The sequence below is a fragment of the Tenacibaculum sediminilitoris genome (genome assembly GCF_964513795.1).
Taxonomy (GTDB): domain Bacteria; phylum Bacteroidota; class Bacteroidia; order Flavobacteriales; family Flavobacteriaceae; genus Polaribacter; species Polaribacter sediminilitoris.
The window spans coordinates 1-57,671 of record NZ_CAZEQR010000022.1; the positions used below are offsets into that span (position 1 = coordinate 1).

General features: G+C 30.9%; 55 protein-coding genes (1 of these 55 running past the window's edge). 33 read left to right on the top strand and 22 right to left on the bottom strand.

What is annotated here, in order from left to right; genetic code table 11:
* The 6 genes from ACKTSW_RS07060 to ACKTSW_RS07085 all read left to right on the top strand — a co-directional run.
* Positions 1–1,513: T9SS type B sorting domain-containing protein (locus ACKTSW_RS07060; RefSeq protein ID WP_408024574.1), on the top strand; the 1,513-nt coding region annotated here is incomplete at its 5' end.
* 57 nt (positions 1,514–1,570) lie between these two features.
* Positions 1,571–2,491 carry a PorP/SprF family type IX secretion system membrane protein gene (locus tag ACKTSW_RS07065; protein ID WP_408024575.1) on the top strand — a complete coding sequence of 307 codons (921 nt, stop codon included), beginning with the start codon at positions 1,571–1,573 and terminating at the stop codon, positions 2,489–2,491.
* Positions 2,492–2,500: 9 nt separating this feature from the next.
* Positions 2,501–4,675: an OmpA family protein gene (locus ACKTSW_RS07070; protein ID WP_408024576.1), complete on the top strand. Its 2,175-nt coding sequence runs from the start codon at positions 2,501–2,503 to the stop codon at positions 4,673–4,675.
* 126 nt (positions 4,676–4,801) lie between these two features.
* Positions 4,802–5,671, top strand: coding sequence for an OmpA family protein (locus ACKTSW_RS07075; RefSeq protein ID WP_408024577.1), 870 nt, complete (start codon positions 4,802–4,804; stop codon positions 5,669–5,671).
* Positions 5,672–5,785: 114 nt separating this feature from the next.
* Positions 5,786–5,992 (top strand): hypothetical protein, encoded by a 207-nt coding sequence (locus ACKTSW_RS07080; protein WP_408024578.1) that lies wholly within the window; start codon positions 5,786–5,788, stop codon positions 5,990–5,992.
* 19 nt (positions 5,993–6,011) lie between these two features.
* A complete protein-coding gene (locus ACKTSW_RS07085) occupies positions 6,012–6,638 on the top strand; it encodes a hypothetical protein (RefSeq protein WP_408024579.1) in 627 nt (208 codons plus the stop codon).
* A gap of 609 nt (positions 6,639–7,247) precedes the next feature.
* Here ACKTSW_RS07085 and ACKTSW_RS07090 read toward each other — a convergent pair.
* From ACKTSW_RS07090 to ACKTSW_RS07110, 5 genes are all read right to left on the bottom strand, one after another.
* Entirely contained in the window at positions 7,248–8,372 is a 1,125-nt protein-coding gene (locus ACKTSW_RS07090; protein WP_408024580.1) for an energy transducer TonB, read from the bottom strand.
* 735 nt (positions 8,373–9,107) lie between these two features.
* Positions 9,108–9,773: an energy transducer TonB gene (locus tag ACKTSW_RS07095; RefSeq protein WP_408024581.1), complete on the bottom strand. Its 666-nt coding sequence runs from the start codon at positions 9,771–9,773 to the stop codon at positions 9,108–9,110.
* A 195-nt stretch (positions 9,774–9,968) separates the two neighbouring features.
* On the bottom strand, positions 9,969–10,898 hold the full coding sequence (locus tag ACKTSW_RS07100) for a peptidylprolyl isomerase (protein WP_408024582.1): 930 nt from the start codon (positions 10,896–10,898) through the stop codon (positions 9,969–9,971).
* A gap of 109 nt (positions 10,899–11,007) precedes the next feature.
* Positions 11,008–12,627 (bottom strand): hypothetical protein, encoded by a 1,620-nt coding sequence (locus tag ACKTSW_RS07105; protein ID WP_408024583.1) that lies wholly within the window; start codon positions 12,625–12,627, stop codon positions 11,008–11,010.
* A gap of 30 nt (positions 12,628–12,657) precedes the next feature.
* Positions 12,658–14,244: a peptide chain release factor 3 gene (locus ACKTSW_RS07110; protein WP_408024584.1), complete on the bottom strand. Its 1,587-nt coding sequence runs from the start codon at positions 14,242–14,244 to the stop codon at positions 12,658–12,660.
* Between the two features lie 108 nt (positions 14,245–14,352).
* Here ACKTSW_RS07110 and idi point away from each other — a divergent pair, with 108 nt between their 5' ends.
* The 3 genes from idi to ACKTSW_RS07125 are packed head-to-tail and all read left to right on the top strand — an operon-like array spanning position 14,353 to position 16,264.
* Entirely contained in the window at positions 14,353–14,874 is a 522-nt protein-coding gene (idi, locus tag ACKTSW_RS07115) for an isopentenyl-diphosphate Delta-isomerase (protein ID WP_408024585.1), read from the top strand.
* A 1-nt stretch (position 14,875) separates the two neighbouring features.
* Complete coding sequence (locus tag ACKTSW_RS07120) at positions 14,876–15,289, top strand: 6-pyruvoyl trahydropterin synthase family protein (protein ID WP_408024586.1); 414 nt, start codon at positions 14,876–14,878, stop codon at positions 15,287–15,289.
* 3 nt (positions 15,290–15,292) lie between these two features.
* Positions 15,293–16,264 carry a type I phosphomannose isomerase catalytic subunit gene (locus ACKTSW_RS07125; protein ID WP_408024587.1) on the top strand — a complete coding sequence of 324 codons (972 nt, stop codon included), beginning with the start codon at positions 15,293–15,295 and terminating at the stop codon, positions 16,262–16,264.
* Between the two features lie 89 nt (positions 16,265–16,353).
* On the opposite strand, the gene ACKTSW_RS07130 is transcribed toward ACKTSW_RS07125, so the two are convergent.
* Positions 16,354–16,707: a hypothetical protein gene (locus ACKTSW_RS07130; RefSeq protein ID WP_408024588.1), complete on the bottom strand. Its 354-nt coding sequence runs from the start codon at positions 16,705–16,707 to the stop codon at positions 16,354–16,356.
* Positions 16,708–17,195: 488 nt separating this feature from the next.
* On the opposite strand from ACKTSW_RS07130, the gene kdsB reads away from it, so the two are divergent.
* From kdsB to ACKTSW_RS07150, 4 genes are all read left to right on the top strand, one after another.
* Positions 17,196–17,930 (top strand): 3-deoxy-manno-octulosonate cytidylyltransferase, encoded by a 735-nt coding sequence (gene kdsB, locus ACKTSW_RS07135; protein WP_408024589.1) that lies wholly within the window; start codon positions 17,196–17,198, stop codon positions 17,928–17,930.
* Positions 17,923–18,609, top strand: a complete 687-nt coding sequence (locus ACKTSW_RS07140; protein ID WP_408024590.1) for an HAD family hydrolase — start codon at positions 17,923–17,925, stop codon at positions 18,607–18,609. The genes kdsB and ACKTSW_RS07140 overlap by 8 nt, the downstream gene beginning before the upstream one ends.
* Positions 18,610–18,870: 261 nt before the next feature.
* A complete protein-coding gene (locus tag ACKTSW_RS07145) occupies positions 18,871–19,137 on the top strand; it encodes a hypothetical protein (protein WP_408024591.1) in 267 nt (88 codons plus the stop codon).
* A gap of 134 nt (positions 19,138–19,271) precedes the next feature.
* Entirely contained in the window at positions 19,272–19,469 is a 198-nt protein-coding gene (locus ACKTSW_RS07150; RefSeq protein ID WP_408024592.1) for a hypothetical protein, read from the top strand.
* 34 nt (positions 19,470–19,503) lie between these two features.
* Here the strand turns inward: ACKTSW_RS07150 and ACKTSW_RS07155 are convergent, their stop codons facing one another.
* The 4 genes from ACKTSW_RS07155 to ACKTSW_RS07170 all read right to left on the bottom strand — a co-directional run bounded on the left by ACKTSW_RS07155 (position 19,504) and on the right by ACKTSW_RS07170 (position 22,586).
* Positions 19,504–19,962, bottom strand: coding sequence for a hypothetical protein (locus ACKTSW_RS07155; protein WP_408024593.1), 459 nt, complete (start codon positions 19,960–19,962; stop codon positions 19,504–19,506).
* Positions 19,962–20,501 (bottom strand): hypothetical protein, encoded by a 540-nt coding sequence (locus ACKTSW_RS07160; RefSeq protein ID WP_408024594.1) that lies wholly within the window; start codon positions 20,499–20,501, stop codon positions 19,962–19,964. Before ACKTSW_RS07160 ends, ACKTSW_RS07155 begins: the two co-directional genes overlap by 1 nt.
* Positions 20,502–20,534: 33 nt before the next feature.
* Positions 20,535–21,080, bottom strand: a complete 546-nt coding sequence (locus tag ACKTSW_RS07165; RefSeq protein ID WP_408024595.1) for an RNA polymerase sigma factor — start codon at positions 21,078–21,080, stop codon at positions 20,535–20,537.
* A gap of 63 nt (positions 21,081–21,143) precedes the next feature.
* Entirely contained in the window at positions 21,144–22,586 is a 1,443-nt protein-coding gene (locus tag ACKTSW_RS07170) for a TonB-dependent receptor (RefSeq protein ID WP_408024596.1), read from the bottom strand.
* A gap of 81 nt (positions 22,587–22,667) precedes the next feature.
* Between ACKTSW_RS07170 and ACKTSW_RS07175 the strand changes: the two genes are divergently transcribed.
* The 3 genes from ACKTSW_RS07175 to ACKTSW_RS07185 all read left to right on the top strand — a co-directional run bounded on the left by ACKTSW_RS07175 (position 22,668) and on the right by ACKTSW_RS07185 (position 24,936).
* Positions 22,668–23,444 (top strand): MBL fold metallo-hydrolase, encoded by a 777-nt coding sequence (locus ACKTSW_RS07175; RefSeq protein WP_408024597.1) that lies wholly within the window; start codon positions 22,668–22,670, stop codon positions 23,442–23,444.
* Positions 23,445–23,538: 94 nt separating this feature from the next.
* Entirely contained in the window at positions 23,539–24,297 is a 759-nt protein-coding gene (gene yaaA / locus ACKTSW_RS07180) for a peroxide stress protein YaaA (RefSeq protein WP_408024598.1), read from the top strand.
* Positions 24,298–24,936 carry a SanA/YdcF family protein gene (locus ACKTSW_RS07185; protein ID WP_408024599.1) on the top strand — a complete coding sequence of 213 codons (639 nt, stop codon included), beginning with the start codon at positions 24,298–24,300 and terminating at the stop codon, positions 24,934–24,936.
* A 3-nt stretch (positions 24,937–24,939) separates the two neighbouring features.
* Here ACKTSW_RS07185 and ACKTSW_RS07190 read toward each other — a convergent pair whose 3' ends face one another.
* Both ACKTSW_RS07190 and ACKTSW_RS07195 read right to left on the bottom strand, forming a co-directional pair.
* A complete protein-coding gene (locus ACKTSW_RS07190; RefSeq protein WP_408024600.1) occupies positions 24,940–26,364 on the bottom strand; it encodes an L-serine ammonia-lyase in 1,425 nt (474 codons plus the stop codon).
* 87 nt (positions 26,365–26,451) lie between these two features.
* Positions 26,452–26,793, bottom strand: coding sequence for a DUF2853 family protein (locus ACKTSW_RS07195; RefSeq protein WP_408024601.1), 342 nt, complete (start codon positions 26,791–26,793; stop codon positions 26,452–26,454).
* A 206-nt stretch (positions 26,794–26,999) separates the two neighbouring features.
* On the opposite strand from ACKTSW_RS07195, the gene ACKTSW_RS07200 reads away from it, so the two are divergent.
* A complete protein-coding gene (locus ACKTSW_RS07200) occupies positions 27,000–28,367 on the top strand; it encodes a tetratricopeptide repeat protein (protein ID WP_408024602.1) in 1,368 nt (455 codons plus the stop codon).
* 28 nt (positions 28,368–28,395) lie between these two features.
* On the opposite strand, the gene ACKTSW_RS07205 is transcribed toward ACKTSW_RS07200, so the two are convergent.
* Positions 28,396–30,123, bottom strand: a complete 1,728-nt coding sequence (locus ACKTSW_RS07205; RefSeq protein ID WP_408024603.1) for a sodium:solute symporter family protein — start codon at positions 30,121–30,123, stop codon at positions 28,396–28,398.
* A 130-nt stretch (positions 30,124–30,253) separates the two neighbouring features.
* Between ACKTSW_RS07205 and pfkA the strand changes: the two genes are divergently transcribed.
* The 3 genes from pfkA (at position 30,254) to ACKTSW_RS07220 (ending at position 32,682) form a co-directional block, all read left to right on the top strand.
* Positions 30,254–31,237, top strand: coding sequence for a 6-phosphofructokinase (pfkA, locus tag ACKTSW_RS07210; protein ID WP_408024604.1), 984 nt, complete (start codon positions 30,254–30,256; stop codon positions 31,235–31,237).
* Between the two features lie 23 nt (positions 31,238–31,260).
* The gene (gene gap, locus ACKTSW_RS07215; protein ID WP_408024605.1) at positions 31,261–32,253 is read left to right on the top strand and encodes a type I glyceraldehyde-3-phosphate dehydrogenase; all 993 of its coding nucleotides are present in this window, start codon (positions 31,261–31,263) and stop codon (positions 32,251–32,253) included.
* Positions 32,254–32,319: 66 nt separating this feature from the next.
* Complete coding sequence (locus ACKTSW_RS07220) at positions 32,320–32,682, top strand: methylglyoxal synthase (protein ID WP_408024606.1); 363 nt, start codon at positions 32,320–32,322, stop codon at positions 32,680–32,682.
* Between the two features lie 49 nt (positions 32,683–32,731).
* On the opposite strand, the gene ACKTSW_RS07225 is transcribed toward ACKTSW_RS07220, so the two are convergent.
* Positions 32,732–33,112 carry a Rid family detoxifying hydrolase gene (locus tag ACKTSW_RS07225; protein WP_408024607.1) on the bottom strand — a complete coding sequence of 127 codons (381 nt, stop codon included), beginning with the start codon at positions 33,110–33,112 and terminating at the stop codon, positions 32,732–32,734.
* 27 nt (positions 33,113–33,139) lie between these two features.
* Entirely contained in the window at positions 33,140–35,848 is a 2,709-nt protein-coding gene (locus ACKTSW_RS07230; RefSeq protein ID WP_408024608.1) for a putative LPS assembly protein LptD, read from the bottom strand.
* Positions 35,849–35,942: 94 nt separating this feature from the next.
* On the opposite strand from ACKTSW_RS07230, the gene ACKTSW_RS07235 reads away from it, so the two are divergent.
* From ACKTSW_RS07235 to ACKTSW_RS07285, 11 genes are all read left to right on the top strand, one after another.
* A complete protein-coding gene (locus tag ACKTSW_RS07235) occupies positions 35,943–37,184 on the top strand; it encodes an N-acetylmuramoyl-L-alanine amidase family protein (RefSeq protein WP_408024750.1) in 1,242 nt (413 codons plus the stop codon).
* 65 nt (positions 37,185–37,249) lie between these two features.
* On the top strand, positions 37,250–38,215 hold the full coding sequence (locus ACKTSW_RS07240; protein WP_408024609.1) for an MlaD family protein: 966 nt from the start codon (positions 37,250–37,252) through the stop codon (positions 38,213–38,215).
* Positions 38,216–38,264: 49 nt separating this feature from the next.
* On the top strand, positions 38,265–39,584 hold the full coding sequence (locus tag ACKTSW_RS07245) for a 4Fe-4S dicluster domain-containing protein (RefSeq protein ID WP_408024610.1): 1,320 nt from the start codon (positions 38,265–38,267) through the stop codon (positions 39,582–39,584).
* Between the two features lie 98 nt (positions 39,585–39,682).
* Positions 39,683–40,462 carry a (Fe-S)-binding protein gene (locus ACKTSW_RS07250; RefSeq protein WP_408024611.1) on the top strand — a complete coding sequence of 260 codons (780 nt, stop codon included), beginning with the start codon at positions 39,683–39,685 and terminating at the stop codon, positions 40,460–40,462.
* Between the two features lie 54 nt (positions 40,463–40,516).
* Positions 40,517–41,467, top strand: coding sequence for a 1,4-dihydroxy-2-naphthoate octaprenyltransferase (menA, locus tag ACKTSW_RS07255; RefSeq protein ID WP_408024612.1), 951 nt, complete (start codon positions 40,517–40,519; stop codon positions 41,465–41,467).
* 22 nt (positions 41,468–41,489) lie between these two features.
* Positions 41,490–42,308, top strand: coding sequence for a DUF4349 domain-containing protein (locus ACKTSW_RS07260; protein WP_408024613.1), 819 nt, complete (start codon positions 41,490–41,492; stop codon positions 42,306–42,308).
* The gene (locus tag ACKTSW_RS07265; protein ID WP_408024614.1) at positions 42,308–42,985 is read left to right on the top strand and encodes a metal-dependent hydrolase; all 678 of its coding nucleotides are present in this window, start codon (positions 42,308–42,310) and stop codon (positions 42,983–42,985) included. Before ACKTSW_RS07260 ends, ACKTSW_RS07265 begins: the two co-directional genes overlap by 1 nt.
* 28 nt (positions 42,986–43,013) lie before the next feature.
* Positions 43,014–43,532 carry an SRPBCC family protein gene (locus ACKTSW_RS07270; protein WP_408024615.1) on the top strand — a complete coding sequence of 173 codons (519 nt, stop codon included), beginning with the start codon at positions 43,014–43,016 and terminating at the stop codon, positions 43,530–43,532.
* Between the two features lie 11 nt (positions 43,533–43,543).
* A complete protein-coding gene (locus tag ACKTSW_RS07275) occupies positions 43,544–44,581 on the top strand; it encodes an o-succinylbenzoate synthase (RefSeq protein ID WP_408024616.1) in 1,038 nt (345 codons plus the stop codon).
* Positions 44,582–44,583: 2 nt separating this feature from the next.
* Entirely contained in the window at positions 44,584–45,534 is a 951-nt protein-coding gene (locus ACKTSW_RS07280) for a CPBP family intramembrane glutamic endopeptidase (protein WP_408024617.1), read from the top strand.
* Positions 45,535–45,551: 17 nt separating this feature from the next.
* Positions 45,552–46,613, top strand: coding sequence for an AMP-binding protein (locus ACKTSW_RS07285; RefSeq protein WP_408024618.1), 1,062 nt, complete (start codon positions 45,552–45,554; stop codon positions 46,611–46,613).
* A gap of 8 nt (positions 46,614–46,621) precedes the next feature.
* On the opposite strand, the gene ACKTSW_RS07290 is transcribed toward ACKTSW_RS07285, so the two are convergent.
* Genes ACKTSW_RS07290 through ACKTSW_RS07320 form a run of 7 tightly spaced genes read right to left on the bottom strand, consistent with a single transcriptional unit; the run spans position 46,622 to position 55,673 of the window.
* The gene (locus ACKTSW_RS07290) at positions 46,622–48,238 is read right to left on the bottom strand and encodes an ArnT family glycosyltransferase (RefSeq protein ID WP_408024619.1); all 1,617 of its coding nucleotides are present in this window, start codon (positions 48,236–48,238) and stop codon (positions 46,622–46,624) included.
* 39 nt (positions 48,239–48,277) lie between these two features.
* Positions 48,278–48,922, bottom strand: a complete 645-nt coding sequence (locus ACKTSW_RS07295) for a lipid-A-disaccharide synthase N-terminal domain-containing protein (RefSeq protein ID WP_408024620.1) — start codon at positions 48,920–48,922, stop codon at positions 48,278–48,280.
* Positions 48,922–49,641, bottom strand: coding sequence for a glycosyltransferase family 2 protein (locus tag ACKTSW_RS07300; RefSeq protein ID WP_408024621.1), 720 nt, complete (start codon positions 49,639–49,641; stop codon positions 48,922–48,924). Before ACKTSW_RS07300 ends, ACKTSW_RS07295 begins: the two co-directional genes overlap by 1 nt.
* A gap of 60 nt (positions 49,642–49,701) precedes the next feature.
* Positions 49,702–50,424: a YebC/PmpR family DNA-binding transcriptional regulator gene (locus tag ACKTSW_RS07305; protein ID WP_408024622.1), complete on the bottom strand. Its 723-nt coding sequence runs from the start codon at positions 50,422–50,424 to the stop codon at positions 49,702–49,704.
* Positions 50,425–50,481: 57 nt separating this feature from the next.
* On the bottom strand, positions 50,482–52,473 hold the full coding sequence (locus ACKTSW_RS07310) for a DUF3352 domain-containing protein (protein WP_408024623.1): 1,992 nt from the start codon (positions 52,471–52,473) through the stop codon (positions 50,482–50,484).
* Positions 52,474–52,492: 19 nt separating this feature from the next.
* The gene (locus ACKTSW_RS07315) at positions 52,493–54,136 is read right to left on the bottom strand and encodes an acyl-CoA carboxylase subunit beta (RefSeq protein ID WP_408024624.1); all 1,644 of its coding nucleotides are present in this window, start codon (positions 54,134–54,136) and stop codon (positions 52,493–52,495) included.
* 58 nt (positions 54,137–54,194) lie between these two features.
* Entirely contained in the window at positions 54,195–55,673 is a 1,479-nt protein-coding gene (locus tag ACKTSW_RS07320; RefSeq protein ID WP_408024751.1) for a helix-turn-helix domain-containing protein, read from the bottom strand.
* Positions 55,674–55,827: 154 nt separating this feature from the next.
* Here ACKTSW_RS07320 and aceB point away from each other — a divergent pair, with 154 nt between their 5' ends.
* Positions 55,828–57,423, top strand: a complete 1,596-nt coding sequence (gene aceB, locus ACKTSW_RS07325) for a malate synthase A (protein WP_408024625.1) — start codon at positions 55,828–55,830, stop codon at positions 57,421–57,423.
* A gap of 78 nt (positions 57,424–57,501) precedes the next feature.
* On the top strand, positions 57,502–57,671 hold the 5' portion of the coding sequence (locus tag ACKTSW_RS07330) for an isocitrate lyase (protein ID WP_408024626.1). It continues 1,456 nt past the right edge of the window; 170 of the gene's 1,626 nt are visible here — the first part of the coding sequence; it begins with the start codon at positions 57,502–57,504; its stop codon lies beyond the right edge, outside the window.

Here is a 57,671-nt window from a genome sequence, read left to right on the forward strand (position 1 = left end):
ACCAACAGTACCAACTGTAGATGCGCAAGTAACGGATGATACAACACCAGTAATCACAGGAACAGCAGATTCAGCAGATACGATTACGGTAACTGTTAACGGAGTAACGTATACCGAAGGAGACGGAAACTTAGTAGACAATGGTGATGGAACATGGGAGTTAACGATTCCAGCAGGCGATGTTTTAGTTGATGGTACCTATGATGTATCTGTAGAAGCAACTGATGCAGCAGGAAATACGAGTTCAGACACAACAGTAGACGAATTAGTAATCGAACTATTAGATACTGATGGAGATGGTATACCAAATTCAGAAGATGTTGATGATGATAACGATGGTATTCCAGATGTTGAAGAGGGAGATGGAATCACTGATACAGATGGAGATGGTATTCCTGATTCGTTAGACTTAGATAGTGATAATGATGGTATAAATGATGTAGTAGAAGGTGGAGATGGCGATTTAGATACTAATGGCGATGGACTTATTGATAGTAATGATTTAGGATATACAGATATTGATGGTGATGGTCAAGCTGATGATTCTGTTGATATTGATGAAGAACCAGATACAGATGGAGATGGAATTCCAGATTATCAAGATTTGGATAGTGATAATGATGGTATTGATGATGTTACCGAAGGAGGTAATGAAGATTTTGATACCAACGGAGATGGAGTAATCGATTCAAATGATACAGGAGGTTCAGACACTGATGGAGATGGGATTTCTGATAGCGTAGATGCAGATACTGACAACTTTGGAGAAGGAGATGAAGGAACTGAAGAAATTTTGGATACTGATGGAGACGGAATTCCAGATTATCAAGATTTAGATAGTGATAATGATGGTATCAATGATGTAGTAGAAGGAGGTAATGAAGAGTTTGATACTAATGGAGATGGAGTTATTGATGCTGATGATTTAGATTATTCAGATGCTAATGGTGATGGGCAACCTGATAATACTGAAGGAGGAGGAGAACCAGATACAGATGGAGATGGAATTCCAGATTTCCAAGACCCTGATAGTGATGGAGATGGTATAAGTGATGTTGAAGAAGGAGGTAATGGAGAGTTCGATACTAATGGAGATGGAGTAATTGATTCAAATGACACAAATGGTTCAGACACTGATGGAGATGGAATTTCTGATAGCGTAGATGGAGATATTGATAATTTTGGGGAAGGAGATGATGATAGTAATCCAGATTTCAGATGTATAAAGGTTAATAACTTAATCAGTCCAAATGGTGATTCAGCAAATAGTTATTTACATATTGATTGTATAGAGAATTTCCCAGAAAATACTATTGAAATTTTCAATAGATGGGGTAATACAGTATATAAAGCTAAAGGATATAATAATACAAGTGTTGTATTTAGAGGAATATCTCAAGGTAGAGCTAGCATAAATGTCAATGATAAATTACCTGTTGGTACTTACTTTTATATCTTAGATATCGGAAACGAAACCAAAGTTAAAAAAGGCTGGATTTATATTAGCAGATAATATATTATTGTTTTAGAATTAGCAAGAACTGATAAATAAAAGTTTTAATAAAATCAAATGAAATTTAATTTAGGTTTAATCTTAATATTTGTAATGAGTATTTGTCTTATCACAAATACTCAGGCACAACAAGACCCCCAGTACACACAGTATATGTACAATACAATGAATGTGAATCCTGCATATGCTGGTTCTAGAGGTCATACTGTTATTACAGCTTTAGGAAGAATGCAATGGGTAGGGTTTGAAGGAGCTCCTAACACCCAAAATTTATCGTACGATACACCTTTAGGATACTCAGGTTTGGGATTGGGAATAAATTTAATGAAGGACCAAATAGGACCATCAAGCGAAATATACTTAGATGGTAACCTATCATATACTATTCAAACGGGTAGTGAAGGTAATTTAGCATTTGGACTACGTTTAGGTGGTAGGTTATTAAATATTGATTGGTCAAAGGGAACTTTCAGAGATGATGAAATTATATTTCAAGATAATGTCAATAAATTTTTACCTACAGTAGGAGCTGGTATTTACTATCATGAACCTGAATGGTATGTAGGATTATCTGTACCTAATATATTAAGAATGGAACATTATGATGCACAAACACCAGGTGAAGTAGCTGTGGAGAGAATGCACTTTTTCTTAATCGCAGGATATGTCTTTGATATAAACGAAGATTTAAAATTTAAACCAGCAGCTTTATTAAAAGGAGTTTCAGGAGCACCACTATCATTAGATATATCTGCGAATTTGTTGTTCAATGAAAAATTTAGAGTAGGAGCTTCTTGGAGATGGGATGACTCTGTGAGTGCACTTTTAGGTTTTCAAGTAAACGATTCTTTTTTAATTGGGTATTCATATGATTTAACAACTTCAAACTATAATGTTACAAATTCAGGAACACACGAAATAATGTTGCAATATGAAATATTCAATGAAATAAGATATAGGTCTCCAAGATTCTTTTAAAAAAAAAAAATGAAATTTAAAAAATCATTAGTATCAATAATGTTAATGCTAGCAATAACTTGTTTTGGACAAAGTAAGAAAGTAGCAGATCGTTATTATGAAGAATTTTCATATGTACAAGCAGCTAAACTCTATAAAGATTTAGTATTAGTAAAAGGAGATAGTTCCAAACACGTATTAAGTAGATTGGCAGAATCATACTATAATAATTCTGATACTAATGAGGCTGAAATTTGGTATAAAAAGCTTATTTTTAATTTTAAAGGAGAAGTAGAAGATAAGCAACTATTTAAATATGCTCAAGTTTTAAGAAGTAATGGAAATTACAAAAAATCAGATTCAATACTTTTAACGCTAGTAGAAAAGCAAAGTAGTAGTCTAAATATGGAACTACAACGAGAAGATTATTTATTAGATTATTCAAATCAAAAAAAAAGAATAGGAGTAAGAAACTTAGCAATAAATACGCCTTATTCTGATTTTGGTGGATTTTTACTAAATGGGAAATCGTATTTTTCATCTTCTATTCCAAATGACTCAAAAAAACAAAAAATTTATAAATGGAATAATCAACCTTTTTTAAATATTTATAGAGCAGAAGAAGATATACAAACATTAGAAGAAAGTAAAAAAGATACAATACTAGTATTAAGTAATGTAGAAAAACTAGGAGAACCTATAGCTTCTGAGTTTCATGAGTCAACACCAGTATTCACTAAAGACGGAAAAACGGTATACTTTACACGTAATAACTCTGACGGTAAAAGAGTTAGAAAGAACAAAAAAAATACTTCTAACTTAAAAATCTATAAAGCAAGTTTCGTAAATGGTTTTTGGGTTAATGTTAAAGAATTACCATTTAATAATGATGAATATTCTATAGGACATCCTGCATTAAGTCCAGATGAAAAGACATTATACTTTGCTTCTAATATGCCAGGTGGGTATGGAGAATCTGATATTTACAAAGTAGAAATAAAAGGGAAGGATGAGTATGGTGTTCCTTTAAATTTGGGAAAGACTATAAATACATCTGAAAAGGAAATCTTTCCTTATGTGAGTAATGATAATGTATTGTACTTTTCTTCAAATGGATATTTAGGTCTAGGGCTTCTTGACATTTTTCATACAAAAATTAAGGAAGATGGAACATATTCACCCCCAGAAAACTTAGGACACCCATTTAACAGTAAAAAAGATGATTTTTCATTTTTTATTAGTGAAGATGGTAAAAGAGGTTTTTTCTCTTCAAACAGAGATAAAGGTAAAGGAGATGATGATATTTATAGCTTTTTTATTTATACAGATCCACCAGTTTGTACACAGGTAGTAAAAGGTATAATAGAAAACAATAAAACTAATAGCCCTGTTGATGCTGTAGTTATAAAACTAATAAATAAAGATAAACAGGTTATAGCAGAAACAGTTTCTGACGATTTGGGTAACTATATCTTTAATGATGTACCGTGTAATGGTAAGTATACAATTACTGCAACGAAATTTGACTATCGATCAGGTAAGAATACTATATCGACAAGTAATACAAGAAATAATACTATTACAACGAATTTAAAGTTAATACCTTTAATTATTGGAAATCAGATAGTAATAAAACCTATTTACTTTGATTATGATAAAGCTGTTATTAGAGAGGATGCAGAATATGAGTTGGAGAATATTGTTACTGTAATGACAAATCATCCTGAACTAATAATAAGAATTGAATCTCATACAGATAGCAGAGGACAAAGAGATTATAATAAAAAGCTATCTGACCAAAGAGCAAAATCTACAAGAGATTATATTTTATCTAGAGGAATAGCCAGAAACAGAATTGAAAGCGCAATAGGATATGGTGAAGAAAAACCATTAAATAACTGTACTGATGGTAAAAAATGTTCAGAAAAAGAGTATCAATTAAATAGAGGTTCTTACTTTTATATCGTAAAGGGAGGTGAATCAATAAAGATTAAACAAGAGAAAGAAAGAGAAAAAGAGAAAAAGAAAAAAAGAATAAGTCAAAAAAACATTGAATTAAAAAAAAGTAATAATTTTTTAGAGTTTTTAAGAAAAAACTTAAAGAATTCAGAAAAAAACTCTGAACTTAAAAAGAATAAGTGTTTTAAAGAGGAAGAAAATTGTAATAAAACAACAAAAGAAGTAAAAATAGATTATAAGAATTAAGAAACTTCTTTTTAGATATAAAAAAAGCTCTTTAAAAAAGGAGCTTTTTTGTTTTACTTAATATAATATTAAATTAAAAAAGAAGTTATAAGAGTACATTAACTTATTATATCATTATTATTAATTATGAAAAAATTATTTATTCCCTTAGCGTTTTTGGCGTTAACAATAACGTCTTGTGTATCCAAAAAAAAGTATGTTGAATTAGAACAGAAATACAATGACACAAGAGGAAACTTACAAAAAACAACTCTAGAAAAAAAACAGTTAGAAGCCAAATTCGCTAAAATTGAAAAAAGAGTTGATGATTACAATGAAAAAATTAACTCATTAAAAAATGTAAATGAATCACTAAGTGAAAAAAACAACATTAAGTTAGATATGGTTGGTAACTCAGCTGTTATCTCAAATTCTATAAAAGAAAAAATGAGAGAAACACTTAAAAATGTTGATCCAACAGAGCTAGCAAAAGCTAAAACATTAAAAGATTCAATGAACATAGCAGTTGCTTATAATCTTAAAAAATCAATAGATACATCAGATTTAGAGAATGATGAAGATATAAATATTGATATAGATAAAACTGTGGTTATGATTTCAGTATCAGATAAAATGCTATTTAATACAGCTAGTTACAAGGTAAAGAGAAATGCCTATAAACTAATCAAGAAATTAGCAGAGGTAATAAACTCAGAGCCTAGTATGGACGTAATGATAGAGGGGCACACAGATTCAAGATCATATAATACAGGGGTTTTACAAGATAATTGGGATTTGAGTGTAAAAAGAGCAACATCAATTGTTCGTCTTTTGGAGAAAAAGTATGAAGTAGATCCTAGTAGATTAATAGCTTCGGGTAGAGGTAGTGCTGTGCCACTTGTAGATAATAGTTCAGCAAAAAACAGAGCTAGAAATAGAAGAACAAGAATAGTAATTTTACCAAATTTAGATAAATTCTTTGGTTTATTAGTTAAAGAAGAAAGTATAGAACCTTAACCTTCTTCAAACAACAATAAACCAGCTAATTAAGCTGGTTTATTGTTGTTTAAAAAAGTGACTTTATAATAAATAAAGTGTCTTAAATGTGTATTAACCTATTTAATTAAAATTATGAAAAAACTATTGATTTTAACATTTGGAATTCTTTTTATGGTTTCTTGTACAGATAAAAAGAAACAGGAAGAAGAAAAACAGAAAATAGAAGCAGCTATAAAAAAGATAGACTCTATAGAAAGTGAAGTAAAAGCAGGTATAGACAAATTAAATGAAGCTACAAAAAAGTTAGAAGAGCAGTTACGAGAAATAGATAGTATATAAACCGATAAACTTAATCATCATGAAAAATATAAAACTAATAGTATCAATTTTAGTATTTTTTACCTATTTAGGAACCCAGCATGCACTTGCTCAAGGAAAAGCTCAAGGAAAAAAAGAAAATGTAGAAGTAAAGCAAAAAGGAAAGGATAAAGTAAAGAAAGTAAAAGAAGACCTAGAGCAAGAAGTAGATGAAGAAAAAGGAAAAGACAAAGCTCGAGAAATGAAGAATAAAAAAGAGCTAAAAGAAAAGAAAGATAAAAAACAAAAAAAAACTAAAGAAAATAAAGAGTATAAAGGGAAAGGGAATGCATATGGTAGAGATAAAAACGGAATGAGTGGAAGAGAGTTTGGTAAAATGAGATCAAATGAAGCTAAAGAAAAGATTGAAGAACAAGAAAAAAATATTTTTGAAAGCGAAGATGTTTTAAATAAAGGAAGAAAAAAAGTAATAAAAGCTGAGGAAAAAATAAAAAAATTAAAAGAGAATAAAGAAATTACTGAAGAAGAAGCTAAAGAAAAAGAAGAAATAATTCGTAAAACCAATGAAAAACTTATTGAATTAGACAAAAAAATTCAAGAGGAAAAAGAAAAAGTAAAAAAAGAAAAAGAAGCTTTAAAGGAAATATTATTCCCTGAAGAGAAATAAAAAGTATCTATAAATTATTGAAAGCATTACTGTTATGCTAAATAATTTAGGAAATATCTCACTAAGTATGTAAAGTTTAAAAAATCGAGGGTTGTAACCCTCGATTTTTTTTATTTAATTTTAAATTTTACACATTATAAACAAAGAATATTTTTTAAACGACGAATTTCTAAAAGGCGAAGAACTCACTTCTTTTTGAAATCCAATCAAAAGCGAGCCATTAAAAAGCTACTCGAAGGAGAACTGGATGAACATTTAGATTATGATAAACACAACAAATCCACCAACAGTAATATCTGTAACGGCTATACTTCAAAAATGGTAAAAAGCAGTTTTGAGATAAACAATTATAAAAGCCCCTAGAGATTGTGAACTCTCCTTTAACTCTGTGCTTGTTCCTAAGTAAACCAATATGGGGTTGACGGTATAGGGTAATCATCAGGCCTATATGACAAATGAATGAGTAATTCTGATACAAGAAAACAACTCCGAGAATTTATGAATACCACTCCTAAAAGTGTGTAAACTTTTAGGAGTGGTGTCTAAAAAAAGCTCCCATTTTAAAATAGGAGCTTTTTTTTATATAAACACTTTTAAGAGTTTTTATTCTTATTCATGAAGTTTAAAGTTAACTGGAATGTAGTACTCAACATTAGCAGTTTTACTATTATGTTCACCTGGAATAAAAGTAGGTAATTTAGAAACCATTCTTTTAGCTTCTTCTTCTAATAACTTTCCATTCTCAGGACCTTTCATTTTAATATTAGTAACGTTACCTTTTTTGTCAATAATAAAGCGTACCCAAACTCTACCTTCAATATTTTGATTAGCTGCAGCAGCAGGGTAGTTAAAGTTTCTTTGAATATGGCTAACCATTCTTTCGTTAAAACACTTTAATTTTTGCATATCAGGAACTCTAGTACAAGCTTTGAATTGTGGAATACTTTGTACCTCATTAAATTTTACAAAATCAGTAATAGTTTTTTCTTTAACTGCAACTGGTTGTGCTACTTTTTTAGCTTTTGCAACTTTATTAGAAGAACTATTATTCCTTGCTCCAGGTGTTCTAAACGTAATAGGAACTCCATATTTTACTTTTACAGTTTTTCCACTATGCTTTCCTGGAATAAACTTAGGAAGGTTGTTTATAATTCTTCTAGCTTCTTTCTCTAAAGATTCACCACCTTTAGGACCACGCATTAAAATGTCATCAACACCTCCTTGCTCATTTATAGTAAATTGAACTAAAACTCTTCCTTGTACACCAGAATTTATAGCTTCTTGAGGATAGTTAAAGTTTTTTATGATATGCTTCGTCATATTTGTTTCGAAACATTTTGCTTGCTTAATTAATGGTACGCTATTACACTTCTCAAATAAAGGAATTTCTTCAACTAAATTAAAAGGTATTTTCTCAATTGTTGTAGAATTGTCTTCTAACTCAAGTTTACCTATCAATAAAGATTTCTTTTTGATGTCAGCTACTTTTTGAGAAGAATTAATATTTCCAATGGCAGAAACTGCTTCTTTGTTCTTACGAACAACGCGCCTTCTGGTAGAGACTTCAATAGATAACTGTTTTTTTGTACCGTTTTCAGTGTCTTCAATAGCACATTTAGTGATACTGTTTGGGTCTGCTATCGTTTCGTCAGGAGTTGTACATACTTCCTGTCCCACAGATGCTAAAGAAATTAGCATAGCAGCAACGAATAATAAGGGGCGTCTTTTCATCATTTATGCTCTGTTTTAGTGTTTAAAAAAGTTAATTTTATGTTAACTTATGGCTGTAAATATAGCGTAAAATTTTTAAAACACCAAATTTATCCTATTGTTCAGTAAGTTAGATTGTTATAACTTTTTTTTGATTTAAAGAAGAAATAAATAAAACTACTTTTTCTAAAGCCTAAAAATTATAGGAAAAACATATTATACACTAACAAAATTACCTTTATGACTATTATGAATAAACTTTTGAAGTATAGCAATTATAACCTATCAGCTTCTTCTTTATACCAATAATATATCCTTTCCATTTATAAGTATAGCAAATTGAACTAAAACTTTACTCTCAATTTTCTTTTGTATCACCTCTTTTAGGTAATTTAAAGTTCCTAATGATGCGTTTAACCAATTTCTCTTTCAAAGCATTTTGACTGTAGTAGAATAGGAGTTTTTTACATGTTTATAATTAAGAGATTTGTCTACTTGATGAAAAAGAAACTTTTTCTAGAGAGATTTGCGAAACTTCTTTAATTTTTTCAGTATTTAGTACTTCTTTCAGATACTTAGTAATACTATTTAGAGTTAAAATATTAAATATTATTACCTCATTAATTATATATTGTAAATAAGATAATAACATTGAAAACAAAACAAGAAGGGGAAAAATAACTCTCATTTGTGTTTTTTAAAGGGTTTTTTAAGGTCGCTACAGTGAAATTATCTAAAACTTGTTCTTGTACTTTGATGTTAGTTAAGTATTAAGTTTACAGGAAATGAGTATGTTACATTTACAGGAATCCCTTTTTCTTTACCTGATTCTAACTTAGGTAATTTGTTTATAATTCTATTAATTTCATTAATGATAATTTCACTAGATTTAGAGCTTACTACTTGAATGTTCTTAGGTGTACCATACACATCTATTGTAAATTGAATTAAAATTCTACCACGAATACCTTCTTCAGAAAACACCTCAGGGTAATAGTTTTTAGAGAAATGTTTTTGCATATTATCTATAAAACACTTTTTAGCTTTTTCATTAGATTTACCTTTACAAGTAGGGAATAATGGAACTTGTTCAACTACAGAAAATAAAACATTTTTAATTTCAGACTTCAACGAATTTTCTATAGATAAGTTATTATTTGTTGTGATAATAGAAACTTTGGTAGAAGGACTTAGGTTTGATTGATTTTCTTGTAGTGATTTTCTTGTTTTTTTTACTCTATTTCTTACTGTTAGTGTTTTAGTAACTCTTTCTCTTGTATTTTGTTTTTTAGTAACAATATCACATTTATTAACACTTATAATGTTTAAGTCAATAGAGTTTTCTTCAGAGGTAGTACAGATATTTTGAGCTAAAAGAGTATTAGTTAGTAGAAAACTAACAAATAAAAGCAGTAAATTTTTCATGAGTATAAGAGTTTGTTTGTTATTGTAAAAATCACTTTTTTTTACTCTTAAGCTCTTAAGGAATTATGATGAATCGATTAAATAAAATACCTTTTAATGTTATGAATATTAATTAAATATTAAGGAGGAGCATAAAAAATAAAGTCTTCATATAGCTATGAAGACTTTATTGATACTCTAATGTTTTGTGTATTACTATTTTACATTCATTAATTCAACATCGAAGATTAAAGTTGCGTCAGGTGGAATTACACCACCAGCACCTTGTGTACCATATGCTAAGTTAGAAGGAATAACAAAACGAGCTTTGTCACCTACTTTTAATAACTGTATACCTTCATCCCAACCAGAAATTACTTGACCAACGCCTACAGCGAAATCGATAGGTTGTTTACGTTTGTATGAAGAATCAAAAACAGTCCCATCTAATAATTGACCTTTATAATGCACAGAAACCATAGCTCCTTTAGTAGCTTGTTTTCCGTCTCCATTTTGTAAAACTTTATAACGTAATCCACTTGGAGTTTCATCATATCCAGCAGCTACTTGATCTAATAATTCTTTTTGACGTGCTTTTGCTTCAGCTTCACGTTTTTCACGAGTCCCCTCAAAAGTTCTAAAAGCCTCTACAGCGTTGAAAGCTTCAGCAGCATCACCAACACGAATGATTTCTACATCCATAGTGTCGTCTTGTGCAATAGCATCAACAACATCTTGCCCTTCAACAACACTACCAAAAACAGTGTGTTTTCCATCTAACCAAGGAGTTGCAACATGTGTAATAAAAAACTGAGAACCGTTTGTTCCAGGCCCAGCATTTGCCATTGATAATTTCCCAGGAGTATCGTGCTTTAATTCAGGATGAATCTCATCATCAAACTTATAACCTGGGTTTCCTGTACCAGTTCCTTGTGGGCAACCACCTTGAATCATAAAATCAGCAATCACACGGTGGAATTTTAACCCGTTGTAATAAGGAGTTCCTTGTGGTTTTGCTGAGTTTTCCAAGTTTCCTTCTGCTAAAGCAATAAAGTTACCTACAGTTCCAGGAGTTTTTTCATATTCTAAGTTTACTAAAATTTCACCTTTTGAAGTGATAAACTTTGCATAAATTCCGTTATTCATTTTTCTCTTATTTATTTATATTGTAAGACTCTAATATCTAAAATTACTTAGGTAAAAGAATCTTTTTATTAAAATAGCTAAATCATTGTTTTTCTTAGCAATGACAAAGTTAGTTTTTTACAGATAAAGTTGAAAGGTTAAAGCTTAAACCTATGTTAATATTATTTGAATTTACATTACCGAAAGGAGAATAATATCGGCCTCCTGAAGCGATTATAGAAACTTGATTAGCTACATCATAACTTAATCCAAATGCAGGACGTATAATGATTCCCTCATCGGTATCTACGCCAGCACCACCGCCAGCACCTGCCATCATTTCTAAAAACGCTCGCATTCTATTATTTAAAAAGTGCGGACTATAAATACCACCTCCAACTAATCCATGTGCATAACCCCCTGAACGACCATCATAAGCAAAACCAGCTTCTCCTGCTATGTATAACCATTTATTTAGGTCATAGTTTATCTTTAAGCCTATTAATTGTAAATCAATTTTGGTTGCGTCATAAACATCATCGGTTTTCGCAACGTTGAAATAACTTTGATTTTGAACTTCGAAGCGTAAACTCTGTGTATGATAAGTATTATTTTCTTCGGAAGATGTTCCACCGTTTAATCCGAAGTATTTTAAACCAAACCCGAAAGTATACGCTTCTAAATCGCCTGCAATAGCACGATAATAACCAACATGACCACTCAGAGCGATGTTTTTAAATAGTTTTAAATCGATTCCAGCAGAAGGATAGATCATTAATCCTCCTTCAGGAGCTACACGACCACCAGCTGCTCCAACTCCTAACTTTCCAAAAACATTAATGTATTTTGATTGATATGGATGATATCCTGCACCAATAAATAAATCCATAAAACCAGCACGTAACCCTTTATAAATAGCATCAGTATGCGCAAATAAAAAGGTGTTTTCATTCAAATATTTTTGATATTCAAACCCAAGTACATAGAGTGTTTCGTTTAAATTATTACCATTGTCTTTTTTTGAGTTTCCGATAGGCTTAAAGAAATCAAAACGTATTTGCTGTACATTTTTAACTACAGGTTTGCTCCAAAAACTATTAGGAGACAAATTGGTTGCTATAAATTTTTGATGGGCTTTATCGTAATCTGTAAAACGTAAAATACTTGGTATCTCTACAAAGAAAGAAACCGAGTTACTTTTTATTTCTCCTGATAAAAAGTTAATGTGGCTATATTGTATTCCGAAGGAATAATTATTTTTCTTGTATTGTAATCCAATATTTGGGTTGATAAAACCACCATCATTTACTAAGTAACGATATCCTCCACCGCCACCAAAATGGAAATTAGCATCTATATATAAGTTTTTATACAATTGTTTATTTATTCCTAATTCAGCACCTAAGGTAAATAAGCCTCCTTGATCACCTGTTACCGCAAAATGAAATCCAGCCCCACCATAGAACCAATTATTAATAGGAATTTGATAGTGTAAACCCGCTAACCCCATAGTTGGTTTTAGGTTTGGGAATTTATTGGAAGGCATTTCAACAGGAATAAAATTTAGCCGAACTTTATTGTGTAATTCTTTTCCTTGTAAATTAGATAAATTCTCTTGAGTGTAGGCTGATAGAAAAGAGAAAATAGAGAAGAGAAAAGCAATAAATATACCTTTATTAACAGAGTGATGTAATCTCTTCGTAAAGATTACTTCATTTTTCGTAATGACGTTATATTTTTTATTTTCCATTAGGATTAAATGCTAAAAGTATATTATTGGCTAAAACTCACTGGTAAAATGTAGTTTTACGGTTGGATATTTACTTTGTGTCATTTGTATGGTAAACGAAGAGTCGGCTAAAAACACTAACTGTCCTTGTTTATCTTTTGCTAAGTAACGTTGCTTTACACGCTTAAATTCCTTGAATTCTTCATTTTTAGGGTCTTCTGGTTGAACCCAGCAAGCTTTATGTACCGCTATATTTTCATATGAACATTTAGCTCCGTATTCATGTTCTAAGCGGTATTGAATTACTTCGTATTGAAGTGCTCCTACAGTTCCTACAATTCTACGTCCGTTCATTTCCATTGTAAATAACTGAGCAACACCTTCGTCCATTAACTGGTCTAAACCTTTATATAGTTGTTTAGCTTTCATTGGATCAGCATTGTTTACATAACGAAAATGTTCTGGAGAAAAACTAGGAATTCCTTTAAAGTTTAACTGTTCGCCTTCTGTTAAAGTATCACCAATTTTAAAGTTTCCAGTATCGTGTAAACCAACAATATCACCAGGAAAAGATTCGTCTACAATTTCTTTCTTTTCAGCAAAGAATGCATTTGGACTAGAGAATTTTACTTTTTTACCGTTACGGACATGTAAGTAAGGGGTATTTCTTTTAAAAATACCTGATACAATTTTAACAAAAGCTAAACGGTCACGGTGTTTAGGATCCATATTTGCATGGATTTTAAACACAAACCCTGTAAGTTTTTCTTCTTTAGAATCTACTAAACGTTCTTCAGCTTGTTTTGGTTGCGGATTAGGAGCGATATCAATAAAGCAATCTAATAATTCTTTTACTCCAAAATTATTTAAAGCTGAACCAAATAAAACAGGTTGGAGCGAACCACTCAGGTAGTCATTTTGATCAAAATTAGGGTATACTTCATTCACTAACTCTAATTCTTCACGAAGCGTGTTGGCAGCACTTTCACCAACAATTTTATCTAATTCGGGATTGTCAATATCGTCAAATTCTACACCTTCAGAGATGGTTTGCTTATTGTCACCAGAAAAGATATTTAGTTTTTTTCCCCAAATGTTATAAATTCCTTTAAAATCATAACCCATTCCGATAGGAAAACTCAAAGGAGTAACTTTTAACCCTAATTTTTGCTCAACTTCATCTAATAAATCAAAAGCATCTTTCCCTTCACGGTCTAACTTGTTAATGAAAACAATCATCGGAATTTTACGCATACGACAAACCTCTACTAACTTTTCAGTTTGTTCCTCAACTCCTTTTGCAACATCAATCACCACAATAACACTGTCAACAGCCGTTAAAGTTCTAAACGTATCTTCAGCAAAATCTTTGTGACCAGGTGTATCAAGAATATTAATTTTTTTATCTTTATAAATAAAAGCTAACACAGAAGTAGCAACAGAGATACCACGTTGGCGTTCAATCTCCATAAAATCGGAAGTTGCTCCTTTTTTAATTTTATTGTTTTTAACCGCACCAGCTTCTTGAATGGCTCCACCAAAAAGTAATAGTTTTTCGGTTAAAGTTGTTTTACCAGCATCAGGGTGTGATATAATTCCGAATGTACGTCTCTTCTGTATTTCTTCTAAAAAACTCATCTATAAATTTTAAGGATGCAAAGATACATTTTAAAGCGAACTGTTCAAAAGGTTTTAATTGTTGAACTGCTCTCAATTTCGTAAGTTTGCTTTTCTTAAATTTTCTAGATGAAAGAGCAAGTAATTTTAGTTGATCAGCAAGACAATCCAATAGGATTAATGGAAAAAATGGAAGCACATGAAAAAGCATTGTTACATAGGGCTTTTTCGGTATTTGTTTTTAATGATAAAAATGAATTGATGCTACAACAACGCGCCGCTAAAAAATATCATTCTCCTTTGTTATGGACCAACACTTGCTGTTCACATCAAAGAGATGGAGAGTCTAACCTTGAAGCTGGAAAGCGTAGATTGCAAGAAGAAATGGGTTTTTCGTGTGAGCTAGAAGAAGTGTTTTCTTTTATTTATAAAGCACCGTTTGACAATGGTTTGACCGAACATGAATATGATCATGTAATGATTGGTAGATTTAACGACGAACCTATTGTAAACCCTGAAGAAGCAGCATCTTATAAATGGATGCCTTTAGTAGAGGTAAAAAATGATATAGAAAATCGCCCTGAAGAGTATACAGCTTGGTTTAAAATAATTTTTAAAGAATCTTACGATAAAATATCTAAGTACATTTAATATGCCTAAAGTAACAGTTCATAGAAAAGCACATTTTAATGCCGCCCATAGATTATTTAATTCGAAATGGTCTGATGAGAAAAATTATGAGGTTTTTGGTAAGTGTAGCAATCCTAATTATCATGGTCATAATTATGAGTTAATAGTTTCGTTAACCGGTGAAATAGATCAAGAAACAGGGTATGTATATGATTTAGGTAAATTGAAAGATTTAATTAGGTTAAAAGTAGAAGATGTTTTAGATCATAAAAACTTAAACATTGAAGTAGAGGAGTTTAAAAGCGTTAATCCAACGGTAGAAAATATATCAGTGGTAATTTATAACAAGTTACGTGTAAGTATTCCAAAAAAATTAGACTTAGAAGTTACATTATACGAAACTCCAAGAAACTACGTAACTTATAGAGGTGAATAATTTATGATAAATCAATTACTGCGATTTACTCCAATTTTAAAACAAAAAATATGGGGAGGAAAAAAACTAAATCAACTACTTCATAAGAGTTCTGATGGATCCAATATTGGTGAAAGTTGGGAAATTTCTGATGTTGATGGAGATGAATCTATCGTAAGTAGTGGTAATTTTGCAGGAAGAACATTAAGAAGTCTTTTAAAAGAATATAAGCACGATTTAGTAGGTGATTACGTGTATAATACTTTTGGTAAACAGTTTCCGTTGTTAATAAAGTTTATAGATGCTAAAGAGGTACTTAGTATTCAAGTACATCCTGATGATGATTTAGCAGGGCTTCAAAAATCTTTTGGAAAAACCGAAATGTGGTATGTTGTACAAGCCGATGAAGAAGCTAGTATTATTATTGGTTTTAAAGAAGACTCAAATAAGGAAGAATATATAAAACACCTTAAAAGCAAGTCTCTATTAGATATATTAAATATTGATGAAGTAAAAAAAGGAGATGTATATTTTGTTCCACCAGGAAGGGTGCATGCTATTGGAGCGGGCTTATTGATAGCAGAAATTCAACAAACATCAGATCTTACTTACCGCATATATGATTGGGACCGTAAAGATATTGATGGAAATTACAGAGAGTTGCATACAGAAAAAGCATTGAAAGCAATTAGTTTTTCAGCAGAAAACTCCTATAAAACAACTTACTTGAAACAAGAGAATGTAGCGAATCAAGTAGTTACATGCCCCTATTTTACAACAAATATACTTCCTGTAAAAGGAAAGAAAGCAATTGATTTGTCTAAAAAAGATAGTTTTATAATTTATATGTGTGTAGAAGGAGAAGTAATGTTTTTTCACAAAAATCAACAAGAAATTGTAAGAAAAGGAGAAACCATCTTAGTACCAGCATGTATTGATAAAGTGGAAATTTTATCAGAAAATTCTTCAGAGTTATTAGAGACGTATATAAAATAAGCTTAAGAAAAATAAATCTTAAGCTTATTACAAAACAAACTAACTTAACAATTGCTCAATTGATTTTAAAAATCAATTTTTTGGAATAATTAAGATGCTTTTTTAATTGTATAGCCAAAAGTAGCTGTACATATAATATTTTGTTTCTTTTCTTCTTTTTTAGATACCGTTATATCGAAAATAATCTCAGTATCACTCAATTTTTTAATGTTGTTTTTGATAACAAGCTTATCATTAAGGTATGCGTTGCCTAACAGATCAAACTCGATGCTGTTAAAACTAAAATTTGAAGAGTCTGGATAAAAACCTAAAGAAGTATTCGCGCTAGATTCAATTTTATCGTATAAAACTGAAGTTTTTAACACTTTATTTTTGCTAACCTGTTTTTTGTTAACTATAAATTGATTTGGCTGACTGTTTAATGTGATATTTAATGTTTTCATGATAATTTTAAGGATTAAGTATTAGTAATTCAGGGTCTCTGTAAAATGGATTTTGTACTGAGTACATTACAGTTGAGGCTACATGTTTTCTAATTGAGTTTCGATACTTAAAAGTGTTCATAATGTTTAAAATTTAAAATATTAGTAAATAAAAAGGTGCTTTTCTAGAAAAGCACCTTTGGTTAAATTTATATTAAAATTGATTATTTAAAATCGATGTTTAAATCTGTTTTTTAGGGTGCTTTTAGGTACGTATACATACTGTTTTTGCATGCGGGCTGTACACATAATCGAGTTGATTGTGTTAAAAATAAATGTGTATGTGCCTAAAAGCGCCTTCATAATGATTCAAAAGTAGCAAAAGTTTTTAATAATTAAACAAAATCAAAAAGTATTTAATGTTAAAACTTTGTCAATGTGAGTTTTATCAGTTTTTATAGTGGTAGTTTAAATATGTATCTTTGATACGTAAATACGTATTATTATTTATGAAGATAATAGCAATGATTCCTGCACGTTATAGTGCATCGCGTTTTCCAGGAAAATTAATGAAAGATTTAGGAGGAAAACCTGTAATTGTAAGAACTTATGAGGCTGCGGTAAAAGCTAATTTGTTTGATGAAGTATATGTAGTAACAGATTCTGAAGTAATTTATAACTCCATAGAAAAAGTAGGAGGTAAGGTGTTGATGAGTCAAAGGGAACACGAATGCGGTTCTGATAGAATTGCTGAAGCGGTTGAAAACTTAGATGTAGATATCGTGGTAAACGTACAAGGAGATGAACCTTTTATCGATAAAGTTTCGTTATCAAAATTAATTAGTGCTTTTAAATCTGATACTCAAAAGAAAATTGATTTAGCATCGCTAAAAGTAAAAATGACAAATGAAGAAGATATTCAAAACCCTAATAACGTAAAGGTAATTACTGATACAAATGATTTTGCAATTTACTTTTCAAGAAGTGTAATTCCGTATCATCGAGATAAAGAAATAGCTGTAAACTACTACAAACATAAAGGAGTTTATGCCTTTAGAAAAGAAGCATTAATCGATTTTTACCATACACCTATGACTCCAATAGAAGCTGCTGAAAAAATTGAATGTATTCGGTACTTAGAAGTAGGAAAAAAAATAAAAATGATAGAAACTTCAGTAGAAAGTATTGGTATTGATACTCCTGAAGACTTAGAAAAAGCTTTAAAACAACTAGAAAATGAATGATGTTAAAATAATATCCTTTGATGCTGATGATACACTATGGGTAAACGAAACTTATTTTCGCGATGCTGAAGATGATTTTGCTCGATTGTTGTCCGATTACGAAACAGAGAATAAAATCCATCAAGAGTTATTTAAAAAGGAAATTGAGAACCTTAAAATTTATGGCTATGGAGTAAAAGGTTTTATGCTGTCAATGGTTGAATGTGCTCTTGAAATTTCTAATTATAAAATCAGCCCTAAAAAAATGGAAGCAATTCTTGAAATAGGAAAAGAGATGTTAGAAAAACCAATAGAATTATTAGATGGAGTAGAAGAGGTGTTGCAAGAACTACACGGAAAATATAAGTTAATTGTAGCAACAAAAGGAGATTTGTTAGATCAAGAACGTAAGTTGGCTAAATCAGGAATTTTAAAATATTTTCATCATACAGAAGTGATGAGTGAAAAAAAAATAAAAGATTATAAAAAACTTGTTAAAAGGTTAGATATTAATCCTTCAGAATTTTTAATGATAGGAAATTCATTGAAGTCAGATGTTTTACCTTTAATAGAAATAGGAGCTACAGCAATTCATGTTCCGTTTCATACAACATGGGCGCATGAAGAAGTAAAAGAAGAACAAAAATCAGATACTTATAAAACAGTACCTACCATTAAAGATGTGTTAAAATTTTTATAGAGGATAGCAATTTAGAGTTCTAATAGATTATTCTATTTTTAAGGTAGTTGTAGATTAAAAATATATTAGAAAAAGAGAATAATAAAAGTTATAATTTTTCCTATTTAGACTTTGGCAAGCTTAAACAAGAAAATGATTCATTACGTATGTCTATAATTGTAAATTATGTTATAGTAGCTAGATATGATCTAAGGCACTTTTTTGAAAAAAAATAACAGGAATTGGATTAAATCGATTAGTTTTGCATTAAAATTTATAATTATGTCAAGCGTAAAAAATTTAAAAAAAGATATTAACTATACATTAGGAGACATTATCAGTATTTGTAATATAGCTAAAGAATTAAATCCTGAAGCAGACAAAGCTAAAGCAGATGCTATCGTAGATGAAGTTATTGTAACTTTTGATGATTTAATAGCAAAAGTAAATTCAAAAAATGTAGAAAATAAAAAAGCTCATTTCAAAGCTGTAAATACTGAGTTAGAAACGAAAGCAAATGCTTTAATAGAGAAAGTAAATAGTTTATAAAAACATAAACTTATAGTATTAAAAAGTGAAACTTTAACTAGTTTCACTTTTTTTTTGAAAAAAAATAACATTTATTTTGAGATTTTTTTTTGTAACTTACGTACTGTATTTAATAACAGATAACCCCAATAAATATGGCAAGAGCTATGTACGAGTACACAAAAACTGTACTTCAAAAGGTTAGTTTTAACACTGATTTGTTTTGTAAAGAGCTAGAAAAAGCTTTAAGTAGGTTGTTACCTTATGAAATCGATGAACTAACTATTTGGCTTAAACAATTTACGGCTAATAAACCAGATTTATATGTTTGTTTAGCCTTAGTGAGTAAGTAGAAAAAAGGAAGCTATTTAAATAGCTTCCTTTTTTTTAATGTCTTTTTTCTCTCTTTCCTTTTAGTTTCCGTATAAGTTTTCTATGAAACTCATGTTCAGTAACTTCCAAGGTTAGAATTTTTTTATTTGATAAAAAAGAAGAAAGTTTGTCATAAAAACTAGCTTTAGTTACATAACGTTCTTTAGAAATAGACTTAATTTTAGCAATAATCTCTTTCGATTCTTTATCGGTTAAGTTATCAATACCACCACGGCTATGTATTTTCTTTTTTATATTGTAGCGTTCCGCTTTTTGAAGCTCAATCATTTTTTTATCATACATATTATATAATGGCCAAAATTTTTCGGCTTCATTTTCTGTTAGGTTTAACTTTTCTGAAAGAAAAGCTACTTTAAAAGCTTTAATTTTTTCGTAGTTTCCTTTTCTAGTCTGTGACTGAACAGAAAAAAAAGATGTAAAAGCGACAAATAATATAAATAAATGTTTCTTCATCATTGTTGTATTTCGTTTATAAGTGTTGGTGTGTCAACAGAGCTTAAGTAATCTTCTAATGTTTCATCACTTATAGAAGCTAATATATCTTCTTCTAATTCTAAAGTATTTAGTGTTGCTGCAAACTCAGTATTGTCAATCTTACCATATCCATTTTCATACCAAGATTCTATATCAGTAATCGTAATGTCTTCAAAAGTAATTTTTTGAGAACTAAAATAATTAATACCAATAAAAACTAAAACAGAAGCTACTGCGACTGTAGGTATATACTGTAAAACTCTTTTACGTAATGAAATTACTTTTGTTTTTGTAACTTCTTGCTCTATTGCCAATTTTGATTGAATTTGACCTTCTATTGTATCAAAATAACCATCAGGAGTATTGAATATTTTCTTTTTAGGGAAGTTTTCTATAAATATAGATGTGTTAATGGTTTCTTCAATCTCTTCAAAATAGTTTTGAGGAGTTGAAAAACCACTATTCTTACCAACTTGCTGGTTTATATAATCTATAGTATGTTTTAATTTTTTATCCATTGCTTTAATAAGACTATTTTTTTTGTAAAAGGTTTAATTATAGTTCTTTATAAAACGTTCAATTTTTTTGGCGGCGATATGATACGAGGCTTTTAAAGCACCAATAGAGGTATCGAGAATCTCAGAAATTTCTTCATATTTCATTTCATCAAAGTATTTCATGTTAAATACTAATTGTTGTTTTTGGGGTAACGTAGCAATTGCTTTTTGTAAAATAAGCTGAATATCATCACCAGAAAACCAGTAATCACTATCTAGAGTAGAAGTGAGCTGTAGTTGATAATCAGAAATATGAATATTTTTTTCTTTCGCTTTTTTGTTGATAAAAGTTATAGCTTCGTTAGTAGCTATTCTATACATCCAAGAATACAGCTTGCTGTCTCTTTTAAAATGATTAATATTTTTAAAAACTTTTACAAAAGTATTTTGTAAAACATCATTGGCGTCTTCATGAGAAATTACTATTTTTCGTATATGCCAATACAATCGCTCTTTATATTGAGACACAAGGCTTCTGAAAGCAATCTCTTTGGTAGTAGATTGCTGTAATTGATCTATAAGTGTAATTTCGTCAATCAACTAAAACTATTTAGCTGTTAGACTTTAAAGATAATAAAAGGTTTAAAAAATAAATAAAAAAGATTATTTAATTCTTTTAGTACAACCAAATAAGCGTTTTTCTTTAATGGTTTCAGAGACTCCTTTAGGAAGCATTTCTTCCCATCCTTCTTTTCCGTCTTTAATCATTTTTAAAACTTTCCTTGAGAAAATATGTAAAATATCTGGATTGAAGCCTTCTATATCAATTAGCCTACCATTGTTTTTAAAGAACTTATAAAGCTCTTTCATTCTAGGGTGTACTTTAAGGTTTTCGCTTGTAATGTAATCTTCATTTTCTTCATCTTTATATGGGTACATATACACTTTTAAATCTCTATAAAAGAGTTTACCAAAAGCCTCTAAAATTCCGCCACTTAAATCACGATAGTATTTTTCATCAAAAATTTGAATTAAGTTATAAACTCCCATAGCAAGTCCCATACGTTCTTTAGTATACTCACTAAAGTATTCAACCAATCTAAAATACTCTTGATAGTTAGTAATCATAACATTTTGTCCAAGAGAGCATAATAGTTCTGCTCTATCTAAGAAATCACGCTCATTAATTTCTCCTTCAGCACGAAGGTTACTCAAGGTAATTTCAAAAATAATTTTTGCATTCTTTGGGTCTACTTTATTTTCTTCAAAGAATAGCTGTTTAGAGCGTTCAAACATATCCATGTTTACCTTGGTAACAGGCCTGTAGCTACCACGAAGCGCTAATATGTTTTTTTTGTAAAGTACTTGTGCTGGTAATAGGTTATTACCATCAGGACCAAACATTACAGCATTAGTCATTCCGTTTTTAACAAGTTGTAAACTCATCAAACGATTATCAACATACATAAAACGAGGTCCAGAGAAGTTAATCATATCAATCTCTAAACGGTCTTTATCAATATTATCGTAAAAAGATTTTAATAAATCTTTCGGATTGTCATTTAAGTAATAAGCTCCATAAATTAAGTTTACACCTAAAATACCTAAGGTTTCTTGTTGCTGACGCGCATCAGTTTCTTTAAAACGAAGATGTAAAACAATTTCATTATAGTCTTCTAATGGGTCTAATTGAAAACGAATACCAACCCAACCATGACCTTTAAATTTTTTGGTAAAATTAATAGTAGCTACAGTATTTGCGTAACTAAAAAAAAGCTTGTCTGGGTGTTTTTGACGGTCGAGTCGCTCCTCAATTAGTTCCATTTCATGCTTCAGCATTTTTTTTAATCGAGGCTCAGTAACATAACGATTGTCTTTTTCAATTCCATAAATGGCATCAGAGAAATCTTTGTCATAAGCACTCATAGCTTTTGCTATGGTACCAGACGCTCCACCAGCTCTAAAAAAATTACGAACAGTTTCTTGACCAGCTCCAATCTCTGCAAAAGTTCCATATATATGAGCGTTTAAATTAATTTTTAACGCTTTCATTTTAATAGTTGGTACAGTGCTTATTTTTTGATCTCCTTTTAACGTAATTGCCATTTTGTTGTTTTTAGTTACGTATTACAAATGTACTGAAATTAGGAACTACCAGACAATTTTTGTTGTATTTTTGTAGTGAAAATGAAGAAAAAAAATCAAGTAAAAATAACTTTTTTAGGAACAGGAACCTCTACTGGAGTTCCAATGATAACAAGTAAGCACCCTGTAGCTTTATCTAAGAACCCAAAAGACAAACGGTTACGGTCTTCAGTATTGGTTTCTTGGAAAAATATTAATTATGTTATCGATTGTGGGCCAGATTTTCGTCAGCAAATGATGCGTGAAGAAGTAGCTTCAATTAACGGGATTTTATTTACGCATGAGCATGCTGATCATATTGCAGGGTTGGATGAAATTCGTCCATACTGCTTTCAAATAGGTTCAGTACCTATTTATTTAACAGAAAGAGTGCTGAATGTTTTACAGAAAAGATACGATTATATTTTTGCAACAGAAAATAGATATCCAAGTGCGCCTAGGGTAGCTCCAATGATTATTTCTCATAAAGAAAGTTTTATGTTAGGTGAGGTAGAGGTAACCCCAATTGAAGTAATGCACGGTAATTTGCCAATTCTCGGGTATCGCTTTGCTAATGTAGCATACATAACAGATATTAAAACGATTTCAGATAAAGAAAAAAATAAACTAAAAAATTTGGATGTTTTAATTGTAACAGGTTTACGGAAAGAGCCACATAATACACACTTTAATTTAGACGAAGCATTAAAATTTATTGAAGAAATCAATCCCAAAAAAGCTTATTTAACACATATTAGTGAGCTTTTAGGGTTACATGATGAAGTAGAAAGGGAATTGCCTGAAAATGTGTTTTTAGCATATGATGGGTTGCAAGTTTAGTATTATAAATACCAATACTACAATCAATATTAATTACTTAAAGTAGTTGATGATTTTAGAATAGCTCCTTATTTTTACTTTAAATATTTACAAAATGAAAATTATTATATCACCAGCAAAATCGTTAGACTTTGAAAACAAAGCTGCTACCGATGTATATACACAACCTAGGTTTTTAGAGCAATCTGAAAAGTTGAATAAGAAGTTAAAAACGTTATCAAGAAAAAAATTGAGTGAGTTAATGAAGATTTCTGATGACTTAGCAAGTTTAAATTATGATAGAAATCAAGATTGGCAACCTCCTTTTTCTTTAGATAATGCAAAACAAGCTGTATTCGCATTTACAGGTGAAGTGTACAGAGGTATTGATGCTAATTCTATAGCAGAAGACAAAATCCCAGTTTTACAAGAGAAGTTAAGAATTTTATCTGGGTTGTATGGTTTGTTAAAACCTTTAGATTTAATTCAGCCTTATCGTTTAGAAATGGGAACTAAGTTAAAAGTAGGAAGAACAGAAAATTTGTATAAGTTTTGGAATACCTCATTGGCTGAGTCACTAAATGAAGAGTTAGAAAATGGTGAGTTGTTAATCAATTTAGCAAGTACAGAGTATTTTAAAGCGCTTCCCAAAAAATCATTAAAAGTACCTATGATAACTCCTGTTTTTAAGGATTTTAAAAACGGAAAATATAAAATTATTATGACCTTTGCTAAAAAAGCTAGAGGATTAATGGTGCGTTACATCATAGATAATAATGTAGAAACTTTAGAAGAGTTAAAAGGTTTTAATGTTGATGGGTATGGTTTTTCTGAAGAAATGTCTACCGAAACAGATTTAGTATTTACGAGGTAAATGAAACGAAAAAAAGTTGCTGTTCTTTTTCTTTTAAGTTGTTTATTAATTGTTATTGCTATTTACATATCAAATAAAATAATAATTAAAAATGCAGAAGAAAAACTATTTAACACTACAGAAACAATTCCTAAAAACAAAGTAGGATTGTTATTAGGTACGGTAAAGTATTTATCTGATGGTAGGGTGAATTTGTACTATCAATTTAGATTGAATGCTGCTGTGGAGTTATATAAAGCAAAGAAGATTGATTTTATTTTAGTTAGTGGTGATAATGGTTCTGAAGGATATGATGAACCAACCGATTTTAAAAATGATTTGATTAAAGCAGGAATTCCTGAGGATAAAATTTTTTTAGATTATGCTGGTTTTAGAACTTTAGATTCGGTAGTAAGAGTTAAAGAAGTTTTTGGTCAAACCTCAGTAACTATAATATCTCAACAATTTCATAACGAAAGAGCATTGTATTTGGCAAACCATTTTGATATTGGAGCAATAGGGTATAATGCTAGAGGTGTTTATGGAAAAAAAGCTATAAAAGTTCAAGTAAAAGAATATTTAGCAAGGGTAAAAGTATTTGTTGATATTCTCTTAAATGTTAATCCTAGGTTTATAGGAGAACCTATTGAAATAAAATAACCCTTAACAATCAGCTAAACGAACAGTAACAGCTAAACCACCTTCTGATGTCTCTTTATAGTTTCGGTTCATATCTTTAGCAGTTTCCCACATAGTATCAATCACTTTATCTAACGGAACTTTAGATTCTTTAGGGTTGGTTTCTAAAGCCAATTCAGCAGCGTTAATAGCTTTAATGGCTCCCATGGCATTACGTTCAATGCATGGTATTTGTACCAATCCACCTATGGGGTCACAAGTAAGTCCTAAGTGATGTTCCATAGCAATTTCAGCAGCTACTAAACATTGTGATGGAGTTCCTCCTAATAATTCGGTTAGCGCAGCTGCAGCCATAGCAGATGATACTCCAATTTCAGCTTGACAGCCACCCATAGCCGCAGAAATTGTAGCATTTTTCTTAAAAATACTTCCTATTTCTCCGGCAACTAGTAAGAATTTTTTAATATGCTCAAAAGTAGCGTCGTGGTTTTCTATTACTAAGTAATACATTATTACTGCGGGAATAACTCCAGCACTTCCATTAGTAGGAGCTGTAACAATTCTACCCAAAGCAGCATTTACTTCATTAACAGATAAGGCTAAGCAGCTTACCCATTTTAAAATTTCACGGAACTTAACTTCTGTACTTCTAATAGCGGTAATCCATTCCTGTTGATTAGTGTATTCAGCATCTTTTATTAATTTTTGATGTGTTTCAAAAGCACGTCGCTTTACATTTAATCCACCAGGTAAAACCCCCTGTGTATGACAGCCAATATACATACATTCTAACATGGTATTCCATATGCGGTGTAGCTCTTTATCAATTTCTTCAGCAGAATTAATTACAAGCTCGTTTTGGTATACAATATCAGAAATATTCAAACCTTCTTTTTCACAATAAATTTCTAGTTCAGTTGCTCTATTTATAGGGAAAGGAAAGTTTTGTTTATTAATTTCTATATCTTCAGCAAGGTTGTCATCTTCTTGTACAATAAAACCTCCACCAATAGAGTAATAGGTTTCTGTAGAAATCTCTACACCATTAGCATAGCCTCTAAAAGTCATTCCATTTGCATGAAAAGGTAAAAACTCTTTATTAAACTTTATAGAACCATTAACAAAAGAAATGTTACTTTCATTGTTAAAAAACAAGAGTTCTTTAGTTTGAATATCATTGATAATTACATCAATAGTTTCTATAGGTATGTACTCGGGGTCAGCACCACTCAAACCCAGTAAAACAGCTAAATCTGTTGCATGACCTTTACCGGTTAATGAAAGGGAACCATATAAGTCAACTTTAACTTCTTCAATTAAAAGAAATTCATTGGTTTCTTTTAACTTTTGTACCCATTGTTGTGCAGCTCTCCATGGTCCCAGGGTATGTGAGCTAGAAGGTCCCACCCCAATTTTAAGCATATCAAAAACGCTAATAAATTGCGACATAAATGTAAGTTGTTTGTTGGTGCTAAAATAAAAAAATCCTGTATTTAAAACTTAAATACAGGATTTATATTTTTGTTTAAAAAGCTATTACATTCCGTAAACAGATTCTTTGTCGAATTTCTTAACTAACATGTAGTATACTACTGCACGATACTTATTTCTTTCAGATTTACCAATTCTATCCATTACTTCTCCTATAGCCTTATCTAATTCAGGACCATCAGCTAAACCTAATTTTTTCATTAAGAAATTTTTCTTAACTGTTTCTAATTCCTTAGGGTCACTACCTGACACAGTTTCAGCATCATTTTTGTAGATAGAAGGTCCTAAACCTTTAGTTACAGCAGTTAATAGTTCAGTGTTAGAACGAATGTCTCTATCGTCCATAAACTTTTTATAAAGTGCTACTTTTTCGTCAAATTTACTCATGATTTTCTATTTTAAATTAGATATTGATTTTTTGTTCTTTCAAATATAGAAAAATTATTAAATTAACTCTTTCAAAAATAACGTAATATTAATAAGCGTATAATAATGAATGAGTATTGTTAATTAAATTGTTGAAAAGAATTAGGGGGGGTGGTAAATAGGTACTGTTCTTGTAGTAATTTTATATAAATTCAATTCTGTAGCTTATGTCTTTATCAAAATTTGAATCTATGTTAAAAACCAATGAAGTATATTTTTTTGATGCTGTAGAGTTTGAAACAATAATAGAGCATTATTTAAATATAGGTAAACAGTCGTTGGCAAAAAAAGCAGTACAGTTAGGTTTAGAACAGCATCCATCTTCAATTCAGTTAAAATTAATGAAAGTAGAAATTTTAATTTTTGAAGATGAGTTACACGAAGCAATTAAAATGTTGTCTGCTATTGAAGCTGTTGAACCTCATAATGATGAGGTTTTTATACAAAAAGCGATAATTCTATCTAAAAAGAAGCAGCACACCGAAGCAATTGCAATTTTAAAAGAATCTTTAGAATTTATAGAAGATTCATCCGATGTTTGGTCTATGATAGGTATGGAATATCTTTATTTAGATGATTTTGAAAATGCATGTTTAAACTTTGCTAAATGTATTGAAGTAGATTATGAAGATTACTCCTCTTTATACAATATTGTTTATTGTTTTGAAATGGAGGGTAGTTATGAAGAAGCAATCAAATTTTTAAATACATATCTAGATAAAAATCCATACAGTGAAGTTGCGTGGCATCAATTAGGGAAACAATACTTAGAATTAGGAATGTTTAAGGAAGCATTAACAGCTTTTGATTATGCAGTATTAATTGATGATAGTTTTATTGGCGGATATTTAGAAAAAGCAAAAGCCTTAGAAGAATTAAAATGCTACGAAGAAGCTATAGAGAATTATTTAGTAACACTAGAGTTAGATGATCCCACAGCGTATGCTTATATAAGGATAGGAGAGTGTTATGAGAAATTAGAAAACACACAAACGGCTATCCATTTTTATAAAAAAGCAGTGTATGAAGACCCTCTTTTAGATAGAGGTTGGATTTTATTAACAAATGCTTGTTATAATCAAGAAAACTATCAAAAAGCGTTGTATTATATTAATAAAGCAATTCAAATAGATGAATCAAACGTTTTATATTGGAGACGTTATGGAGATATTAATTTAAAACTTAATTTTTACGAAGAATCAGTCAAAGCTCTTAATACTTGTTTGACACTAGGAGATAGAGAAATTGAAATATATGTAGCGCTAGCAGATATTTTATTGTTCTTAGGAGAGTTTAATGAAGCTCTTAAAATTTTAATTAGAGCAAGGAAAGTTTATAAGGAATTTGCAGAAATAGAGTATAGACTTTGCGGATTGTTTATGATTTTAGGTAAAGAAGAGTATAGTATAGCACATTTAAAAAAAGCTTTAGCAATCGATTTTGAGTACCACACGATTGTGAAAGAACTCTACCCTTCTGTTTTTGAAAATAAAAAAATACAACAAGTAATTTCTAGCTACTATAAAGCTATATAATAATACTATTGTGTTTTATTAAAAGGTTTTAAGATATAAATTTCCAAATTCTTTTTAAAATTATCATAGAGGTTACAGTAACTACTGAAAGTATTATTGCGAGTCCTGTTTTTCCGTAAATCCAGTTTCCAGTAGCAAATAAAAAACTATATACCCCAATAGTTCCTGTTACAAATCCAACAATTTTAAATCCAACATTTTTAAATTTATCTTCTCTTTCAAAGATAAGTGTATCAAAGCTTTGTAACGTTTTACTATCTGTAGGTTGTGTTAAAAGAGTTACGGTAACCCACCCAATAGTTGTGATAAAAACTCCAATAATTAATTGCCAATAACCTGCAATTTCTATGATAGGAGTTTCCATTTTTCCGTTGATAAAAAAGAAAATAGCAATAAGAAATGAAATAGCCATAGCGGCAATTTCACTGTATGGATTAATTCTACTCCAAAACCAACGTAAAATAAATAAAAGTCCAGTTCCTGCACCAATTTGTAGTAATAAATCAAAAACACCTTTGGCTGATTGTAGGTAGAAAGAAAATAACGCAGCACAAAGCATTAAAACGACAGTTGATATTCTACCAACAACAACTTTTTGCCTTTCGGAGGCTTTTTTATTAATAAATCTACTATAAAAATCATTTACAATATAAGAACTACCCCAATTTAACTGTGTAGAAATAGTACTCATAAAAGCTGCAATTAAAGAAGTTAATACAATCCCTAAGAGTCCAGCAGGTAAATACGTCATCATTGCAGCATAAGCAACATCATGACCTTGCATTTCTGTAGTCAAACTAGGAAAAGCTTGATTCATACTATCTAAACTAGGAAAAATGATTAATGAAGCCAATCCAACAATAATCCATGGCCAAGGACGTAAAGCGTAGTGTGCAAAGTTGAAAAATAAAGTAGCCCATGTAGCATTTTTTTCATCTTTAGCAGCCAACATTCGTTGTGCAATATAACCACCACCACCTGGTTCAGCACCAGGGTACCAAGTACTCCACCATTGTACAGCAAAGGGGATGATGAACAAGGTAATTAATGCTTCTTTATCTGAAAAATCAGGAAGCATAGCTAGTTTATCGCTCACATTTGGATGTGTTAATAAATTAGAAAGTCCGTTAATTTCTGGTAAACCAACAATATATATCGTAGCCCAAACAGAGCCAATCATGGCAATTAAAAATTGAACAAAGTCTGTTAGTAATACACCTCTTAATCCTCCTAGAGAAGAATAAAGAACTACAATAATTGATGAGTATAGTAACATTTCTTCTTGAGAAATCCCTAATAGAATATTGGCAATTTTCGCACCTGCTAAACAAACACCAGCCATTGTAATTACATTAAAAATGACTCCTAAATAAATAGCTCTAAAACCTCTTAAAAAGCTTGCCATTTTACCAGAATATCTTAACTCATAAAACTCTAGGTCTGTGGTAATACCAGACTTTCGCCACAATTTAGCATAAAAAAACACAGTTAACATTCCTGTTAATAGCATAGCCCACCAAACCCAGTTACCAGAAACACCATTTTTTCTAACTAACTCAGTAACTAATCCAGGAGTGTCTGCAGCAAACGTGGTTGCTACCATCGAAACGCCTAACAACCACCATGGCATATTTCTTCCTGATAAAAAGAATTCAGAACTATTTTTACCTGCTGATTTTGAGGCCCATATTCCTATAAATAATGAAAGAATGAAAAAACCGAAAATAATGATATAATCAAGAGAGCTTAATAGCATAGTTTGTTTTATTTGTTGGCTAAAAGTAACCAAATAAAATGAATAGTTAAATTTGAACTAAAAGGAGAAATGAATTTGTCTTTTTTTTGATAGAAAACAAGTAAAATTGAGTAAATTTGATATTCGTTTTATGAGAAAAATAAAAAAAATAGCAGTAATGACTTCTGGGGGAGACTCTCCAGGAATGAACGCAGCGATACGATCAGTTGTAAGGACTTGTGCATATTATCGTACAGATTGTATGGGGGTTTATAGAGGGTATCAAGGATTGATTGAAGGAGATTTAATTCCGTTAACCGCTAGAAGCGTGAATAATATCATTCAAAAAGGAGGTACCATTTTAAAATCGGCTCGTTCAAAAGACTTTAGAACAGAAGGAGGAAGAAAGAAAGCCTATGAAAGCCTTAAGAAAAATAACGTAGATGCCTTAGTTGTAATTGGTGGAGATGGTTCTTTTACGGGAGGTGTAATTTTTAACAAAGAATTCAATTTTCCTATTATAGGAATTCCTGGTACGATAGATAATGATATTTCTGGAACAAGTCATACTCTTGGTTACGACACGGCTTTAAACACCGCAGTTGAAGCGATAGATAAAATTCGTGATACGGCTTCTTCTCACAATCGTCTTTTTTTTGTAGAAGTAATGGGACGTGATGCTGGATTTATAGCCTTAAATGCTGGTGTTGGAGCAGGAGCAGAAGAAATTTTAATCCCTGAAGAAGATTTGGGCTTAGAAAGAATGCTTGAATCGCTAAAGAAAAGTAGAAGATCAGGAAAATCATCGAGTATTGTAGTAGTTTCTGAAGGAGATAAAACGGGGAAAAATGTATTTGAACTGGCTGATTATGTAGAAAAAAACTTACCAGAATATGAAGTCAGAGTTTCTGTGTTAGGACACATGCAACGAGGAGGTTCTCCAACCTGTTTTGATAGAGTTTTAGCGAGTAGATTAGGAGTAAGCGCCGTAGAATTATTACTTGATGGAAAGACAAACTTGATGGTAGGGTTAAAAGATAATAAAGTAGTAGCTACTGATTTAGAAAAAGCAATCAAAGGTCAACATAATATAGATACTGAGTTACTAAGAGTGTCAGATATAATGACCACTTAAACACGAATATAAAATTTTAAATAATGATAAAAATAGGAATTAACGGATTTGGAAGGATTGGTCGATTAACATTCCGTTCTATTATGAATAGAAGTAATGTTGAGGTTGTAGCTATTAACGATTTGTTAGAGGTAGATTATTTAGCCTATTTATTAAAATATGATTCAGTTCATGGACGTTTTGATGGAGATGTAGAGGTAAAAGATGGGAATTTAATCGTTAACGGAAAAATTATTAGAGTTACTGCTGAAAGAAATCCTGAAAACTTGAAATGGAATGAAGCTGGGGCTGAATATATTATTGAGTCTACAGGTTTTTTTACTGACAAGGATAAAGCGGCAATGCACATTACTGGAGGAGCAAAAAAAGTAATTATTTCGGCACCTTCAAAAGATGCAACTATGTATGTAATGGGAGTCAATCATAAAGATTTAACCCCTGATGAAACCATTTTTTCTAACGCTTCTTGTACAACAAATTGTTTAGCACCGTTAACAAAAGTGATTAACGATAATTTTGGGTTAAAAGAAGGATTAATGACTACAGTTCATGCAGCTACTTCTACACAAAATACAGTTGATGGACCTAATAAAAAATGGCGTAGAGGACGTTCAGTAGTTAACAATATTATTCCTACATCAACAGGAGCAGCGAAAGCTGTAACCAAGGTTATTCCTGAGTTAAAAGGAAAATTAACAGGAATGGCAGTTAGAGTCCCTGTAGCTGATGTTTCTTTGGTTGATTTAACATTTAGAACAGATAAAGCGACTTCGTTAAAAGAAATTTTAGCAACATTAAAAGAAGCTTCAGAAGGTGAATTTAAAGGGATTATTGGGTACACTGAAGATGAGGTAGTATCACAAGATTTTGTTTCAGAAACAAGAACATCAGTAATTGATGCTGATGCTTGTTTAGAGTTAAACGAAAACTTTTTCAAGGTAATTTCTTGGTATGATAATGAGTTTGGATATGCTACTAAAATTGTAGATTTATTAGAGTATTCAGCTTCTTTATAAAAGCATAAAATATTTTGTAATATTGTATTCCCGCTAAAAGCGGGAATATTTTTTTAAACACTATTTATGGAAATAGCAATTATAGCACATGATGGAATGAAAGCTGAAATGGTTCAGTTTTTAAACGAACACAAAGAAGTTTTACGCCAAAAAAGTATTCAGTTAATTTCAACAGGAACAACAGGAGAAAAAGCAGAAAAAGCAGGTTTTGAAGTAATAAAATATTTATCAGGGCCTATTGGTGGTGATGCTCAAATTGCAGGTAGAGTAGCAGAAGGAAAATGCCAAATGGTATTGTTTTTTAGAGACCCATTAGCAAAACATCCACATGAACCAGATATTTCTATGTTAATGCGTTTGTGTGATGTTCATGATGTACCGTTGGCTACGAATCCTTCAACAGCAGAATTATTAATAAAAGCGATATAAAAAAATCCACTTTAAGAAAGTGGATTTGTTATTTTTATGTATAATCTTTTTACTTAATGGCAATCATGCTAATCTCAACATTAACAAATTTAGGTAAGTTGGCAACTTCTACAGTTTCACGTGCTGGAGCTGTAGCATCATCAAAATACTCACCATAAACAGCATTAATTTTTGAAAAGTTATGCATATCTGAAATAAAAATAGAAGCCTTAATAACGTTTTCAAAAGTCATGTCAGCTGCAGCTAATACTTCTTTCATGTTTTCCATTACCTGTTTCGTTTCTGCTTCAATAGAATCTAAAACTAACTTACCAGTTTTAGGATTAATAGCTATTTGTCCAGAAGTGTATAAAGTATTGCCACTCAGTATTGCTTGGTTGTACGGACCAATTGGAGCAGGAGCTTTATCGGTTGTGATTATTTTTTTCATTATAATTAATTGTTTGTTGTTTAAATGTTAGAATAATACCCTATCTGGTGGTTTATTTTTATCCCATTTTAAGTCACTTAATACAGAAGATTTTACACCAATAAAGAAATAGTAAGAAGAGTTGGTACCGAAAGGAGTCCAGTTAAAATTAAAACGCCAACTATCTAAATCTCTAGAAAAATTAAGCCTGGTATAGGTAAAAGAATTTTCTTTAATATCGTAACCAGAAGAGAAACCTATTTTCCATTTAGGAGAAGGTTCTATGTCTCCACTAAACATTAATGTGTTGTTACCAATATTGCTTTTTAAACCAGTATTAGTATAACTCATGGAATAAGCTAAATTAAGAGTCCAAGGTATTTTAGCTTTATAAAGTTCGGTTTCTTTAGTCTCGTCTTTGTTAGTATTTCTATTATTAATATTGTTAGGGAATCCATTTGTAACCCCCATATTTTCACCAAAAACATCAGGAGTGTCTTGTGCACCATTACCACTTTCATTTTCGTTTTCAGAGGCATCTTCATCATCTTTTTTCTCAAAGTCTTTGCTAGAAATTGAATAATTAGCAGTTACGCCTAAGTTAGTAAGCCTAAGGATAGAACTATTAAACTTGTTAATCCTTTGTCCATCACTATTCACTTGATAAGGATCAAAAGTAGCGTTCATATTTAATGCTAACTTGTCTTTGAAAAGACGTGTTCCGGCATTAGCTCTTACAGGAGACCATCGTAAACTATCGGCAGCTATGTTATAACTAGTACTAAAGTTTAAGTTATTAAGAATAGTTATTTTTTTATCCTCTTCATCACTATTAGGGTCTTTAGGAGCCACTTTTGCTTCTAAAACATTATTTACGGAAATACTAACCGAGTTAGAAACACCACTTCCTGGTGTTCCGTAAATACCACCTTCAAAAGGAGAGTAGGTTAGTAAATCGTTTGGATCTGAATTTTGTTGAACGGTTAAATTATAGCTGTCAGCAAAATTAGGGCGATATCCATAAGAAATAGAAGGTCTAATTGTATGGCGAATTGCTTTTAAACGGCCTTTTTTAAAGTTGAAGGTTCCATAAATATTAGTTGACAAAGAAACACCAAAATTATATTCATTATAACGGGTAAACCCACTAATTGTATCGTTAACGGCAGTACCTATATTACCTTGGTTGCCAATAGCAGTAGGATCATATCGTTTTTTTATTTGATCAAAGTACCATACATCTTTATAACTTACACTTGGAGATAGTGTAAAATATTTAAAGGCCTTCATACTAGTATTTGTACTTAGATTATGTTGTACACCTTTTTTAGCAGTTTTAAACATTTTTGGTGTGAAAAACTCATCATCACTCGTGTTAATTTGATATTGACCTTGCATGCTATAATTAAGTCCCATTCGCTGAATAGCGTTCTTTTTGACACCTCCTGTACCAGCAAATGGATAAATACGATCCATATTTAATTGTAAGGAAGGAAGGGTCATTGTTATAGATTCGGTATTAGTGTTTTGTGAATGAGTTGCAGTTACATTTAAATTAAAGGGAGTGCCTACGAATTTTTTATAATATGAAATAGAGGAGTTTAACGTGTTATTTAAGAATTGTGAGCTGTTAAATTCATTCAATGATTGACGATAATATCTGCTACTTCCTAAGTTAACCGAAGCAGAAAAACGAGAGTTAGGGCTTGATTTAGCATCTTGACTATGGCTCCATCTGATATTAAAGTTAGTTGATTTACTGTAGTCGCTTAAGCCACGAATACCTCTAATAAGGTTTTCATAACGAACACTAAAACTTCCACTAAATTTATAACGAACATAATAGTTAGAGGAAGTATTCAATCCCCAGCTTCCATTAGTGTATAAATCTCCTAAAACAGTTAAATCAAAATAATCACTCAAGGCAAAGTAGTACCCACCATTTTGCATAAAAAAACCTTGGTTGTTACTCTCACCCCAAGAAGGAATAATAAAACCAGAAGTTCTTTTATTAGTTAAAGGAAAATAAGCAAAAGGTAAATAAACAGGAGTAGGTACATCCGCTAATACTAAATTACTACCTCCAACAATAATTTTTTTTCCAGGAACTAGTTTCGCTTTATTTGTTTGGATATAGTAATCGGGAATTTTTTTCTGAGAAGTAGTAAAACGTAATCGTCTCATGTATATAGTAGAGTCATTTACCCGTTTTGTTTTTTCTCCATAAGTAATAATTCCAGCTTGGTCAGTTTTTACACCATAAACTAAAGCCTTTTTTGTTTTAAAGTTAAAAATAATGGAGTCTTGTTCAGATTCTTGCCCTCCTTGTTTAAATTGAGGTTTTTGTTGATATCCAGTACTATCTTTAATTCCTTTAGCATATACCATATTGTTTTTGTAATCTAGAATAATAATTCCAGCTTTTAAATCAATGTCCGTATAGGTTACATGAGCTTTATTGTATAAAGTAATTGTTTTGTCTTTGGCATTTTGTATGGTGTAATCTTCAGCATTATGAGTAATAATGCCATCAATAACCTCCTTTGGTTTGATAGAATCATTTACAATCGTATCTCTTTTTCTATTAATAAGGGAATTCTTTTTAGAAACTATTAAAGTATCTTTTGATTTAGTTAAAATAGAATCTTTTTTTGGTTTTTGAGGAGTAATGCCTTTATTGCCAATTTCTTGTGCATTACCTAATTGAAAACAAAAAAGATAGAAAGCTAAAAGTATGTAAGTTCGATTTGCTCGCAATATTATTAATACTATTTTTGTGTTATATTTAAAAACTTTGGCGTGCTATTTGAATGCCTATATTTTAGAAACCAAAAATAGTTAAATTTTATTGATGCAATTCTTAAATTTCCCTAAATATAATATCTCAAAATTAACCTTAATTATACTAACCTCTTTAGCTATTTTATCAGGTGAAGTATCATCTGTTTTAGCGCAAAAAAAATATACTGTAGTTTTAGACGCAGGTCATGGAGGAAAAGACCCTGGTAATTTAGGGAATGGTTTTAGAGAAAAAAACATAGCACTAAGAGTAGCACTAGATGTAGGGAAAGAATTATTAACATCTAAAGATATCGAGGTAGTTTATACTCGTAAGAAAGATGTTTTTGTAGAGTTACATAATAGAGCTAAAATAGCAAATGAAAAAAAAGCCGACTTATTTGTGTCTATCCATTGTGATGCTTTTAGAAGACCAGACCCAAATGGAGCAAGTACTTTTGTATTAGGATTAAGCGGAAATAAAGAAAATTTAGAAATAGCAAAAAAGGAAAACTCTGTAATTTTATTAGAGGATAATTATAAACAAAACTATGATTACGATCCAAATTCACCTGAATCAGTAATAGGTTTATCTGTGCTTCAAGAAGAAAATTTAGAGAATAGTTTAGGGATAGCAGGTTTGGTTCAAAACAATTTTGTAGCAATAAAAAGAAATAACAGAAAGGTAAAGCAAGCTAATTTTTTGGTGTTAAGAGAAACGGTTATGCCAAGTGTTTTAATAGAGTTAGGTTTTTTAACTAATAAAAGCGAAGGTCAATTTTTAAACTCTAGAACCGGTCAAATTAAAATGGCAAAATCAATAGCGGAAGCAATAAGAAAATATTTTGAACGACTAAAGTTAAACACAATTAGTGAAACATTAACCGTAAATGCACCTCTAGTAGAAAAAGAAATACCAAAACCAGTTAAACAAAAAGAAGTTCCAAGACCGGTTGTACAAAAAGAAAAACCAACGCCAATTGTTAAAAAGACAATTACAGAAATAAAACCAAAAAAAGAGGAGATTATAAAAACACCACCACCTTCAAAATTAACTTCAACAAGTGTGGTGTTTAGTGTACAAATAGCAGCCTCAAGAAAAAAACTTTTAACCAATAGTTTTAAAGGGTTGCAAAACGTAGAGTCTTTATTTATAGATGATTATTACAAGTATTACTACGGAAGCTCACCTAGTTTATCTGAAATAAAAAAGATTTTACCAGAGGTTAGAAGCAAAGGTTATAAAGATGCTTGGGTAGTTGCTTTTAAAAACGGAAAACGAATTTCTATCAAAGAAGCACTAAAAAACCTTTAATTTAGAGGAATTCTATATTTATACTCCCAAAATTATTGTTATTTTCGCTCGTATAAATATTTTATATGTCTAAAGAACTAAAAACAGGAATAGTTGCTGTAGTTGTTATTGCCTTGTTTATTTGGGGTTATAACTTTTTAAAAGGACAAGATTTGTTCAGTACTAATGCAAGACACTTTTTTGTAGAGTACAATAATATAAATGGTCTTAAAGAAGCGAGTTCAGTTACAATTAACGGACTAAAAGTGGGGAATGTAGACGAAATATCCTTTAATGAAAACCCAGAAAAAAAAGGAAATTTAATAGTCAAGATATCATTGAATACCGATTTTAAATTTTCAAAAAATAGTGTTGCTAAAATTTATTCAGCAAGTTTAATGGGAGGTCAAAGTTTAGCAATTGTACCTAAATATGATGGTGAAATAGCAAAATCAGGAGATTATTTAAAAGGAGAAGTAGAGTCTGATATATTTTCATCGGTAGGTGAAAAATTAAATCCTATTCAGGCAAAATTAGAAAATGTTTTAGTGGGGGCTGACTCTTTATTTATGGGAGTAAATGATATTCTAGATGAAAAATCTCGCCAAAGCTTAAATAGAAGTATTTTAGGATTAGAAAGAACAATTTCTGATGTTCGTAAAACATTAGCCTCTGTAAATACTTTGCTAGCCGATAACAAAGATAATCTCGATGCTACTTTAGCCAATACAAAAAAAATTACAGATACTTTTTCAAAAGTATCAGATGATTTAGCTAAAGCTAATTTAGGGGAGTCAGTAAAAAAACTTGAAGCAACCTTATCAAACGTTAACAGTTTATTAGCAGATATGAAGTCTGGTAAAGGAACTTTAGGAAAGTTAATGACTGATGAAACAATGTATACCAACTTAACAAATGCTTCAAAAGAAATGGAAGAATTGTTAAGAGAAATGAAATTAAATCCAAAGAGGTTTGTGCATTTTTCTTTATTTGGGAAAAAAGCAAAACCTTATAAGGAAGTAAATAACACTAATAATGTAAGTAATAAATAAACTTACGTTTCATATTATAAATCTAACAGAACTTAATAATTAAAGAACGATGGAAAAATATGTACCAAACATCTTTTTTGCACTTATTTTAATTGCAGCTATAGGGTATTTTGTAATGAATGTTCGTAAATTAATACGAAACATTAAATTAGGAAAAGATATTGATAGAACAGATAGAAAACCTGAGCGATGGAAAAACATGGCAAAAATAGCTTTAGGGCAATATAAAATGGTACGTCGTCCAGTTTCAGGTATTTTACATATTGTTGTATATGTTGGTTTTATACTAATCAATATAGAGATGTTAGAAATTGTTATTGATGGATTGTTTGGTACACACCGTGTTTTTCAACCAATTATAGGAGATGCTTTGTACGGATTTTTAATTGGTAATTTTGAAGTGTTAGCTTTATTAGTATTTGTAGCAGTAATAATTTTCTGGTTCCGTAGAAATATAGAAAAAGTAAAACGCTTTTGGAATAAAGAAATGGAAGGCTGGCCTAAAAATGATGGTAATATTATTTTATACTTTGAAATGGTATTAATGACGTTATTTTTAGTAATGAATGCTACAGACGTTCCATTTCAAGAGGCAGGAGTAGGAAATGTAGTTTCTCAATTCATAGCTCCTTGGTTTGATAGCTTTTCTACAGAGTCATTACACACTATTGAAAAAACAGCTTGGTGGTTACACATCGTAGGAATTTTAATTTTCTTAAACTATTTATACTATTCTAAGCACTTACATATTTTATTAGCTTTCCCTAACACGTTTTTTGCAAACTTAAACCCAAAAGGACAGTTCAATAATTTAGAAGCAGTAACGAAGGAAGTAAAAATGATGATGGATCCAGATGCCGACCCTTATGCGATGCCAGAAGAAGGAGCTGAGGAAGAAATGCCAGAGAAATTTGGAGCTTCCGATGTAACCGATTTAAACTGGGTACAATTGATGAATGCCTATACCTGTACTGAATGTGGACGCTGTACATCGTCGTGTCCTGCGAACCTGACAGGAAAAGAGTTATCACCACGTGCAATTATGATGAAAACACGCGATCGTTTAGAAGAAGTAGGAAAAAATATAGATGCTAATGGAGGGGAGTTCAAAGACGACGGAAAGCAGTTGTTAAACGATTATATTACTCCAGAAGAATTATGGGCATGTACAAGTTGTAATGCTTGTGTGCAAGAATGTCCTATTGGTATCGATCCATTATCTATTATTATAGATATGCGCCGTTATTTAGTAATGGAAGAATCAGCAGCTCCACAAGAGTTAAATATGATGATGACCAATATTGAAAATAACGGAGCACCTTGGCAGTACAGTCAAATGGATAGATTAAATTGGAAAGATGAAGAGTAGTTTCGTTACTATTCTATTCCGTAAAAACTAAAAAAATAACCTCGGTAGTTTGAGGTTGTAAACAAAAAAATAGTTCAACAATTAAACGATAAAGAATTATGAACGTACCAACAATGGCAGATATGATGGCTCAAGGAAAACAACCAGAAGTGTTGTTTTGGGTAGGAGCTGCAGGAAGTTATGATGATAGAGCAAAAAAAATAACAAGAGCTTTCGTAAAAATATTACAACAAGCTGGGGTTGATTTTGCAGTATTAGGTACCGAAGAAAGTTCAACAGGCGATGCAGCAAAGCGAGCAGGGAATGAGTTTTTATTTCAAATGCAGGCCGTTACGAATATTGAAGTATTAAATGCTTACGAAGTAAAAACGATTGTTACTTGTGATCCGCATTCATTCAATACGCTAAAAAACGAATATCCAGAATTAGGAGGGAAATACAAAGTATATCATCACACGCAATATATTAGCAAGTTAATTAAAGAAGGGCGTTTAACGATTGGGGATAAAAACCTAAAAGGAAAACGTTTAACATATCATGATCCATGTTATTTAGGGCGTGCCAATGATGTGTATGAAAGTCCGCGCGAATTAATTCGTCGTTTAGGAGTAAAAATGACCGAAATGAAGCGTCATAAATCAACAGCATTATGTTGTGGCGCTGGAGGAGCACAAATGTTTAAAGAGCCAGAAAAAGGCGATAAAGACATTAATGTTTTAAGAACAGAAGATGCTTTAGAAACAAAACCTCAAATTATTGCAACCGGTTGTCCTTATTGTAATACCATGATGACTGATGGTGTGAAGTTTAAAGAAAAAGAAGCGCAAATTGAAGTAAAAGATATTGCTGAGTTAATAGCAGAAGCAAATAATTTATAATAGAAAAAATAGATATCATTATTCCCGCGAAAGCGGGAATAATATTTTTTAAGAATGATTAAAAACTACATAAAAGCAGCACGCTTACGTACCTTACCATTATCGGTATCAGGAATTATTATCGGAGCATTTTTAGGATTAAACGAATCTTTTTTTAAAGTGTCTTCTAAGCTTTTTAATACAACTATCAAGATAGGTGAAGCAAATATTTTAGAATCTTCAATATTTTGGCTAGCTATTTTAACTACCATTGGTTTTCAAGTGTTATCAAATTTTGCCAATGATTATGGAGATGGAGTAAAAGGGACGGATAATGAAAGAGAAGGAGAGGCACGTATGGTGGCTTCAGGAGCCATTACTCCAAAACAAATGAAGTTAGCAATGATTATTACAGGAGCTATTACAACTATTATAGCATTACTATTAATTTATGTTTCCTTTGGCAAAGACAACTTTTTATACTCCGTAATTTTCTTCGGATTGGGAATTGCCTCTATTATTGCTGCTATAAAATATACCGTAGGAAAATCAGCGTATGGTTATAGCGGATTTGGCGATGTTTTCGTTTTTATTTTCTTCGGATTGTTAGCTGTAATCGGAACCTATTTTTTATATACTAAACAACTCAATTTAGCCATTTTCTTGCCAGCAATTACAATAGGACTCTTAAGCACTGCAGTATTAAACCTAAACAATATGCGTGATAGAGAGAATGATGCAGTGTCAGGAAAAAATACGCTTGTAGTAAAAATGGGAGCAGAATCTGCAAAACTGTATCATTATTTTTTAATTGTAGCGTCTTTTATAGTTGCATTATTGTACACGGTAATTAAGTTTCAATCACCATATCAATTCTTGTTTATTGTAGCTTATATTCCTTTAATAAAACACCTGGTTTTTGTCTATAAAAATAAAGAAGAAGCTCTGTTAGATGGGGAACTTAAAAAAGTAGCTTTGAGTACTTTTTTGTTTTCAATTTTATTTGGATTAGGTCAGATTTTGTAACTTCCCGATAAAATTTAACACTATGAGAATTATTTCATTTTTTTTCGGAGCAGTTTTATTGCTAATTAGTTGTAATAACAAAGGAGAAAATACCAACTCTTACGGAAGCCTTAAAACTTCAGAAAATTTTGACATTGCTGAAGAAGTTGTAGAATTATCAGAAAATGTAACTGATAGCAAAGAAGTGACAATAGAAAGAAAGCTTATTAAAACAGGCGATATTTCTTTTGAAACAGATAATTTATTAGAAACAAGAAATCATATAGAGCAAGCAGTTAAAAAATATAACGGATATATTTCTGCTGATAATGAGTATAAGTCTTCTCAAAATATTACTTCAAATTTAACTGTTCGAATTCCACCTGAAAACTTTGACCTTTTTCTCAATGAAATATCATCAAAAGTAGAAAGGTTTGATAATAAGAATATTTCTGTAAACGATGTAACAGAGCAATTTTTGGATGTACAAGCACGTTTGAAGGTAAAAAAAGAATTAGAACAACGATATAGCGAAATACTAAAAAAAGCTAGTTCAGTAAAAGAAATTTTAGAAGTTGAGCGAGAACTAACAAATGTAAGGTCAGACATAGAATCGATGGAAGGGCGTTTGAAATACTTGCAAAATCAAGTATCTTATTCAACGCTAAACATTCGATTTTACAAAGAAAAAATAAGTAAAGCTTATTCAAAAAGCTTTGGAAGACGTATACTAGACGCTTTTAGTAATGGAATAGATAATATAAAATGGTTTCTTATTGGCTTAGTAAATATTTGGCCATTTATACTTTTAATAGCATTACTAATTATATTCATCAAAAAACGAACTAAACGAAAAAAATAATGAACATTACTTTTTATGGTCATGCATGTTTTGGTATTGAAATTAACGGAACACATGTGTTAATAGACCCTTTTATAACGGGAAACCCACTAGCGTCAAATATAAATATAGATCAATTAAAAGCAGATTATATTTTAATCACCCATGCTCATCAAGACCATGTGTTAGATGTAGAAAGTATTGCGGAAAGAACTGGCGCAATAATTATCTCAAACTATGAAATCGTGATGTACTATGGAACAAAGAACTTAAAAGGACATCCCTTAAATCATGGAGGTACATATACTAACAATACTTTTTCCGCTAAATATGTAAATGCAATTCATACTTCATCATTTGCTGATGGAAGTTATGGAGGACAACCAGGTGGTTTTGTAATCACAGCAGGAGAAAAATCTTTATATATTTCTGGAGATACAGCTGTTACAATGGATATGCAATTAATACCAATGTCTACAAACTTAACAGCCTCTATATTTCCTATAGGAGATAACTTTACTATGGGAGTAGATGATGCTATAATAGCAAGTGACTTAGTAATTTGTAATAAGGTGATAGGGTGTCACTTTAATACTTTTCCTCCAATAGAAATAAATTTAGATGAAGCCAAAGAAAAGTTTACACAAGCTAAGAAGGAATTAGTGATTTTAGAAATCGGACAAACAATAACTATTTAAGTAAACTTTTTATTGAGGTATTATATACATGAAAACAATCAAAATAATTTTAGGGCTTATAACAGTTTTAATTCTTGCATTTTTTTTAACAGGACTAGTAGCACAAGAAGTTGTTTATACCAATGAAGTAATAATTAATAAGCCAGTAAATGAAGTTTTTTCAGATTTTCAGGATGAAGAATTGATGAAAGAATGGATGCCAGAGGTGAAATCAATTGAAACTTTAGAAGAACAGCCAAATAAAATAGGTAGTAAATATAAAGTAGTTGTCGAAAATCAAGGTAAATTGGTAACTATGAGAGAAGAAGTATTAGCGTATAAAGAAAATGAAAAGGTTACTCTTCACTTTGATGCAGAAAATATGCTAAAAACAGATGATTATATATTTACTTCAGAAGGAAACTCAACTAAGATATTGCAAACTACCACCTGTACTAGTGAATCGTATGTAATGAGTTGTTTATTTCCGTACTTTAAAGGAGCACTTAAAAAAATGAGTCAACAATATTTAGAGAACTTTAAAAAAGCATCTGAGGCCCATCACTAAAACATTTACAATTGATAAAAGCTACCCACCATAAATACTTACTGAATTTTAAACAAGCTAGTGGAACCTCTCGTGGAGTTTTAAGAACTAAAGAAACTTGGTTTCTAATTTTAGAAAGAGAAGGGAGGAAAGGTTTTGGAGAATGTGGTTTATTTAGAGGTTTAAGTGCTGATGATACACCTAACTATGAAGAGAAATTACAGTGGGCGTGCAACAACATTAATTGGGGCTTAGAAAAATTGTTATACGAACTCATAGAGTTCCCGTCGATACAGTTTGGTTTAGAACAAGCATTTTTATCCTTAGAAAGCAAAACACCGTTTGAATTATTTCCATCTGACTTTACTGAAGGAAAACAGCAAATCTCAATCAATGGATTAATTTGGATGGGAGACAAAACCTTCATGCAAGAACAAATAAAAAGCAAATTACAGCAAGGTTTTACGACAATTAAAATGAAGATTGGAGCGATTGATTTTGATACAGAAGTAGAATTATTGAAGTCAATTCGAAAAGAATTTTCAGCTAAAGAAATAGAGTTACGAGTAGACGCCAACGGAGCATTTTTACCAAAGAATGCTTTAGAAAAATTACAGCGATTATCAGAGTTAGAATTACATTCTATAGAACAACCTATAAAGCAAGGACAGTGGCAAGAAATGGCTAATTTGTGTGAAAAAACTCCATTAGCTATTGCTCTAGATGAAGAATTAATTGGCATATTCTCTTCCAAAGAAAAAGAAAAATGTATTGCTACAATTCAACCTCAATACATTATTTTAAAACCAAGTTTGGTTGGTGGGTTTAAAGGAAGTAACGAATGGATTCAAATAGCATCCAACCATAACGCAGGTAATTGGATAACCAGTGCCTTGGAAAGTAATATTGGATTAAACGCAATAGCACAATGGACATACACATTGAAAAATCCATTACCACAAGGTTTAGGAACAGGAAGCTTATTTACCAATAACTTTAAAAGTCCGTTAGAAGTTACAAACGGAAGTTTAGGATACAACACGAATAAAAATTGGCACTTTAATAGTTAAGAATGAATTTTATACAACAAGCATATAAAGGACAAAATCAGTGGTATTTATACCTACTAGTTATTTTTATAGTTTTATTTGGATGGCAATTTATAGGTATAATTCCTTTAGCCGTTACAGCAGTTTTACATTCTGAAAGCACAAATGAGTTTTTAAGGGCAGCAGAAGATAGCTTTATGAGTTTGGGTATTAATAAGAACTTATTTTTGTTTATGGTGGTTGTTATGTTCGCTTTTGGCTTAGCATCATTGCTTTTAGGAATAAAATACATCCATAAAAGAGCTATTAAAACAGTTATAACAAGTAGAAATAAAATAGATTGGAATCGCTTTTGGTTTGGTTTCTTTGTATGGGGAGTAATATCTGTAGTAGTAGTATCTTCTGATATTCTTTTATCTCCTGAAAATTATACATGGAACTTTAAGCCTCTCCCTTTTTTCACTTTAGTGATAGTATCATTTTTGTTTTTACCCATTCAAACTAGTTTTGAAGAATTACTTTTTAGAGGGTATTTTATGCAAGGACTTGGTACTTGGTTTAAAAACAAATGGGTTCCATTAATAGTAACTTCGGTAGCTTTTGGTTTACTACACGGAGCAAATCCAGAAGTAGAGAAGCTAGGATATATTTCTATGGTGTTTTATATAGGCACAGGCTTTTTCTTTGGAATAACAACGTTAATGGATGAAGGAACAGAATTAGCATTAGGCTTGCATGCTATTAATAATATTGTGGCAGCATTTTTAGTAACAACAGACTGGACTGTTTTTCAAACTGATGCTTTGTTTGTTGATACTTCAGATCCTTCTGTAGGAGTTGAAATGTTCTTGCCAGTGTTTGTTTTATATCCTTTAATGCTACTATTATTTTCAAAAAAATACGGTTGGAAAAACTGGAAAGAAAAGTTATTGGGGCATATTGAAAAACCAATAATAACTGAAGAACGATTATAAATGTCATTTTACTATAATTGGAAAATCTCACTTTTCATAAAAATTTTCAATTAAACGGAGTTTCTTTTACTTCGAAAGAAGAACTATTGAGTTTTTCTAAAACAATAAATAACTCTGTTTTTTCATTTTTATCCAATTGGTTTAATGCAGATGATTTTGTAGTAGTACAAACTTCTGGTTCTACAGGAAAGCCCAAACCAATACCGCTGAAAAAAAAGCATATGGTAAATTCTGCTGAGGCAACAGGAGCTTTCTTCAATTTAAAAGAAAATACTACAGCTTTACTTTGTTTATCAACCGATTATATTGCAGGTAAAATGATGTTAGTCCGTGCATTAGCATTAGGGTGGAGATTAGATGTAGTAGAAGTAGTTTCTAATCCATTAAAAGGAACAGATACAGTCTATGACTTTTCTGCGATGGTACCTTTACAATTACGAAGCTCTTTAGGAGATATAGATAAAATAAAGAAGCTTATTGTAGGAGGAGGAGTTGTAGGAAATGATTTAATTGAAGCTATTCAAAATAAATCAACTGAAATTTATGCCACTTACGGAATGACAGAAACAATTACACATATTGCTGTTAAAAAGTTAAACAATGTCATTTCGAACGATAGTGAGAAACCTCACTACAAGGCACTTCCTAACGTACAACTCTCTCAAGACAATCGAAATTGTTTGGTGATTAATGCGCCAAAAGTAGCCGAAGAAAAAATTATAACAAACGATGTAATTCGTTTGATTTCTGATACTGAATTTGAATGGTTGGGACGTTATGACAACGTGATTAATTCTGGAGGAGTAAAGCTACATTCAGAAAAAATAGAAGAAAAACTCTCAAAAATTATTTCAAATCGTTTTTTTGTTACAGGTATCAATGATAAGAAATTAGGAGAAAAGCTAATTTTGATAGTAGAAGGAGAGAAAAATGACGTCATTTCGAACGAAGTGAAAAACCTATTGGGGCTTACCAAGTATGAAATCCCAAAAGCAATTTATTTTGTAGGTAAATTCATAGTAACTGAAACAAAAAAAATCCAACGTAAAGAAACGTTGGATTTATTAGGTTTATTATAGTTTTGTGCCTAATAAAGTATAGTCCATTTTTCCATTACCTTTTTATGAGTATATTTTTCAGCTAACCAATTTAGTTTTTCTGGAAGTTGTTTTTTATAAAGTAGTAAAACAGTAGGTTTTGCTACTATTTGATGTAAACTTTCTAACTCAGTAGGGTTTTTAAGGTTAATTAAGTGTTTTTTCCAATTTAAGTCTGTTTCAAACTGAGTTTCTCTATTTAAAGAACTATGACCGTTGTATAAAGAAATAATGGATTTATTTAATCCAAATGCAATAGATGACTTTCTAATATTGTAGACCAAAACATCTCTTGAGTTTAAACCTTCATTAATAATGAAATCGGTTACAGGCTTCGAAGCATTCACCTTTAACTCATTTTTAGCTAAAATTGTGGAAGCACCAATTAATAGAAATACTGTAACGATTAAAGAAGTCAATATTGGCTTGAATTTGATTTCTTCTTTTGATTTATAGAGTAAAAAAATCATAACAACAACAAGAAGGCTAGCAGCTGCTAAGTAATACGGAAAATTCATGCCAGTATTTATAAATGGAGCTATGATAAAGGTTAATAGAATCAATCCAGAAAAACCAAGAATAAAACCATTGATAGTTTTTATTTTTTCTGTTTTAATTCGTGAAAATAAATCTGCAATTAAAATAGCAAGCAAACCATACAAAGGCAGAATGTATAAAATACGTTTAGAGGAAGAAATTGAAAAGAAAATTAAAGGAATTACAAAAGCCATTAACATAGCGAAATGAATTGTTTTTGTTTTCAATAGTTCTTTTTGATCTTTAAGTAAATAAATAAAAGCTAAAAACCACGGCAAGCCTACTAATGGAGCAAAAGCTAAGAAGTACCAGAACGGTTCTGTTCTTCCGAAGGCATTTTTAGAGAATCTATCAGCAGTTTGCTTTCCTAAGAAATAATCGAGAAAAGAAGGGTTATTGTAACCTAAATAGACAAACCAAGAAGCAGAGATTACTAAAAATAATGACCAAGCAGCAATATGGTGGATAGAAAAACTTCTTTTAGCTTCTTCTGTACGATTGTAAAACAGTATGAAAATTATTGGAACAATAAATATCACAGGCCCTTTACTTAAAAAACCAAGAGCTAAACTTAGGGTAAAAGCATAGAGCCATTTAAAAATTCCAGACTTACGGTATCGTACCCAAGAGTAAATACTCAGCAAAGCAAAAGTAGCTAAAAAGGCATCAGTAGTTAAGTTACGTGACGACATTAATACCAAAGGAAAACTAAAGTAAATAATAGCAGACCATAGGGCAGTTTTTTTATTATTAAAAAGCAAAATACTTAAACGATACACTAAAATAAGTTGTAGTATTATGGCTAATTGTAAAAAGAAGCGAGCCCCAAAAGCATTAACACCAAATATTTTGTAACCTAAAGCAGTAATTTGATACGTAAATGGAGGTTTATGATAATGATGAACATCCAATAAGTTTGGATGCATATAATCACCTGATTCATACATTGCTCTACTAATCTCAGCATATCTAGCATCGCTACTCTCTATAACTCCATAAGAACCTACATTAATTAGTAAACTAAAGGCTGCTATTATTAAAAATATATTGAAAGATAGTTTACTTTTCATTTTAGTAAGATTTAGTGCTTTATAAATTGTAAGTTAGTTTTATTGCAGCCTATCGTGCTTTATCAGTATATAAACGTTTCTAATATAAATAATAAAACCAAATAATTGACCAATAAATAATACAGGGTCTTTTCTAATAACGGCATAACTTAAAATCATAAGAGACCCAACAAGACTTAATAACCAAAAACCTAGAGGTAAAGAAGATTCTTTTTTACGTTCAGAATATATCCATTGATATATAAAGCGAAGCGTAAAAATTACCTGACCTATGCTTCCCCATATTAATAAGTTAAGAGGAATATCCTCATTACGAAACAAACGTTCAACATCAATTTGGTTATTTTTAAAAGAATATAGTGCTATTAAAAAAGGAAAAATAAGTAAAAATCCACGTAAAAGTTTAGGTAGTTTTATCCATGACCCCTGCAATTGCATGTTTCTAATATAAATGAAATACGTCAATGATTGTCCGAGCATAATAGCAAAATCGTCTCGAAACCACCCATAAACAAACAATAAAAAAGAGGCAATTAAGCTTAATTGCCAAAATAATTCAGGGGTTAAAACTTTTTTAACTTTTTCAGATTGAATCCACTGTAATAAAAGCCTTGCTGAAAACAAAATTTGAGCAGCAAAACCGATAATGTATACAAAAGATTTATATGAAAGCCAGTCGCTCATTAGCTAATTTTTGACTTTTCAATAGTATAATTTATATAACTTTTTCGCATCCATCGGTAAGCAAAAGTATCACGTAGAGCTTTTAATGACCTGTTGAAAATATTGAATTTTGAAGTACCTGCAATACGCTCAAAATGTTGTACTTTCAGTTGTTTTATTTTTCCATTCTGTAATAAAATTAAGGCTGGAATAAAACGATGCATCCCTTTAAAGAAAGGAATTTTTTTAGCAACATCAGTATGTAGTACTTTTAGAGGACAACCAGTGTCAATGACACCATCGTTAATTAAACTACGTCGTATGCTGTTAGCAATTAATGACTGTATTTTCTTACTTAACGTATCTTTTCTTTTTCCTCTATATCCAATTACAGCCTGATAGTTATTAATATCTTCTAATAAAATATCAAAGTCATAGGGAGTAGTTTGTAGGTCAGCATCGATATACCCGATTAGTTCGGTGTTAATATGATCAATCCCAGCTTTTATAGCAGCACTTAATCCGCAGTTTTCTTTAAATTTTAAGTATTCAAAGTCAGGGTTGTTTTTACAGATTTCAGAAATTTTATTGAAACTATTGTCGGTAGAACCATCATCAATAAATAAAACTTTACTTTTAGTTTTACTTTTAGAGAAGTAATCAGTAAATGTGCTATATATTCTATCTAAATTATCAATTTCATTAAAAACTGGAATGATGATAGTCATTTTATGTTCCATAGTTCTATATGTTTTTTTAGAAAATAAAAAAACAACATATATATGTTGATTTTTAAGGCTTTACTCTTCCATTGAATGATAAACGTTATTAACGTCATCATCTTCTTCAAGTCTTTCTAAAAGTTTGTTTACTTCTTCTTTTTGTTCATCTGAAATCGCAGTAGTGGTTGTTGGAATACGTTCAAACTCAGAAGAAAGAATTTCTATATTGTTTTCTTCCAAATATTTTTGAATAGACCCAAATTGCTCGAATGGGGCATATAACATTACAGAGTCGTCTTCATCATCCGTAAAAACTTCTTCAACTTCAAAGTCAATCATTTCCATTTCAAACTCTTCTAAATCCATTCCTAATGAGTCTTCTTTTATTTTGAAGTTCACAACGTGATCAAACATAAAAGCTACTGAACCAGAAGTTCCTAAGTTTCCGTTACATTTATTAAAAGCAGCACGAACATTAGCTACCGTACGGTTATTATTGTCTGTAGCAGTTTCTACTAAAACAGCGATTCCGTGAGGTGCATATCCTTCAAATAATACTTCTTTATAGTTTTCAGTATTTTTATCAGACGCCTTTTTAATAGCACGCTCAACATTATCTTTTGGCATGTTTGCAGCTTTCGCATTTTGAATTATAACACGTAAGCGAGAGTTGGTTTCTGGGTTGGGACCACCTTCTTTTACAGCCATAACGATATCTTTACCTATACGAGTAAAGGTTTTAGCCATAGCTGACCAACGTTTCATCTTTCTTGCTTTCCTAAATTCGAATGCTCTTCCCATGTGTATTCTGTTTTAATTTTGCTTGGCAAATGTAACTAATGCTATAAAATATTGCAATTAAAAATGTTTTTTGAAAATTACATCTCCATTTTGTTCGTCATAAGCTTTCCAAGTTCCAATTTGCTTGTCGTTCTTGTAACGTCCTTTAACTTTTATATTTCCGTTTTGATAAAACGATTTATAAGAACCATCTTTTAAGCCGTCATCTAAATCAACTTCAAATTTTAGCTTTCCGTTTTTATAATATTCTTTATAAGATTTAGCACTTAAATCAGAAGGGTGTATTGGTGGAAACTTAAAAAATGTTGTTGAGTTTTGAATGCTTGTAGAGTCTTTATAAGGAGTTAATTTTTGTAGCAATTCTTCTCTTAATTTCTGGTCTTTTTTAATGTTTATTTCAATGTTCTTAGGGTCTTCGAAAACAAAAGAAATGTTACTTTCAAATAATTCATTAGAAGCAATAAGTTGCATTCCAATTTGAGAAAAGCAAGCTATATATGGTTTGTTTTTTTGAAGTTGATGTTGAGTTTTGTTGTCAACTAGGCTTAAAAGGTCTTTGTATGAGTTAGGAGTGTTTACATAAGCAAAGACACTAGATTTTTTCTCAAAATGATAATTAAAATCATCAAATTTTTCTGAGCTTTCAAGTGTGTATCCTATTAAATGATTATTAATAATTTCTTTAATAGTATTTGGACTAGTACTAAAAACTACAAAATCATCAATAATTGTAAAGTAAGGCTTGTCCATTTTAGAAAACATGTTTCCTGCTAACATTTTAAAGAATCCCTTAAGATCAAAAAAGTTAATAGGATAACCTCTGTAATCGATTTGCTTGTATTTTAAAGGGGTGTTTTCTTTAATTTTAGAAAGAACAAACTGAAGATTTTCTTTGGCATCATCAATGTCATCAGCTTTAATAATAGCAGCGATGTCTTTTTTGTTTTTTGAGAGTTCGGTGTTAAAATGAATTAAAGCTATTTCACTACCAATCCAACTATAAATATGTTCAGATACATTTATATCTAATTTATCCTCAATCATAGCAAGCTGATCAGAATATATTTTAAATTCAGCAGGGTTTTCTTGTTGAAGCTTTTCTAAATTGCTGTTAAATGTTTTAAAATCATTAAAAGCGAAACTAAGGTATAAAGAAGTATTTTTAGGAGCAATTTTAGCAGCACTGCGTTTACCAGCTCCAGATTTTTGTAATACTTTTAGGTAGGTATGCGAGTTGCTATTAACATTTGTAAAACCTGTGGCTTGAACTATAACCCCTTCCACAATTGATATATCTAAGCCAGAGTAGAAGAATGCTTCTTTATTTAAGAAATCTAAATTGTTAGAACTGGTAAAACAACTTAAGTAATCTTTTAGATATTTATGCTGTAGGTAAATGTTAAAAAAGCCATCAGTATCTGTTTTCTTTTTTATTTCTAAAAAGTTGAAATCACGACCAATAACTGGATTTAAGTATTGGTCAATTGATTTTTCAACCAGAAGATGAGTATAGGAAGCTATAACCTGATTTTTAATAAAGGAAAGGTGTAAAGTTTCTCTTGTATCTTTATTATACAACTCAATAATTTCGTGCTTTTTATATACTCGTTTGGTTACTTCATAATCTTCACCTGCTAAATTACTTATAGCTCTTTTTAGAAAAATAAGTTTTGAGAATTTTTGTAAATCAGCAACGTATAACAACCCATATTTTCTGGGGCTAAATACATGTACTGAGATAACTAGATTACGTTCACCTATAAAATCAAAAATTTCCTTCTTTGCTTTAAAAGTTTCATCTAAACTATTGAGACCTTCAGATAGCTTATTGATTTGTTGATTTGTTTGAAGATGTGTCCATATTTCACTTGAACTTATTTCATCCCACGTATCAATAGGTCTTTCAGTATCAACTATAAAAACAGCATCATTGGGAATTAAGTAAATAGATTTAATATTATCATTTTCAGATAAAGTGAAAATATAAATTTGGTAAATAACAAAACCAATTACAAGAGCAATAAGACCCCAAAAAACTTTTTTTTTCATACTGTTTTCTGTACTACTTTTAAACCTGTAAAACTCCTAAATTGAATTTCTTTTCAATAGGCGCATGATTAGCAGCTTCTATACCCATAGAAATCCATGTTCTAGTATCTAGTGGGTTAATCACAGCATCAGTCCAAATTCTTGCTGCAGCATAATAAGGAGATATTTGATTATCATATCTCGACTTTATTTTATCGAATAATTCTGCTTCTTTTTCAGGAGTTATTTCTTCTCCTTTTTTCTTTAAGGCGGCTGTTTCTATTTGTAGCAATACTTTAGCGGCAGATGTTCCACTCATCACAGCTAGTTCAGCACTTGGCCACGCAAAAATAAGACGAGGGTCATAGGCTTTACCACACATTGCATAATTTCCTGCTCCATAAGAGTTACCTATAATTACGGTAAACTTAGGAACTACAGAGTTGCTAACAGCATTCACCATTTTGGCTCCGTCTTTAATAATTCCGCTATGTTCAGATTTACTTCCTACCATAAATCCAGTAACATCTTGTAAGAAAACCAACGGAATTTTCTTTTGGTTACAGTTGGCAATAAATCGAGTAGCTTTATCGGCTGAATCATTATAAATTACACCACCAAACTGCATTTCGCTAGGTTTAGTTTTAGCTCCTTTTGATTTAACAATTTTACGTTGGTTGGCAACAATACCAACTGCCCATCCATCAATACGAGTATATCCAGTAATAATTGTTTGACCGTAGCCTGCTTTATATTCTTCAAAATCAGAATTATCTACCAAACGTTTAATGATTTCCATCATATCGTATTGCTCGTTACGTGCTTTTGGTAAAATTCCGAAAATATCATCTTCATTTTCTTTTGGAGGGAAAGCTTCTTTGCGGTTAAAACCAGCTTTGTCATAATCTCCAATTTTATCCATTAAGTTTTTAATGGTGTCTAAAGCATCTTTATCGTCTTTTGCTTTGTAATCGGTAACCCCAGAAACTTCACAGTGTGTAGTTGCTCCACCCAACGTTTCATTATCAATAGTTTCACCAATAGCTGCTTTCACTAAATAACTACCAGCTAAGAAAATACTTCCTGTTTTGTCTACAATAAGTGCTTCATCACTCATAATAGGTAAGTAAGCACCACCAGCAACACAACTTCCCATAACTGCAGCAATTTGGGTAATCCCCATACTACTCATTACAGCATTGTTTCTAAAAATTCTTCCGAAGTGTTCTTTATCAGGAAAAATTTCATCTTGCATAGGTAAATAAACTCCGGCAGAGTCTACCAAATAAATAATTGGCAATTTGTTTTCTATTGCTATTTCTTGAGCTCTTAAATTCTTTTTACCTGTAATAGGAAACCAAGCCCCAGCTTTTACTGTAGCATCATTAGCAACAACAATACATTGTTTCCCGCTAACATATCCCATTTTCACAACTACACCACCAGAAGGACATCCACCGTGTTCTTGATACATATCTTCACCTGCAAAAGCAGCAATTTCAATAGCTTTAGATTTACTATCTAATAAGTAATCGATACGTTCACGAGCGGTCATTTTCCCTTTTTCATGATGTTTGTCGATACGTTTTTGTCCTCCACCTAATTTAATTTTGGCAAAGCGTCTACGTAAATCCGATACTAAAAGTTTATTGTGGTCTTCGTTTTTATTGAAGTTAAGATCCATGGTGAGTTATTTGTTTGCGTGTGCTAAAATAAGAAAAACGATGCATAAAACAAGGTGTTTACATATATGATTGAATGATGTTTTCAATAGTTTTTTCTATTTCTTTATTTCTAGATAGTTTCATTAAAATATACGGTTTAGCTATACGTTCGTTACAGTTTTGTACTGCACAGGTTTCACAGGTAATACCCACTGTTTGCTTAGTGAAAGTGTCTTCATTAAAAAAATGAAGTTTTCGTTTTAAATGTGGAGAAAGTAACATACCTATACTCACGCTGCGGTTAATCTTATCTTTAAAAGGGTCGGCAGTAGCCGCAGATAATACTAAATATTCCTTTTGAGAATCTTCATACGATGATATTTGAATTCCGTGAGCAGATTTTTTTTCTTCGGATTTTTCTAAATCCTGAATCGTTTTAATAGCAATCCATCTTCTGCAATAATGTTCATTGTTACGATTGGCATGTGGAGATTGTTGTTGCGTAATATGTAGTTCTTTTGATAGTCTATGTACAGGAGAACCTTCTTTATGAGTAAAGCGTAAAAAGAATAGGTTTTTAATATTGAAATGTTTAGGTAAGACATTGGTTAAACGTTGATAGAATGTTTCATTAGAACAATTATAGTTTCTAATAATTTTATGCAACTGTAAAGGTTGCCAAGTTTTTAAAGAAAAAAGATGTGTTAGTTTTTGAATTAAATCTTCTTTCGGAATAATTAAAGCACCAGCAAAATAAGAAGCAATAAAATTATTTAATACTTCATCAAAACTCTCAAACTTTATCCAAGGGAAGGTATATAGCCTGTTTTCAATTTGTAAATAATTATAGGCTAGCTCTTTAGCAAAAATAAATGTTTTTTGTGCTTCGTTGATGTCATTATATATGAGTAGCGTTTTATTCTTTGGAATATAAATATTTCTTAATTCAGATAGTTTTTGATGTTTAGACAACTCTTCACTATCAATAGTATACCCATACTCTTCAATTAAAATATCTTCCAAGTCTTTTGAAGTAATAGGTTTTTTTGGGTTTATTTGATAAGCCTTGGTAAAATTAGTAACCTTTGTTTCAATATCTTCAAAATAATTGTTATGCGCTTCTTGATATGAACGCAATGCAGCAAGAAAAAAACTTTCTCTTGTTAAGTTATAGTTTTGTGATATTTTAATAATGGTACTAATAAAGGCATTCACTTTAGCAGGAGCATTGGCAATTATGTCAATTAGGTTGTTTTCTTTAATCCCAAATAAGTCAAGTGGAATCTCTTTTAAAATCTTTGATTGTAAAATTTCACCAATAGGTGCTAGGTTTTTATCTAATTTTAGTGATACTAAGTGGTCGTAAGGCACTTCTAATTTTTCAGAAAGAATAACAATTTTATCAGTTTTTGGGTATTTTTTACCTTTCTCAATTTCGTTTAAATACGATTTCGATAACCCTGTTAATTTTGCTAATCCAAAGAGAGATAGGTTTTTATCTGTTCGTATTTGTTTTAGCTTTAAACCGAAAACTAGTCTGATATATTCTTCTTCCAAAGTGTTTTTATTAAAAGATTCATAATTCAAAGGTATAAAAATTAGCGAATTAATAAAAATAAGTAAATGAACTATTTTTAGCGAACGTTCGCTTTTTTGTTCGAGTTCTTTTTTTTAATATTGAACTGTCAATCAATAAGAAAAATAAAATAGTATGAATCAAGATGTTTTAGCAAAAGAAATTCAATGTGTAGGTTTTGATCAAACCGAGTATAAAAGTGTTTTGACCAATGAAGCCAAAGTGTTTTTAATTCAGCTTCAAGAAAAGTTTAACATTCAAAGACTTCAGTTATTAGCCGAACGAGAAATTGAACAAGCTTATTTTGATGCGGGAAATAGCCCAGCATTTCCTTTAGAAACAAAAGAAATTAGAGAAAGTGATTGGGTATGTGCTCCGTTACCAGAAGATTTGTTAGATAGGAGAGTAGAAATTACAGGACCTGTAGAACGTAAAATGATTATCAATGCTTTAAACTCTGGAGCAAAAACATTTATGGCAGATTTTGAAGATAGTAACTCACCTACCATTCAAAATATTCTAGACGGTCAAGTAAATTTAAGAGATGCAGTAAATAAAACAATTTCATTTTACAATGCTGCAAAAGATAAAGCTTATGAATTAAAAGATAAAGTTGCTACACTATTAGTAAGACCAAGAGGGCTACACTTAAATGAAAAACATTTGTTGATTGATGGTGTAGAAATGTCGGCTTCTTTGGTAGATTTTGGTCTGTACTTTTTCCATAATATTAAAACCCTACAAGAGCAGGGAAGTGCCACTTATTTTTATTTACCTAAACTAGAACATTATAAAGAAGCGAGTTGGTGGAATGATGTTTTTGTATTTGCGCAAGAATATTTAAATGTGCCACAAAAAACAATTAAAGTAACAGTGTTAATTGAAACGATTACAGCAAGTTTTCAGTTAGATGAAATAATTTATGAGTTAAAAGACCATATGGCAGGCTTAAACTGTGGGCGTTGGGATTATATTTTCTCATATATTAAAAAGTTTAGAAATCATACTGGTTTTATAGTGCCAAATCGCTCACAAGTAACCATGAGTAGCCCATTTATGAAAGCATATTCGTTACGAGTTATTCAGTCATGTCACAAACGAGGTGTACATGCTATGGGAGGAATGGCAGCACAAATTCCAGTTAAGAACAACGATGACTTGAATAAAGAGGCTTTTGCAAAGGTTAAGAAAGATAAAGAGCAAGAAGTAAAGAACGGCCATGACGGAACTTGGGTAGCACATCCTGGTTTAGTAGCAATTGCGATGGATGTTTTTAATGCAGCTATGCCAAATGCAAATCAAATAGATAAAAAGTTAGAAGACTTAACAATTACTGAAGAAGATTTAGTGGCCTTACCCGAAGGTACAATTACTGAAAATGGTATACGAGAAAACATCAACGTTGGAATTCTTTATATAGAATCTTGGTTAATGGGACAAGGAGCTGCTGCTTTGTATAATTTAATGGAAGACGCAGCAACTGCAGAAATTTCTAGAACACAGGTATGGCAATGGTTACATAAAAATGTGATGTTAGAAGATGGTAGAAAATTTACAAAAGGAATGTATGAGCAATTCAAAAATGAAGAGCTTAAAAAAATAAAAAATTATGTAGGTGAAGACAGCTACAAAAATGGAAGGTTTGAATTAGCTATTCAATTATTTGATGAGTTAATTTTAAATAAAGAATTTGTTGAATTTTTAACCTTACCAGCTTATAAATATCTATAGAAAAAGCCCTCAAAAATGCGGCAACATTTAAGAGGGCGAGCTATCAATAAAATTAATAACCTTATCAATTACAAAATTATGAAAAATTTAGCACACGCTAATTATAGTTCTGCTTTACAAACTGTGAAAGACTTAAAGAAAAAGTACGGAACAACATGGAATTCAGTTTCTCCAGTAAATGCTGCTAGAATGGTAGCACAAAACCGTTTTAAAACAGGCTTAGACATTGCTAGGTATACTGCTGCTAT

Coding starts and splice junctions, on each gene's coding strand:
- ACKTSW_RS07220 (WP_408024606.1), top strand. CDS start 32,320: ATGGAAATAGCAATTATAGCACATGATGGAATGAAAGCTGAAATGGTT.
- ACKTSW_RS07315 (WP_408024624.1), bottom strand. CDS start 54,136: ATGGATCTTAACTTCAATAAAAACGAAGACCACAATAAACTTTTAGTA.
- gap (WP_408024605.1), top strand. CDS start 31,261: ATGATAAAAATAGGAATTAACGGATTTGGAAGGATTGGTCGATTAACA.
- ACKTSW_RS07265 (WP_408024614.1), top strand. CDS start 42,308: ATGAACATTACTTTTTATGGTCATGCATGTTTTGGTATTGAAATTAAC.
- ACKTSW_RS07305 (WP_408024622.1), bottom strand. CDS start 50,424: ATGGGAAGAGCATTCGAATTTAGGAAAGCAAGAAAGATGAAACGTTGG.
- ACKTSW_RS07125 (WP_408024587.1), top strand. CDS start 15,293: ATGATAAATCAATTACTGCGATTTACTCCAATTTTAAAACAAAAAATA.
- ACKTSW_RS07175 (WP_408024597.1), top strand. CDS start 22,668: ATGAAGAAAAAAAATCAAGTAAAAATAACTTTTTTAGGAACAGGAACC.
- menA (WP_408024612.1), top strand. CDS start 40,517: ATGATTAAAAACTACATAAAAGCAGCACGCTTACGTACCTTACCATTA.
- ACKTSW_RS07080 (WP_408024578.1), top strand. CDS start 5,786: ATGAAAAAACTATTGATTTTAACATTTGGAATTCTTTTTATGGTTTCT.
- ACKTSW_RS07240 (WP_408024609.1), top strand. CDS start 37,250: ATGTCTAAAGAACTAAAAACAGGAATAGTTGCTGTAGTTGTTATTGCC.
- ACKTSW_RS07195 (WP_408024601.1), bottom strand. CDS start 26,793: ATGAGTAAATTTGACGAAAAAGTAGCACTTTATAAAAAGTTTATGGAC.
- yaaA (WP_408024598.1), top strand. CDS start 23,539: ATGAAAATTATTATATCACCAGCAAAATCGTTAGACTTTGAAAACAAA.
- ACKTSW_RS07185 (WP_408024599.1), top strand. CDS start 24,298: ATGAAACGAAAAAAAGTTGCTGTTCTTTTTCTTTTAAGTTGTTTATTA.
- ACKTSW_RS07300 (WP_408024621.1), bottom strand. CDS start 49,641: ATGGAACATAAAATGACTATCATCATTCCAGTTTTTAATGAAATTGAT.
- ACKTSW_RS07140 (WP_408024590.1), top strand. CDS start 17,923: ATGAATGATGTTAAAATAATATCCTTTGATGCTGATGATACACTATGG.
- ACKTSW_RS07310 (WP_408024623.1), bottom strand. CDS start 52,473: ATGAAAAAAAAAGTTTTTTGGGGTCTTATTGCTCTTGTAATTGGTTTT.
- ACKTSW_RS07290 (WP_408024619.1), bottom strand. CDS start 48,238: ATGAAAAGTAAACTATCTTTCAATATATTTTTAATAATAGCAGCCTTT.
- ACKTSW_RS07250 (WP_408024611.1), top strand. CDS start 39,683: ATGAACGTACCAACAATGGCAGATATGATGGCTCAAGGAAAACAACCA.
- ACKTSW_RS07270 (WP_408024615.1), top strand. CDS start 43,014: ATGAAAACAATCAAAATAATTTTAGGGCTTATAACAGTTTTAATTCTT.
- ACKTSW_RS07200 (WP_408024602.1), top strand. CDS start 27,000: ATGTCTTTATCAAAATTTGAATCTATGTTAAAAACCAATGAAGTATAT.
- ACKTSW_RS07155 (WP_408024593.1), bottom strand. CDS start 19,962: ATGAAGAAACATTTATTTATATTATTTGTCGCTTTTACATCTTTTTTT.
- ACKTSW_RS07245 (WP_408024610.1), top strand. CDS start 38,265: ATGGAAAAATATGTACCAAACATCTTTTTTGCACTTATTTTAATTGCA.
- ACKTSW_RS07260 (WP_408024613.1), top strand. CDS start 41,490: ATGAGAATTATTTCATTTTTTTTCGGAGCAGTTTTATTGCTAATTAGT.
- ACKTSW_RS07070 (WP_408024576.1), top strand. CDS start 2,501: ATGAAATTTAAAAAATCATTAGTATCAATAATGTTAATGCTAGCAATA.
- ACKTSW_RS07150 (WP_408024592.1), top strand. CDS start 19,272: ATGGCAAGAGCTATGTACGAGTACACAAAAACTGTACTTCAAAAGGTT.
- ACKTSW_RS07205 (WP_408024603.1), bottom strand. CDS start 30,123: ATGCTATTAAGCTCTCTTGATTATATCATTATTTTCGGTTTTTTCATT.
- ACKTSW_RS07170 (WP_408024596.1), bottom strand. CDS start 22,586: ATGGCAATTACGTTAAAAGGAGATCAAAAAATAAGCACTGTACCAACT.
- kdsB (WP_408024589.1), top strand. CDS start 17,196: ATGAAGATAATAGCAATGATTCCTGCACGTTATAGTGCATCGCGTTTT.
- ACKTSW_RS07160 (WP_408024594.1), bottom strand. CDS start 20,501: ATGGATAAAAAATTAAAACATACTATAGATTATATAAACCAGCAAGTT.
- ACKTSW_RS07295 (WP_408024620.1), bottom strand. CDS start 48,922: ATGAGCGACTGGCTTTCATATAAATCTTTTGTATACATTATCGGTTTT.
- aceB (WP_408024625.1), top strand. CDS start 55,828: ATGAATCAAGATGTTTTAGCAAAAGAAATTCAATGTGTAGGTTTTGAT.
- pfkA (WP_408024604.1), top strand. CDS start 30,254: ATGAGAAAAATAAAAAAAATAGCAGTAATGACTTCTGGGGGAGACTCT.
- idi (WP_408024585.1), top strand. CDS start 14,353: ATGAAAGAGCAAGTAATTTTAGTTGATCAGCAAGACAATCCAATAGGA.
- ACKTSW_RS07090 (WP_408024580.1), bottom strand. CDS start 8,372: ATGATGAAAAGACGCCCCTTATTATTCGTTGCTGCTATGCTAATTTCT.
- ACKTSW_RS07235 (WP_408024750.1), top strand. CDS start 35,943: ATGCAATTCTTAAATTTCCCTAAATATAATATCTCAAAATTAACCTTA.
- ACKTSW_RS07280 (WP_408024617.1), top strand. CDS start 44,584: ATGAATTTTATACAACAAGCATATAAAGGACAAAATCAGTGGTATTTA.
- ACKTSW_RS07120 (WP_408024586.1), top strand. CDS start 14,876: ATGCCTAAAGTAACAGTTCATAGAAAAGCACATTTTAATGCCGCCCAT.
- ACKTSW_RS07095 (WP_408024581.1), bottom strand. CDS start 9,773: ATGAAAAATTTACTGCTTTTATTTGTTAGTTTTCTACTAACTAATACT.
- ACKTSW_RS07130 (WP_408024588.1), bottom strand. CDS start 16,707: ATGAAAACATTAAATATCACATTAAACAGTCAGCCAAATCAATTTATA.
- ACKTSW_RS07105 (WP_408024583.1), bottom strand. CDS start 12,627: ATGGAAAATAAAAAATATAACGTCATTACGAAAAATGAAGTAATCTTT.
- ACKTSW_RS07190 (WP_408024600.1), bottom strand. CDS start 26,364: ATGTCGCAATTTATTAGCGTTTTTGATATGCTTAAAATTGGGGTGGGA.
- ACKTSW_RS07110 (WP_408024584.1), bottom strand. CDS start 14,244: ATGAGTTTTTTAGAAGAAATACAGAAGAGACGTACATTCGGAATTATA.
- ACKTSW_RS07145 (WP_408024591.1), top strand. CDS start 18,871: ATGTCAAGCGTAAAAAATTTAAAAAAAGATATTAACTATACATTAGGA.
- ACKTSW_RS07225 (WP_408024607.1), bottom strand. CDS start 33,112: ATGAAAAAAATAATCACAACCGATAAAGCTCCTGCTCCAATTGGTCCG.
- ACKTSW_RS07100 (WP_408024582.1), bottom strand. CDS start 10,898: ATGAATAACGGAATTTATGCAAAGTTTATCACTTCAAAAGGTGAAATT.
- ACKTSW_RS07065 (WP_408024575.1), top strand. CDS start 1,571: ATGAAATTTAATTTAGGTTTAATCTTAATATTTGTAATGAGTATTTGT.
- ACKTSW_RS07085 (WP_408024579.1), top strand. CDS start 6,012: ATGAAAAATATAAAACTAATAGTATCAATTTTAGTATTTTTTACCTAT.
- ACKTSW_RS07075 (WP_408024577.1), top strand. CDS start 4,802: ATGAAAAAATTATTTATTCCCTTAGCGTTTTTGGCGTTAACAATAACG.